This window comes from Streptomyces sp. NBC_00620 (assembly GCF_026341825.1).
In the GTDB taxonomy this organism is placed as follows: Bacteria; Actinomycetota; Actinomycetes; order Streptomycetales; family Streptomycetaceae; genus Streptomyces.
Window position 1 is genome coordinate 915040 of sequence record NZ_JAPENY010000002.1, and the last position, 56679, is coordinate 971718.

The 56679-nt window shown below is 70.6% G+C and carries 50 protein-coding genes and 1 tRNA gene (2 of these 51 cut by a window edge); 21 read left to right on the plus strand and 30 right to left on the minus strand.

Annotated features, from left to right (window positions below; translation table 11 throughout):
* From OG246_RS23295 to OG246_RS23305, 3 genes are all read left to right on the plus strand, one after another.
* Positions 1–389 carry the 3' portion of an APC family permease gene (locus OG246_RS23295; protein WP_266466841.1) on the plus strand. It extends 1186 nt beyond the left edge of the window, so the window shows 389 of its 1575 coding nt (coding positions 1187–1575); its start codon lies off the left edge, out of view; the stop codon is at positions 387–389.
* Between the two features lie 101 nt (positions 390–490).
* Positions 491–1264: a molybdopterin-dependent oxidoreductase gene (locus OG246_RS23300; RefSeq protein ID WP_266466844.1), complete on the plus strand. Its 774-nt coding sequence runs from the start codon at positions 491–493 to the stop codon at positions 1262–1264.
* Positions 1248–1874 (plus strand): cytochrome b/b6 domain-containing protein, encoded by a 627-nt coding sequence (locus OG246_RS23305; protein ID WP_266466847.1) that lies wholly within the window; start codon positions 1248–1250, stop codon positions 1872–1874. Before OG246_RS23300 ends, OG246_RS23305 begins: the two co-directional genes overlap by 17 nt.
* A gap of 2 nt (positions 1875–1876) precedes the next feature.
* Here OG246_RS23305 and OG246_RS23310 read toward each other — a convergent pair whose 3' ends face one another.
* The 5 genes from OG246_RS23310 to OG246_RS23330 form a co-directional block, all read right to left on the minus strand.
* Entirely contained in the window at positions 1877–3067 is a 1191-nt protein-coding gene (locus OG246_RS23310; protein ID WP_266466851.1) for a hypothetical protein, read from the minus strand.
* 68 nt (positions 3068–3135) lie between these two features.
* Positions 3136–4161, minus strand: a complete 1026-nt coding sequence (locus OG246_RS23315; protein WP_266466854.1) for an L-idonate 5-dehydrogenase — start codon at positions 4159–4161, stop codon at positions 3136–3138.
* Between the two features lie 60 nt (positions 4162–4221).
* Complete coding sequence (locus OG246_RS23320) at positions 4222–4980, minus strand: SDR family oxidoreductase (protein WP_266466858.1); 759 nt, start codon at positions 4978–4980, stop codon at positions 4222–4224.
* Between the two features lie 19 nt (positions 4981–4999).
* Positions 5000–6397: a gluconate:H+ symporter gene (locus OG246_RS23325; RefSeq protein ID WP_266466861.1), complete on the minus strand. Its 1398-nt coding sequence runs from the start codon at positions 6395–6397 to the stop codon at positions 5000–5002.
* A gap of 38 nt (positions 6398–6435) precedes the next feature.
* Positions 6436–6963 (minus strand): gluconokinase, encoded by a 528-nt coding sequence (locus OG246_RS23330; protein ID WP_266466865.1) that lies wholly within the window; start codon positions 6961–6963, stop codon positions 6436–6438.
* A gap of 146 nt (positions 6964–7109) precedes the next feature.
* On the opposite strand from OG246_RS23330, the gene OG246_RS23335 reads away from it, so the two are divergent.
* Positions 7110–7811: a FadR/GntR family transcriptional regulator gene (locus OG246_RS23335; protein ID WP_266466868.1), complete on the plus strand. Its 702-nt coding sequence runs from the start codon at positions 7110–7112 to the stop codon at positions 7809–7811.
* 29 nt (positions 7812–7840) lie between these two features.
* On the opposite strand, the gene OG246_RS23340 is transcribed toward OG246_RS23335, so the two are convergent.
* From OG246_RS23340 to OG246_RS23350, 3 genes are all read right to left on the minus strand, one after another.
* Positions 7841–8215 (minus strand): YchJ family protein, encoded by a 375-nt coding sequence (locus tag OG246_RS23340; RefSeq protein WP_266466871.1) that lies wholly within the window; start codon positions 8213–8215, stop codon positions 7841–7843.
* A 19-nt stretch (positions 8216–8234) separates the two neighbouring features.
* The gene (locus OG246_RS23345; protein WP_266466873.1) at positions 8235–9617 is read right to left on the minus strand and encodes a M1 family metallopeptidase; all 1383 of its coding nucleotides are present in this window, start codon (positions 9615–9617) and stop codon (positions 8235–8237) included.
* Between the two features lie 77 nt (positions 9618–9694).
* Entirely contained in the window at positions 9695–13570 is a 3876-nt protein-coding gene (locus OG246_RS23350; protein ID WP_266466877.1) for a Pls/PosA family non-ribosomal peptide synthetase, read from the minus strand.
* A 600-nt stretch (positions 13571–14170) separates the two neighbouring features.
* On the opposite strand from OG246_RS23350, the gene OG246_RS23355 reads away from it, so the two are divergent.
* Positions 14171–15370 (plus strand): N(5)-(carboxyethyl)ornithine synthase, encoded by a 1200-nt coding sequence (locus OG246_RS23355; protein ID WP_266466885.1) that lies wholly within the window; start codon positions 14171–14173, stop codon positions 15368–15370.
* Between the two features lie 103 nt (positions 15371–15473).
* On the opposite strand, the gene OG246_RS23360 is transcribed toward OG246_RS23355, so the two are convergent.
* A tRNA-Leu gene (locus OG246_RS23360) sits at positions 15474–15561 on the minus strand.
* Between the two features lie 187 nt (positions 15562–15748).
* Here OG246_RS23360 and OG246_RS23365 point away from each other — a divergent pair.
* The 3 genes from OG246_RS23365 to OG246_RS42815 all read left to right on the plus strand — a co-directional run bounded on the left by OG246_RS23365 (position 15749) and on the right by OG246_RS42815 (position 18470).
* Positions 15749–17074 (plus strand): M20/M25/M40 family metallo-hydrolase, encoded by a 1326-nt coding sequence (locus OG246_RS23365; protein ID WP_266466888.1) that lies wholly within the window; start codon positions 15749–15751, stop codon positions 17072–17074.
* A 177-nt stretch (positions 17075–17251) separates the two neighbouring features.
* The gene (gene chpH, locus OG246_RS23370; protein ID WP_266466891.1) at positions 17252–17485 is read left to right on the plus strand and encodes a chaplin ChpH; all 234 of its coding nucleotides are present in this window, start codon (positions 17252–17254) and stop codon (positions 17483–17485) included.
* A gap of 151 nt (positions 17486–17636) precedes the next feature.
* Positions 17637–18470: a chaplin family protein gene (locus tag OG246_RS42815; RefSeq protein ID WP_323178329.1), complete on the plus strand. Its 834-nt coding sequence runs from the start codon at positions 17637–17639 to the stop codon at positions 18468–18470.
* A 99-nt stretch (positions 18471–18569) separates the two neighbouring features.
* Here the strand turns inward: OG246_RS42815 and OG246_RS23385 are convergent, their stop codons facing one another.
* Positions 18570–18758, minus strand: a complete 189-nt coding sequence (locus OG246_RS23385; RefSeq protein WP_266466894.1) for a DUF5703 family protein — start codon at positions 18756–18758, stop codon at positions 18570–18572.
* A gap of 47 nt (positions 18759–18805) precedes the next feature.
* On the opposite strand from OG246_RS23385, the gene OG246_RS23390 reads away from it, so the two are divergent.
* Complete coding sequence (locus OG246_RS23390) at positions 18806–19495, plus strand: hypothetical protein (protein WP_266466897.1); 690 nt, start codon at positions 18806–18808, stop codon at positions 19493–19495.
* Between the two features lie 67 nt (positions 19496–19562).
* Here OG246_RS23390 and OG246_RS23395 read toward each other — a convergent pair whose 3' ends face one another.
* Complete coding sequence (locus OG246_RS23395) at positions 19563–21794, minus strand: helix-hairpin-helix domain-containing protein (protein ID WP_266466899.1); 2232 nt, start codon at positions 21792–21794, stop codon at positions 19563–19565.
* Positions 21791–22774, minus strand: a complete 984-nt coding sequence (locus OG246_RS23400) for an aldo/keto reductase (protein WP_266466901.1) — start codon at positions 22772–22774, stop codon at positions 21791–21793. Before OG246_RS23400 ends, OG246_RS23395 begins: the two co-directional genes overlap by 4 nt.
* A 152-nt stretch (positions 22775–22926) precedes the next feature.
* Between OG246_RS23400 and OG246_RS23405 the strand changes: the two genes are divergently transcribed.
* Both OG246_RS23405 and OG246_RS23410 read left to right on the plus strand, forming a co-directional pair.
* Entirely contained in the window at positions 22927–23982 is a 1056-nt protein-coding gene (locus tag OG246_RS23405) for an LLM class F420-dependent oxidoreductase (RefSeq protein WP_266466904.1), read from the plus strand.
* A gap of 226 nt (positions 23983–24208) precedes the next feature.
* Positions 24209–24997 carry a ferritin-like domain-containing protein gene (locus tag OG246_RS23410; protein WP_266466908.1) on the plus strand — a complete coding sequence of 263 codons (789 nt, stop codon included), beginning with the start codon at positions 24209–24211 and terminating at the stop codon, positions 24995–24997.
* A 66-nt stretch (positions 24998–25063) separates the two neighbouring features.
* On the opposite strand, the gene corA is transcribed toward OG246_RS23410, so the two are convergent.
* Positions 25064–26062 (minus strand): magnesium/cobalt transporter CorA, encoded by a 999-nt coding sequence (corA, locus tag OG246_RS23415; protein ID WP_266466911.1) that lies wholly within the window; start codon positions 26060–26062, stop codon positions 25064–25066.
* A 98-nt stretch (positions 26063–26160) separates the two neighbouring features.
* Here corA and OG246_RS23420 point away from each other — a divergent pair, with 98 nt between their 5' ends.
* The 4 genes from OG246_RS23420 to mshC all read left to right on the plus strand — a co-directional run bounded on the left by OG246_RS23420 (position 26161) and on the right by mshC (position 29892).
* Positions 26161–26847, plus strand: coding sequence for a histidine phosphatase family protein (locus OG246_RS23420; RefSeq protein ID WP_266466915.1), 687 nt, complete (start codon positions 26161–26163; stop codon positions 26845–26847).
* A 147-nt stretch (positions 26848–26994) separates the two neighbouring features.
* Positions 26995–27585, plus strand: coding sequence for a DUF3090 domain-containing protein (locus OG246_RS23425; RefSeq protein WP_266466919.1), 591 nt, complete (start codon positions 26995–26997; stop codon positions 27583–27585).
* Positions 27549–28367, plus strand: a complete 819-nt coding sequence (locus OG246_RS23430; RefSeq protein ID WP_266466923.1) for an SCO1664 family protein — start codon at positions 27549–27551, stop codon at positions 28365–28367. The genes OG246_RS23425 and OG246_RS23430 overlap by 37 nt, the downstream gene beginning before the upstream one ends.
* Before the next feature lie 295 nt (positions 28368–28662).
* Positions 28663–29892 (plus strand): cysteine--1-D-myo-inosityl 2-amino-2-deoxy-alpha-D-glucopyranoside ligase, encoded by a 1230-nt coding sequence (gene mshC, locus OG246_RS23435; RefSeq protein WP_266466925.1) that lies wholly within the window; start codon positions 28663–28665, stop codon positions 29890–29892.
* A gap of 107 nt (positions 29893–29999) precedes the next feature.
* Here the strand turns inward: mshC and OG246_RS23440 are convergent, their stop codons facing one another.
* The 10 genes from OG246_RS23440 to OG246_RS23485 all read right to left on the minus strand — a co-directional run bounded on the left by OG246_RS23440 (position 30000) and on the right by OG246_RS23485 (position 41511).
* Positions 30000–30647, minus strand: a complete 648-nt coding sequence (locus OG246_RS23440) for a hypothetical protein (RefSeq protein WP_266466930.1) — start codon at positions 30645–30647, stop codon at positions 30000–30002.
* 60 nt (positions 30648–30707) lie between these two features.
* Positions 30708–32447, minus strand: coding sequence for a S8 family peptidase (locus OG246_RS23445; RefSeq protein ID WP_266466934.1), 1740 nt, complete (start codon positions 32445–32447; stop codon positions 30708–30710).
* Between the two features lie 373 nt (positions 32448–32820).
* Complete coding sequence (locus OG246_RS23450) at positions 32821–33870, minus strand: PAC2 family protein (protein ID WP_266466939.1); 1050 nt, start codon at positions 33868–33870, stop codon at positions 32821–32823.
* 240 nt (positions 33871–34110) lie between these two features.
* A complete protein-coding gene (locus OG246_RS23455) occupies positions 34111–34782 on the minus strand; it encodes a FadR/GntR family transcriptional regulator (RefSeq protein ID WP_266466942.1) in 672 nt (223 codons plus the stop codon).
* A 124-nt stretch (positions 34783–34906) separates the two neighbouring features.
* A complete protein-coding gene (locus OG246_RS23460) occupies positions 34907–36208 on the minus strand; it encodes an amidohydrolase (RefSeq protein WP_266466946.1) in 1302 nt (433 codons plus the stop codon).
* Positions 36205–36966, minus strand: coding sequence for a purine-nucleoside phosphorylase (locus OG246_RS23465; RefSeq protein ID WP_266466949.1), 762 nt, complete (start codon positions 36964–36966; stop codon positions 36205–36207). The genes OG246_RS23460 and OG246_RS23465 overlap by 4 nt, the downstream gene beginning before the upstream one ends.
* Complete coding sequence (locus OG246_RS23470; protein WP_266466952.1) at positions 36963–37829, minus strand: ABC transporter permease; 867 nt, start codon at positions 37827–37829, stop codon at positions 36963–36965. Before OG246_RS23470 ends, OG246_RS23465 begins: the two co-directional genes overlap by 4 nt.
* A complete protein-coding gene (locus OG246_RS23475; RefSeq protein WP_266466956.1) occupies positions 37829–38890 on the minus strand; it encodes an ABC transporter permease in 1062 nt (353 codons plus the stop codon). Before OG246_RS23475 ends, OG246_RS23470 begins: the two co-directional genes overlap by 1 nt.
* 1 nt (position 38891) lies before the next feature.
* A complete protein-coding gene (locus OG246_RS23480) occupies positions 38892–40481 on the minus strand; it encodes an ABC transporter ATP-binding protein (RefSeq protein WP_266466958.1) in 1590 nt (529 codons plus the stop codon).
* The gene (locus OG246_RS23485) at positions 40462–41511 is read right to left on the minus strand and encodes a BMP family ABC transporter substrate-binding protein (RefSeq protein ID WP_266466960.1); all 1050 of its coding nucleotides are present in this window, start codon (positions 41509–41511) and stop codon (positions 40462–40464) included. The genes OG246_RS23480 and OG246_RS23485 overlap by 20 nt, the downstream gene beginning before the upstream one ends.
* Positions 41512–41829: 318 nt before the next feature.
* Between OG246_RS23485 and mtnA the strand changes: the two genes are divergently transcribed.
* A complete protein-coding gene (mtnA, locus tag OG246_RS23490) occupies positions 41830–42861 on the plus strand; it encodes an S-methyl-5-thioribose-1-phosphate isomerase (protein ID WP_266466963.1) in 1032 nt (343 codons plus the stop codon).
* Positions 42862–43002: 141 nt separating this feature from the next.
* Here mtnA and mtnB read toward each other — a convergent pair whose 3' ends face one another.
* The 3 genes from mtnB to OG246_RS23505 are packed head-to-tail and all read right to left on the minus strand — an operon-like array spanning position 43003 to position 44923.
* Positions 43003–43611 (minus strand): methylthioribulose 1-phosphate dehydratase, encoded by a 609-nt coding sequence (gene mtnB / locus OG246_RS23495; RefSeq protein WP_266466966.1) that lies wholly within the window; start codon positions 43609–43611, stop codon positions 43003–43005.
* On the minus strand, positions 43608–44327 hold the full coding sequence (mtnC, locus tag OG246_RS23500; protein WP_266466977.1) for an acireductone synthase: 720 nt from the start codon (positions 44325–44327) through the stop codon (positions 43608–43610). The genes mtnB and mtnC overlap by 4 nt, the downstream gene beginning before the upstream one ends.
* The gene (locus tag OG246_RS23505) at positions 44324–44923 is read right to left on the minus strand and encodes an acireductone dioxygenase (protein WP_266466987.1); all 600 of its coding nucleotides are present in this window, start codon (positions 44921–44923) and stop codon (positions 44324–44326) included. The genes mtnC and OG246_RS23505 overlap by 4 nt, the downstream gene beginning before the upstream one ends.
* 541 nt (positions 44924–45464) lie before the next feature.
* Between OG246_RS23505 and OG246_RS23510 the strand changes: the two genes are divergently transcribed.
* From OG246_RS23510 to mtnK, 4 genes are all read left to right on the plus strand, one after another.
* Positions 45465–46562 (plus strand): substrate-binding domain-containing protein, encoded by a 1098-nt coding sequence (locus OG246_RS23510; protein WP_266466990.1) that lies wholly within the window; start codon positions 45465–45467, stop codon positions 46560–46562.
* Entirely contained in the window at positions 46549–48096 is a 1548-nt protein-coding gene (locus OG246_RS23515) for a sugar ABC transporter ATP-binding protein (RefSeq protein WP_266466993.1), read from the plus strand. Before OG246_RS23510 ends, OG246_RS23515 begins: the two co-directional genes overlap by 14 nt.
* A 76-nt stretch (positions 48097–48172) precedes the next feature.
* Positions 48173–49213 carry an ABC transporter permease gene (locus OG246_RS23520; RefSeq protein ID WP_266466996.1) on the plus strand — a complete coding sequence of 347 codons (1041 nt, stop codon included), beginning with the start codon at positions 48173–48175 and terminating at the stop codon, positions 49211–49213.
* An 11-nt stretch (positions 49214–49224) separates the two neighbouring features.
* Positions 49225–50394, plus strand: coding sequence for an S-methyl-5-thioribose kinase (gene mtnK / locus OG246_RS23525; protein ID WP_266466999.1), 1170 nt, complete (start codon positions 49225–49227; stop codon positions 50392–50394).
* Positions 50395–50641: 247 nt separating this feature from the next.
* Here mtnK and OG246_RS23530 read toward each other — a convergent pair whose 3' ends face one another.
* The 4 genes from OG246_RS23530 to OG246_RS23545 all read right to left on the minus strand — a co-directional run bounded on the left by OG246_RS23530 (position 50642) and on the right by OG246_RS23545 (position 55865).
* Positions 50642–52255, minus strand: coding sequence for a glycerol-3-phosphate dehydrogenase/oxidase (locus tag OG246_RS23530; protein ID WP_266467003.1), 1614 nt, complete (start codon positions 52253–52255; stop codon positions 50642–50644).
* A gap of 8 nt (positions 52256–52263) precedes the next feature.
* Positions 52264–53811 (minus strand): glycerol kinase GlpK, encoded by a 1548-nt coding sequence (glpK, locus tag OG246_RS23535; RefSeq protein WP_266467007.1) that lies wholly within the window; start codon positions 53809–53811, stop codon positions 52264–52266.
* Between the two features lie 162 nt (positions 53812–53973).
* Positions 53974–54765, minus strand: coding sequence for an MIP/aquaporin family protein (locus tag OG246_RS23540; protein ID WP_266467010.1), 792 nt, complete (start codon positions 54763–54765; stop codon positions 53974–53976).
* Between the two features lie 335 nt (positions 54766–55100).
* Positions 55101–55865 (minus strand): IclR family transcriptional regulator, encoded by a 765-nt coding sequence (locus OG246_RS23545; protein ID WP_266467014.1) that lies wholly within the window; start codon positions 55863–55865, stop codon positions 55101–55103.
* A 269-nt stretch (positions 55866–56134) separates the two neighbouring features.
* On the opposite strand from OG246_RS23545, the gene metH reads away from it, so the two are divergent.
* Positions 56135–56679: the 5' end (the start) of a methionine synthase gene (gene metH, locus OG246_RS23550; RefSeq protein WP_266467017.1), read on the plus strand. It continues 2986 nt past the right edge of the window; only the first 545 of its 3531 coding nucleotides appear in the window; its start codon is at positions 56135–56137; its stop codon lies beyond the right edge, outside the window.

The window sequence follows — 56679 nt, forward strand, 5'->3', positions numbered from 1 at the left end:
CGCCCGTGCTGCAGCTGTTCACCTGGGGCGGCAACATCGGCGCGCTCGGCGTGATCCTGCTGATGGCGGCAGCCTCGCTGTCCGTCATCGTCTTCTTCGCCCGCCGCGGCTCCGCGCGGGCCCAGGCCTGGCGCCTCGCCACGGCGGCGGTCGCGGGCACCGCCCTGCTCATCATCGCGGTCTACACGGTCAAGGACTTCGACGTCCTGGTCGGGGCGGGCCCGGGCTCCTCGCTGAGCTGGCTGCTGCCGTCCATCGTCGGAGCGGCGCTGGTCGCCGGCCTGGTCCAGGGCCTGGTGCTGCGCTCCCGCAAGCCCGAGGCACACGCCCGGATCGGTCTCGGCAACGAAGCGTTCCAACTGGACAAGGCGGCGGAATCCGCTTCCTGAACGGCGCGCTTCCTCAACGGTGAGTAATAAGTGGTTACGGAATTCTGACGAGCACCCGCCGCCCCTGGCCCTTTGGGGGTCGCGGGTGCTCGAATCAATAGGTGAACTCTGAACATCCCGACGAGCGGGAGCCGGAACGACCGCGAGCCCGGGAACCGGAACACCCCGAGGAGCGCGGAGCGCCGGTCGGCCGCCGGGTGTTCCTCGGCACACTCGGACTCGGCGCGCTAGGCGTGCTGGCCGCCCCCACCCTCCAGCGCGGCCTCGAGTCCTTCCTCGCCGGCGCGTCCGACAAGGACCCCACCGGACTGACGGGCCTCCTCCCCAACGGCGGCGGCTTCCGCTACTACTCGGTGGCGTCGTCCGTCCCGCACAAGGACGCGACGGACTACCGCCTCACCGTCGACGGCCTGGTCGACCACCCCGCCTCGTACACCCTCGCCGAACTGAAGGCCCTGCCGCAGACCCGCCTCGTGCACGACGTCCAGTGCGTCACCGGCTGGCGGGTGCCGGGCACCCCCTTCGAGGGGGTCCGCCTGTCCGACCTCCTGGACGCCGCGGGAGTGCGCTCCACGGCCGGGGCGATCCGCTTCACCTGCTTCGACGGCATGTACACGGAGAGCCTCACCCTCGAACAGGCCCGGCGCCCCGACGTCCTGGTCGCCCACCGCATGCAGGACAAGGCCCTCGGCCACAGCCACGGCGGCCCCGTCCGCCTCTACGTCGCCCCCATGTACTTCTACAAGTCCGCCAAGTGGCTCTCCGGCATCACCGTCACCGAGGACGTCCGCCCGGGCTACTGGGAGGAACGGGGCTACGACGTGGACGCCTGGGTCGGCCGCTCGAACGGACGCGACGATGAACCTACGAGTTGACCACGCCCCGGCCCTCGCCTCCCGCGTACGGCGCTTCAGCCGCGCGGAGAGCTGGGTGCACCGGGTGACGGCCCTGCTCATGGGCGTGTGCGTGGTGACCGCGGCATGCCTGTACGTCCCCCAACTCGCCGAGCTGGTCGGCCGCCGCGAGCTGGTGGTCCGCATCCACGAGTGGGCCGGACTCGCCCTGCCCGTGCCCGTCCTGGCGGGTCTCGCCTCCCGCGCCTTCCGCTCCGACCTGGGCCGGCTGAACCGCTTCGGCCCGCACGACCGCGTCTGGCTGCGCGCCGCTCTGCGCCGCGACAAGCGGCACTCGGCCCGGCCCGCCGGCAAGTTCAACGCGGGCCAGAAGGTCTACGCGTCGTGGATCGCCGGGGCTTCGCTGGTGATGGTGGGCACGGGGCTGATCATGTGGTTCACCCACCTCACCCCCTTGATGTGGCGCACGAGCGCGACGTTCGTCCACGATTGGCTCGCCCTGACGATCGGCATCGTCCTGGCCGGTCACATCGGCATGGCACTCGGCGATCCGGAGGCGCGGCGGGGCCTGCGGACGGGCTCGGTGAGCCGCGAGTGGGCGGAGCGCGAGCATTCGCTGTGGCGCCGCTGACCTCATGGGGCCGGTGAAGCCGAGCTGTTGCCGGTGGGTGCTTCCGGGCAGACGCTCGCGGGCGGGCCGGGGGACTCCTCCGGGTCAGGAGCCACGAGGGTGAAGGCGTTCTCCCTGGTCGCAGAGTCGCCGTACCGGACTGTCACGCTCACGGACTTCGGATACCGCCCCGTGGCCAGGCTCGGGGCGGCGATGCAGACGACCGCCCGGTCGCCCGACCCCGACACGAGCACCTGGCCGGTCTCCAGAAGCTCGCCGTCGATGAGGACGGCGGCGTTGTCCCGCAGTTCCCCGTGGTCGAAATAGGTGTCGTGGACCTCGATCGTGACGGCGTCGCCCGGCCGTGCCTCGGTGCGATCGACCACGTTCACCGCCGCGATCCCGAAGTCGCAGGCGTCCTTGCCGGGCGGTGAACTCGGCAACGGCACGGTGGCCGACGGGTGTTGTCGGTGGAACTCCAGGATCCCGCCCAGTACGGCGTACGCGGCGCGCTCCTTGCAGGTGCTGAGCCCACCCGCGGCGGCGGCGTGGTCCGAGGCCGCCGTGGCCCAGCTGCCGCCCTGACCCTGGACGGCGGCGCAGGCGTTGGCCAGGCCGCGGAGCACCTGCCAGCCGGCCTCTGCCGAGATGCTCCGCAGGGTGTCCCGGCAGTCGGAGGGGGTCATGCGGAGGGTGTCGTAGACGCTCTCGGGGTCGGGTGTGTTCCCGGCGTCGGGTGAGCGCGGGCCCGGCGGGAGCCAGGCGGGGGCGTCGATACGGACGCCACCGACGGGATTGCCAGGAGTACTGGGAGCGCTGGGGGTGCCGGGGCTGCTTCCTGAGCCGCTGCCCCCACCGGATCCACCCGAATCACCGGATCCACCCGGTCCGTCCGATCCGCCCGACCCGCTCATCGTGCCGTTGTCGGGCGGCTGCCCGGTGGGCGTACCGGCGGCTGTCCCCCCGTCCGTCCCCCCGTCCGTCCCCCCACTCACTGTCCCGCCCGACACGCTCGTCCCGCCCCCGGAGGAGTCGTCCCGCCCGCCTCCGTGGTCTTCGCAGGCGAGCGCCGTCGTGATCGCCAGGGTGCCGGCCAGGCACACCCCCGCTATGCGCACTCCGAGCGAAGCCCCCATGACACCCCCGATGCCATCGCCCCTGGGCGTCAGCGAGAGGCCGGTGGCCGCGGGCGGCCCCAGGGACAGGTCTCCCATCATGGGACCGTCGCCGCCCGGCGGGAAGTCGATTCCGCCAGGCAGCGACAGCAGTGGTCAGAGGTTGCTCAGGAGGCGAAGTCGAGCAGCACCTTGCAGGACCGCCCGCGGTCGGCGGCCAGTGCGAACGCCGATTCCGCCTCCCGCACCGGCACCACCGCACTGATCAGCCCGTCGAACGCCGGCTCGGCCGCGAGCAGTGTCAGCGCCTCGTCGAACTCGGTGTCGAAGCGGAAAGCGCCCCGCAGTTCGATCTCCCGGCTGACGACCAGGTTGCCCGCGAAGGAGCTCAGCCCCGGCGGCAGCATGCCGAGCTGCACGACGACCCCGCCACGCCGTACGAGGCGGAGGCAGGTGTCCAGACCCGCGGCGACACCGGACGCCTCGATGGCGACGTCGACCTCCGACGGCCACCCGGGATCGCCGGGGTCGTCGGCCCGTACGACCGAGTCCGCGCCCGCCGAGGCGGCGTACGCCAGTGCCTCCGGCAGGAGATCGGTGGCCGTCACCCGCGCGGCGCCCGCGGCCTTCGCGGCGGCCACCACCAGGCAGCCGATGGGCCCGGCCCCCGTCACCAGCACATGCCGCCCGGACACGGAGCCGGCCCGCCGTACCGCGTGCAGTGCGACGGACAAGGGCTCGGCGAGCGCCGCCCGGCGCAGCTCGAGTCCAGCGGGCAGTGCCCGCAACTGCTCGGTGGGCACGGTAACTTGGGCGGAGAACCCGCCCTGGATGTGCGGCATCCGCGCCGCGCTCCCCAGATACCGGGTGTCACGGCACACGTTCCGGCGCCCGTCGGCACACTCGGGACACACGCCGCACGGAGTCGCGGGGTGCACGGCAACAGCCGTTCCCGGTACGGGACCTGAGGCGCCGTCACCGTACGACAGCACCGTTCCCACGACCTCGTGCCCCAGCACCATCGGCTCCCGCAGCCGGAAGTCGCCGACCCCGCCGTGCCGCCAGTAGTGCAGGTCGGACCCGCACACCCCGCCGTACCGGACGGCGACCAGGGCCTGCCCGGGACCGGGGGAGGGCGCGGGCAACTCGTCGACCCGCAGGTCGTTCTCACCGTGGATCACACAGCCGAGCATGGTCGGGCTCCCTTCACCGCGCACTTGTCATGCCGCGTCACAGCACACTCGCCAGGCACGTCACAGCACACTCGTCATGCCGCCGTCGACGTACAGCACCTGCCCGCTGACGAAGTCCGCCGCGGGAGAGGCGAGGAACAGCACCCCGCCGACCAGATCCTCCGTACGGCCCCAGCGCCCGGCCGGCGTACGCCGCCGCACCCACGCGCTGAACTCCTCGTCGGCCACCAGGGGTTGGGTCAGCTCGGTCTCGATGTAACCGGGCCCGAGCCCGTTGACCTGCACTCCGCGAGGACCCCAGTCCGCGCACATGCCCTTGGTGAGCATCTTCAGCGCGCCCTTGGTGGCCGCGTACGGGGCGATGCCCGGACGGACGACCTCGCTCTGCAGGGAGCAGATGTTGATGATCTTTCCGTGGCCGCGCTCGGTCATCCCGCGCGCGGCCTCACGTCCGACCAGAAACGCACTCGTCAGGTTCGTGTTCAGGATCCGGTGCCAGTCGGCGTCCGTGAACTCCAGGAGCGGGGCCCGCAGTTGCATACCGGCGTTGTTGACGAGGATGTCGAGCGGACCCACCCGCTCCTCAACGTCCGCTATTCCGGCGGCGACCGACGGACCGTCGGTGACGTCGAACGCCGCGGTGTGGATCTCACCGGGCAGCTCCGACGCGGCCTTGCTGAGCCGTTCGCCGTCGCGCCCGTTGAGCACCACCGTGCAGCCGGCCTCCGCAAGGCCCCGGGCCAGCGCGAACCCGATGCCGCGACTGGACCCGGTGACCAGCGCCGTACGGCCGCTGATGTCGAACAGAGGGTGACTCATACCCGTACCCCTAGATCACTTAGATCACTAGCGACAGCAGCAGGACCAGCCCGCCCGCGACCACCGAGATGATCGTCTCCATGACCGACCACGTCTTGATGGTCTGGCCGACGTTCAGGCCGAAGTACTCCTTGACCAGCCAGAACCCGGCGTCGTTGACATGGCTGAAGAAGAGCGAGCCCGCGCCGATCGCCAGCACCAGGAGGGAGACGTGCGCGGTCGACATGTCGGCCGCGAGGGGTGCGACGAGACCGGCGGCCGAGATGGTGGCGACGGTCGCCGAACCGGTCGCGAGCCGGATCGCCACCGCGATCAGCCAGGCGAGCAGCAGCGCGGGGATCGACCAGTCCTTGGAGATGTCCAGGATCATCTGGCCCACGCCCGAGTCGATCAGCGTCTGCTTGAAGCCGCCGCCCGCGCCGACGATCAGCAGGATGCCCGCGATCGGGGCGAGCGACTTCTCGACGGTCGTCGACAGCCGGTCCTTGGTGAAGCCGGCCGCGCGGCCCAGGGTGAACATGCCGACTATCACGGCGGCGAGCAGCGCGATCAGCGGCGAGCCGATCACGTCGAAGACGCGCTGGATCATGTGCGTGGGGTCGTCCACGACGATGTCCACCAGCGCCTTGGCCAGCATCAGCACGACCGGGAGCAGCATGGTCGCGATGGTGGCGCCGAAGCTGGGGCGCTTCTCCAGGTCCTCGGAGGCGCGGGCGGGGATCATCTTGTCGGGGGCCGGGACGTCCACCCACCGGGCGGCGCACTTCGAGAAGACCGGACCCGCGATGATCACCGTGGGGATGGCCACCAGGATGCCGAGAGCCAGCGTGAGGCCGAGGTTGGCACCCACCGCGTCGATCGCGACCAGCGGGCCGGGGTGCGGCGGGATCAGGCCGTGCATCACGGACAGGCCGGCGAGGGCCGGGATGCCGATGCGCATCAGGGAGTAGTTGCCGCGCTTGGCGACCATCAGGACGACCGGGATAAGGAGCACGATGCCGACTTCAAAGAACAGCGGCAGACCGATCACCGAGGCGATCAGCACCATCGCCCACGGCATGGCACGCCCACCCGCCTTGGCGAGGATCGTGTCGACGATCTGGTCGGCGCCGCCGGAGTCGGCCAGCAGCTTGCCGAGGATCGCGCCGAGCGCGATCAGGACGCCCACGCCGGCGACGGTCGAGCCGAGCCCGGTCGTGAAGCTGACGATGACCTTGTCCAGCGGCGCTCCGGCGAACGCGCCGAGGGCGAGCGAGCCGATGGTCAGGGCCAGGAAGGCGTGCACTTTGAACTTGGTGATGAGCAGGACGATGACGGCGATGCCCGCCAGCACGGCGATACCCAGCTGAGCATGGCCGGCCGAGGTGATCGGCTCGACGGTGTCCGCTGCCAGCATCTCGGCGCTGAGTCTGGTCACGGTGGTTCCCTTACGTGAGAAAGATCGGCAAAAGGGGGTTAGTTGGAGGGCTGGGGCAGGTCGCGGAGTGCGGCCACGGCCCGCTCGGTGATCTCTCCGGGGTCGCCGGAGACATCCACGGCGACACCCGCCTCGTCCGCCTCCAGCGGCTGGAGGGTGGCGAACTGGGAGTCCAGGAGCGCCGTGGGCATGAAGTGCCCCTGGCGGTGCGACATCCGGTCCTCGATGAGCGCGCGGTCACCGGTGAGGTGCACGAACACGACTCCGGGCGCCGCCGCCCGCAGCCGGTCCCGGTAGCCGCGCTTCAGCGCCGAGCTGCTGACGACCCCGCCGAGCCCCGCCCGCTCGTGCGCCCAGCGCCCGATGGCGTCGAGCCACGGCCACCGGTCCTCGTCGGTGAGCGGGGTCCCGGCCGACATCTTGGCGATGTTGGCCTGGGGGTGGAAGTCGTCGCCCTCGGCGTACGGAACGCCGAGCCGGGCCGCAAGCAGGGGACCGATGGTGGTCTTCCCGGTGCCTGCGACGCCCATGACCACGACGACGTGGGGGGTGCGCGTCAGCTGCATCGTGCTCTCGCTGTCTTCATCGTCTACGTCGACACCTGACATCCGATGTCGACGACACTGAAACGCATTAGGTACGACAAATTCAAGAGTCTGTGACATATAAGTCTGACTTTTTGTTCCGAGGGGCGGACTCGTACGCTGGCTCCATGAGCACACGGGGCCGGGGCCTGCACGAACATGTACTGGGAACCCTCGGGCCGGCGATCACCGCGGGCGAGTACCCGCCGGGCAGCGTGCTGCGCACGGACGAACTCGCCCAGCGCTTCGAGGTGTCACGCTCCGTGATGCGTGAGGCGGTCCGGGTGCTCGAGTCCATGCACCTGGTCGAGTCCCGCCGCCGCGTCGGCGTGACGGTCCTGCCCAAGGTCGAGTGGAACGTGTACGACCCTCAGGTCATCCGCTGGCGGCTGGCCGGAGCCGACCGCCCCCACCAGCTGCGTTCGCTCACCGTGCTGCGCTCCGCCGTCGAACCGATCGCCGCGGGCCTCGCCGCCAAGCACGCCACCGCCGCGCAGTGCGCCGAACTCACCGAGTGCGCGCTCGGCATGGTCGGCACCTCACGCGGCCATCAGCTGGAGGGGTATCTCGTCCACGACGTCGCCTTCCACCGGGTGATCCTCAACGCCTCGGGCAACGAGATGTTCGCCCGGCTCGGCGATGTCGTCGCGGAGGTCCTGGCGGGCCGCACCCACCACGAGGTCATGTTCGAGGACCCCGACCCCGCGGCCGTCACCCTCCACGTCCAGGTCGCGGAGGCCGTCCGCGAGGGCGACGCGGCCCGCGCCGAGGCACTCACCCGCGAGATCACGGTGGGCGCGCTCCAGGAGCTGGACATACTGGCGCCGTAGCGGCTACTGGATGTAGTCGGCCGTAGCGGCTACTGGATGAAGTCCCCGTCCACGTACACCCACGCGCCGTCGACCCGCTCGAAGCGGCTGCGCTCATGCAGCGAGCCGCCCCGGTAGGAGGCCCGGAAGGTCACGGTCCCCGCCGAGTGGAACGCGGAGCCGTCACCCGTCTCCAGGATCTCGAGGCCGGTCCACCGCATCCCGGGATCGAAGTCGACGGAGGCGGGCCGGGTGCGTGGGTGCCAGGTCCGCAGGAGGTACTTCTCGTCCTGCCGTACGAAGGCGGCGTACCGCGACCGCATCAGCGCCTCGGCGGTCGGCGCGGCCGCAGCACCCGAGTGGTAGCGCCCGCAGCACTCCTCGTACGCCCGGGGAAGCCCGCACGGGCAGGAGCGACTGGTCATGGTGCGAATCCCTCTGCGTCTACGCCGAGTCGGCGTTGGTCGGCGGGTAGGTGGGCCGCGCCGGAAGCCGAGAGGCCGTGGGCGAGGGCAGCGGAGGGAGCGCCCTCTTGTCCAGCCATGCGGCGAACATGTCGTCCAGGGGTTCGGCCGCGTAGCGGGTGACATGCGCGGTGAAAGCGGCTGTCGTCACTGCGCCGCCCCGGTACTGAGTGGCCCATCCGCGCAGCATGCGGAAGAAGGCTTCGTCACCCATCGCGCAGCGGAGCGCGTGCAGGACGAGCCCGCCGCGCTCGTAGAGCCGGTCGTCGAACATCAGCTTGCGCCCCGGGTCGGACAGACACAGGTCCTGCGGCAGCGCGGACAGCTTCCGGTGGGCGGCGGCGGCGAGTTGATGCGCCCCGCGGCCGCCGGAACGCTCCGACCACAGCCACTCCGCGTACTTGGCGAACCCCTCGTTCAGCCAGATGTGCCGCCAGTCCGCGATGGACACGCTGTTGCCGAACCACTGGTGCGCCAGCTCGTGCGCGATCAGCCGCTCCGAACCGCGTGCCCCGTCCACGTGGTTGGCACCGAACAGCGACAACCCCTGTGCCTCGACGGGCACATCGAGCTCCTCCTCCGTCACCACCACCGCGTACTCGCCGAACGGATAGGGCCCGAAGAGATCCTCGAACAGCTCCATCATCGCGGGCTGCCGCGCGAAGTCCCGGGAGAACTCGGAGAGCAGATCGGCGGGCAGATGACCGGTCTGCGGCACGCCGCCGAGGCCCGGGTCGCCGAGCAGCACCGTCTGGTACTTCCCGATCGAAAGGCCGACCAGATAGCTGGACGTCGGCGCCGACTGCTCGTAGACCCAGGTGGTCGTCGAAGCCCGCGTCGTACGGGTCAGCAGCCGGCCACCGGCCACCACCGAGTACGCGGACGGTGTGGTGATCGAGATCTGGTAGGCGGCCTTGTCGGCCGGGCGGTCGTTGCACGGATACCAGGAGGGCGCGCCGATCGGCTGGCTCGCCACCAGAGCCCCGTCCTCGAGCTCCTCCCAACCGAGCCCGCCCCAGGGGCTGTTCACCGGCTTGGGATTGCCGGCCCAGTGCACCTCGACGGTGAAGGCGGCACCGGCCCGGATCGGCTTCGGGGGACGGATGCGCAGCTTGCCGCCGCGGTGCGTGTAGTGCGGTGCCTTGCCGTCGACACGGACCCGGCCGATCCGGAAGTCGGCCAGGTTCAGGTGGAACTCGGTGAGCGGGGAGCGGCCCGCTATGGCGTTGAGCCGCACGGTGCCGGAGAGCCGGTTCGGGCCGGGGCGGTAGTCCAGCGCGAGTTCGTACCGGTGCACCCGGTAGCGGGGATCACCGTTGGCCGGGAAGTACGGGTCCGATCCCACTGTCTGCTGAACGCTCACTGCTGCGTCTGCTCCCTGCCCTGTGCTCGTACGACGTGCCGGTACACCGCCCTTCGTATCCGATCCGGCCTTCGCTTCTATGAACGCCATGACTCGATCGGGTTGCCCAGCCAGCGGGTGTCGTCGGGAACGGACTCCGCCGCCATCACGAGCGACGCGGGACCCAGTGTGGAACGGGCCCCGACGGTGCTGCCGGGCAGGACGATTCCGCCCGGACCCAGGGTGGCGCCCTCACGGAGGACAACAGTATCCGTCCGCAAGATCCGGTCGTGGAAGAGGTGAGTCTGCAGGACACAGCCCCGATTCACGGTGGAAGCATCGCCGAGCGACACCAGGTCCGTCTCGGGCAGCCAGTAACTCTCGACCCAGGCGCCCTTGCCGATCCGGGCACCGAGCCCGCGCAGCCACGCCGTCATCAGCGGCGTACCCGGCACGGAACCCGCCAGCCACGGCACGGCCACCACCTCGACGAAGGTGTCCGCCAGCTCATTGCGCCACACGAAGCTGCTCCACAGCGGGTGCTCGCCCGCCCGGTGCCGCCCCACGAGTACCCACTTCGCCACGATGGACAGCACACACGCGAGCGCGCCCACGCCGAGCAGCACCACCCCGGCGAGCGCCCAGGCCCATGCCCCCAGCGCACTCAGCGCGGCCACCGTCAGTACGGCAAGCGCCGCCGAGCAGAACACCGGCACGATCCGGCACAGCTCCACCAGACCGCGTGCCCACAGCAGGTGCGCGGGCGGGTCGTATGTACGGCTCTGATCGCCGCCCTGCGCGGCACGCGGCAGCTTCATCGGCGGCAGCCCCAGATAGGAGCTGCCCTTCTTCGCCTTCTTCGGCGTCGCCGACAGCACTCCGACCAGACCGCCGTCCGGCACGCTGCGGCCGGGCGCGGTCATCCCGGAGTTCCCGAGGAACGCCCGGCGCCCGATCTCGGCCCGCCCGATCTTCACCCAGCCACCGCCGAGCTCATACGGCGCGGTGAGTGTGTCGTCCGCGAGGAACGCGCCCTCGCCGACGGTGGTGAGGCTAGGCAGCGCGAGCACGGTGGACACCTCGGCGCCCCGCCCGATCTTCATCCCGAGCAGCCGCAGCCACACCGGCGTGATCAGCCCGGCGTACAGCGGGAACAGCGTGTCCCGCGAGCGGTCCATCAGCTGCGTGACCGTCCAGGCCTGCCAGCCGATCCGGCTGTGCGTCGGATACGTACCCGCGCGCAGCCCGAGGCTCAGCAGCCGTACGGCGATCAGGAGCAGCAGCGCGTACGCGAGGCCGAAGGCGAGCGTCGCCGGCACCAGGGCCACCGCCGCACCGCGCAGGGCTTCAGCGAGCCCGGCGTCCGCGCTCACGAACTGATGCGCCACGAGCAGTGCGGCAAGTCCCGCGACCAGCGGCAGCGCGGACAGCGCGAAGCCGGTCACGCCGTACATCACGCGCCAGTACGTGCCACGCGCCGGGCGCTCCTTGGGCCAGGCCCGCTTCGCCTTGCCGAGCTTCACGGCGGGCGCTCCGGCCCAGCGCTGCCCGGTGGGAACATGCCCGGCCACGGCGGAACCGGCGGCCACCTCGGCGCGCTTGCCCACCCGCGCACCGGGGAACAGCAGGCTGCGCGTACCGACCACGGCGTGCGCGCCCACCTTCACCGGACCGATCTCCAGCCGGTCACCGTCCAGCCAGTGCCCCGACAGGTCCACCTCGGACTCCACGGCGGCACCCCGGCCCAGCTTGAGCATGCCGGTCACCGGCGGCAGCGAGTGCAGATCCACGTCGGGACCGATCTTGGCGCCCAGGGCGCGCGCGTACCGCTCCAGCCAGGACCCGGTCAGCGAGGTCGCGCCACTGAACTCGACCAGCCGCTCGGCGGTCCACAGCCGCAGATGCACGCTGCCGCCGCGCGGGTGGCGGCCCGCCTTCACACCCCGCAGCAGCAGCCGCGCACCGCCCGCGGCGATCGCGAGGCGCCCCGGCGGGCTGAAGAGCACGAGGGCCCCGGCGGCGACGAGCCACCACGAGGCGGTCGGCGCCCACGGATACGGCCCGAACCAGTGCAGTACGTTCCCGAGCGCGGCCAGCGCCACCGTCCAGCGCAGACCGAGGAGCGTGAACAGCGGGATCAGCAGAAGAAGCTGGGTCGCCTTGGTCCGCAGCGGAACCGGCGCGATGACCCGCTCGGCGCCGTCGTCCTGCGAGGACTCCTCCAGGTGCCGGGCGAGCTTGCGCAGGGTGGGCTGCTGGTAGATGTCGAGGACGGCGGCGCTGGCGTAGCGGGTGCGCAGCTTCGTGGTGAGCTGGGCGGCGGCGAGGCTGCCGCCGCCGATCGCGAAGAAGTCGTCGGACGCGGTGGCGACGGGGATGCCGAGGACCTCGCTCCACTGCTCGGCGAGCCAGGCCTCGGTGCCGTACAGCTGCTCCTTCGCGCCGCCGGTCGCCAGGTTCTCCAGCGGCCAGGGCAGCGCGTTGCGGTCGACCTTGCCGGAGGTCCGGGTCGGCAGGTCCTCGACCGGCGCGAGCAGCGGGACGAGGGCGGCGGGCAGCTCGGCGCGCAGCTTCTCGACGGCCGCGGCCTGGTCCCAGCCCTCCTGGGTGACGACATAGCCGACGAGCAGCTGGTTGCCGCTGCGCGCGGTCCGTACGGCGGCCGCGGCGCCCGCGACACCGGGCAGCGCCTGCAGAGCGGCGTCCACCTCGCCGAGCTCGATCCGGCGCCCGCCGAGCTTGATCTGCTCGTCGGCCCGGCCGAGGAAGATCAGTCCCTCGGGCTCCGCCTTGACGAGGTCACCACTGCGGTACGCCCGCTCCCAGCCCAGCGACTCGAGCGGCGCGTACTTCTCGGCGTCCTTCTCGGGGTCGAGATAGCGGGCGAGCCCCACCCCGCCGATGACGAGCTGCCCGCTGTCGCCCATCGCCACGGGCTCCCCGGCCTCGTCGACGACGGCCAGCTCCCAGCCGTTCAGCGGCAGCCCGATCCGGATCGGCTCCTCGCCGGTCATCAGGGAGGCGCAGGCCACGACGGTCGCCTCGGTGGGCCCGTAGGTGTTCCACACCTCGCGCCCCTCGGTGACGAGGCGCTGGACCAGCTCGGGCGGGCAGGCCTCGCCGCCGAAGATCAGCAGCCGGACCTCGTTGAGCGCCTCCGGCTCCCACAGCGAGGCCAGCGTCGGCACGGTCGAGACGACGGTGATCTCCTGCTCCACCAGCCAGGGCCCCAGGTCGGCGCCGCTGCGCACCTGGGAACGCGGCACGGGCACCAGGCAGGCGCCGTACCGCCAGGCCAGCCACATCTCCTCGCAGGAGGCGTCGAAGGCGACGGAGAGGCCCGCCATGACCCGGTCGGCGGGCCCGATCGGTTCCTCGGTGAGGAAGAGGTCCGCCTCGGCGTCGACGAAGGCGGCGGCACTGCGGTGACTGACGGCCACGCCCTTGGGCTTGCCTGTGGAGCCCGAGGTGAAGATGATCCACGCGTCGTGCTCGGTGCCGGGACGGGCGGCGGGCGTTTCGCTCCTGCCGGTGACGGTCAGCTCGTGCCCGGCCCCCACGACCGCGCGGACCTGAGCCTCCCCGAAGACCAGCTCGGCCCGCTCGTCCGGGTCCTCGGCGTCCACCGGCACATAGGCGGCGCCGGCGGCCAGTACGGCGAGGATGGCGACGTACAGGTCGTTGGTGCCGGAGGGGACCCGGACGCCGACCCGGTCGCCGAGGCCGACACCGGCGTCCGCGAGCCTGCGGCGCAGCGCCTCGACCTCGACGGCCAGCGCACGGTAGGTGAGGGAGCGCTCACCGTCGTCCAGGGCGGGCTCGTCGGGGTACGCCCGGACGGAGGCGTCGAGGATGTCCACGAGCGTGCGCGGGGAGGCGGCGGGGGAGGCGGAGAAGCGCGCGCGGTCACCGAACTCCGCTCGCACCTCCTCGTCGAACAGAGCGAGCGCAGGGCCTTGCTCTAGGGCTGCCATCGGGTCCTCACGTGGTGATCCCGGAGCGTCCGGGGCGCTGGTGGGCCCGCAGGTACGCCTGGGGATATTCCGGTCCAGCTCCAAACAAGCGTGGAATTTTAGTACGACGCTAGTCGCGTACCTGCACGTCAGCCATGTGAGGGGGCGTCGGGGAGCCCCTGGAACCAGTGATTCCGGTGCCCTGCTGGTGCTCTGACGTGGGGATCTGTCACTCTGACGAGATCTGCCCCACATCTTGCCGTAACACGTCGTACGGCAATGCAATGGGTGCGGTTCCACTCGGAGTTGGTGATCTCCCCACCTGGTCCTGCGCACGTCAGCGGGGTTCGAGGAGCCCACAGGGGAGTACGGTTGCAGGTACCGAGCGCCTAGCACGCCGTCATCCGTTTCAGCGTCGCCCTCGGGGAACGGCAAGGCCGGAGCACCTCGTGCCCGGCGGAAATGGGCCGCCCCATGACTGCTCGCTCGAACCGTCGCGCCGACTGCCGCATCCCGTCCCGCGCTCCGCGTTAGCGGTCCTTCCCGCCCCGAGGTGTCTCCGGGGAGCCCCAAGGCGTTCCGGCACTCAGCCACGACAAGAACTCAATAATGAGGAAGCGTATGAGCCGCACGAGCCTGATGAGTCTGGGAGTCATCTCCTCCTCCAACAAGGAGAACGAGTTCCGACTTCCCCTGCACCCCGCGCACCTCGGCCGGATCGGCCCCGACGTACGCGAGAAGATCTTCCTTGAACAGGGCTACGGCGAGCGGTTCGGCGTCGGCGACGATGCTCTGCGGCCCCTTGTCGCGGGCCTGCGCTCCCGAGAACAGCTGATCGCCGAGTGCGATGTCCTGATGCTGCCCAAACCGATGCACGAGGACGTCGCCGAACTGCGCCAGGGCCAAGTGCTGTGGGGATGGCCGCACTGCGTGCAGGACGACACGATGACCCAGCTCGCCATCGACCGGCAGCTCACCCTCATCGCCTGGGAGGCCATGAACCACTGGACCTCCACGGGCGCCTTCAGCGTCCACGTGTTCCACAAGAACAACGAACTCGCGGGCTACTGCTCGGTGTTGCACGCCCTGCAGCTCGGCGGCCTGACCGGCAGCTACGGGCGCCGGCTGCGCGCGGTGGTCATCAGCTTCGGCGCCACGGCACGCGGAGCGGTCACGGGCCTGGGAGCCATGGGCGTCTCCGACGTCACCGTGCTCACCCAGCGCGCCGCCGCCGCGGTGGCCTCGCCGATGCCGTCGGTCGTGATGGGGCACTTCGAGGAGCAGGCGGACGATCCGTCGAAGCTGCGGGCCATCACCGCGGCCGGTTCCGCGCCGCTCGCGGAGTACCTGGCCGGGTTCGACATCATCGTCAACTGCGTACTGCAGGACACCGACTCACCGCTGATGTTCGTCACCGACGAGGAACTCGCCCAGTTCAAGCCGGGGACCTTCTTCGTCGACGTCGCCTGCGACGAGGGCATGGGCTTCGAATGGGCCCGCCCGACCACCTTCGGCGATCCCATGCCCACGGTCGGTCCTGGCTGCCACTACTACGGGGTGGACCACAGCCCGTCCCACATGTGGAACTCCGCCACCTGGGAGATCAGCGAGGCGCTCCTCCCCTACCTGCGCAAGGTCATGAGTGGCCCCACGGCATGGGAGGCCGACGCCACGGTCAGCAAGGCCATCGAGATCCGCGACGGCATCATCCGGAACCCGAAGATCCTCTCCTTCCAGCACCGGACGGCCGCCTACCCGCACGCCCGAGAGATTCCGGCCCCCGCCTCGGCCCAGGCCCAGGCCCCGGCACTGGTCGGCTGATGGCCGCGCGGAGTTGACGTACGACGACGGAAGCTGACGTACGACGACGAAACGCGAACGGTGCCGGCGGAGAATCCACCGGCACCGTTCGCACAGAACCATCTGGTGTCCGAGGGGGGACTTGAACCCCCACGCCCGTTAAAGGGCACTAGCACCTCAAGCTAGCGCGTCTGCCATTCCGCCACCCGGACAAGGTGTCTGTCGCGCGGGGTTTCCCTCGCGGCGACAGAGGAAACATTACCAGGCTTCCGAGGGCGCCCGATCACGCCCCGTTCCCGCGTGAACGGCGTGTGACGGGCCGCGTCCGGCCTTGGACGGGGCGGGGGTCGGAGAGAGGATGAGGGGGGACCACCAGCAGTGACAGTGGGAGGAAGCAGCGTGAGCGAGTCGAGCACGGCCAGGGGCGTCTCTGGCGAGGACGAGGTCGTGGACCTCTGTCGCGAGCTGATCCAGATCGACACCAGCAACTACGGGGACCACTCGGGGCCGGGTGAGCGCAAGGCCGCCGAGTACGTCGCCGAGAAGCTCGCCGAGGTGGGGCTCGAACCGCAGATCTTCGAGTCGCACCAGGGGCGCGCCTCCACGGTCGCCCGCATCGAGGGCGAGGACCCCTCACGCCCCGCGCTGCTCATCCACGGCCACACCGATGTCGTACCGGCCAACGCCCAGGACTGGACCCACCACCCCTTCTCCGGCGAGATCGCCGACGGCTGTGTGTGGGGCCGGGGCGCGGTTGACATGAAGGACATGGACGCCATGACGCTGGCGGTCGTACGGGACCGGATGCGCAGCGGCCGCAAGCCGCCCCGTGACATCGTCCTCGCCTTCCTCGCGGACGAGGAGGCGGGCGGCACGTGGGGTGCGCGGCACCTGGTAGACAAGCACCCCGGCCTCTTCGACGGTGTGACGGAGGCGATCGGCGAGGTCGGCGGGTTCTCCTTCACGGTCAACGAGAAGCTGCGGTTGTATCTCGTCGAGACCGCCCAGAAGGGCATGCACTGGATGAAGCTGACCGTGGACGGCACCGCCGGGCACGGTTCGATGATCCACAAGGACAACGCCATCACCGAGCTCTCCGAGGCCGTCGGGCGGCTCGGGCGGCACAAGTTCCCGGTGCGGGTGACCAAGACGCTGCGCCACTTCCTCGACGAACTCGGCGACGCGCTCGGCACCGAGCTCGACCCGGAGAACATGGACGCGACGCTCGCCAAGCTCGGCGGCATCGCCAAGCTCATCGGCGCCTCCCTGCAGAACACCGCCAATCCGACCCAGCTGGGCGCGGGTTACAAGGTCAACGTGATTCCGGGACAGGCGACCGCGCACGTCGACGGGCGTTATCTGCCGGGCTACGAGGAGGAATTCCTCGCCGACCTGGACCGGATTCTCGGCCCGAAGGTGAAGCGCGAGGACGTGCACTCCGACAAGGCGCTGGAGACCACCTTCGACGGGGCCCTTGTCGACGCGATGCAGACCGCGCTGTCCGCCGAGGACCCGATCGCCCGCGCCGTCCCCTACATGCTGTCCGCCGGCACCGACGCCAAGTCCTTCGCCGACCTCGGCGTCCGCTGCTTCGGCTTCGCGCCGCTGAAGCTGCCGCCGGAGCTGGACTTCGCGGGCATGTTCCACGGCGTCGACGAGCGGGTGCCGGTCGACGCGCTGAAATTCGGCGTGCGCGTACTCGACCGCTTCATCGACGCTTCCTGAACGGGCCTGGTGATGCGGTGAATTGGCCCACTGAAACGAAACTGCACTATTCGCCAGCCTGTGCGGAATTGACTGAGAAGAGTGAATGAGACGATAAGCGCGTAGCCCCATTACTTCCCCCTCGTTACAGGTGATGCGATCCGAAGCTGGGATCGCATTTGCCAACAAGGAGGAATAATGATCAAGAAGATCGTCGCCGCTGCGGCCGCCACCGGTGGTCTGGTTCTCGCGGGTGCGGGCCTGGCCGTCGCCGACTCGGGTGCCCAGGGTGCCGCTGTGGGCTCCCCGGGTGTTGCCTCCGGCAACGTCATCCAGGTGCCCGTTCACGTCCCGGTGAACGTCTGCGGCAACACGGTCTCGGTGATCGGGCTGCTGAACCCCGCCTTCGGCAACACCTGCATCAACAAGTGACGTTGCACCTCATCCCATGAGGGTTTGAGCCCGTCGGCCCCGGAGCGCGTGCCATGCGCTCCGGGGCCGACCGGCTTTTCCGCGCACGCGTCGGTCGGGTGCGTGCGCGTTCCGGATGGTCCAAGCCAAGGGCGAAGGCAGGGATATAGCTATGCGACAGGTCACCCGCAAGGGCCTGATGACCGTGGCGGCAGCGAGTGGCGTACTCGCCGTCACCGGCGGTCACGCACATGCCGACTCGGGTGCGAACGGCGCCAGTTCGGACTCGCCCGGCGTGCTGTCGGGCAACACGGTGCAGGCGCCGGTGCACGCGCCGGTCAACGTCTGCGGCAACACCGTGAGCGTCGTGGGGCTGCTCAACCCGGCGATGGGCAACAAGTGCGCCAACAAGGGCGGCGGGAGCGGTTCGTCCGGCGGCTACGGGGACGGAGGGTCCCATTCCGGCGGTGGCTCGCAGGCGGGCGGGCATGCGAGTAACTCACCGGGGGTCGGCTCGGGCAACCATGTACAGGTGCCGATCGACGTGCCGGTCAACATCTGCGGCAACAGCGTGAACGTGGGCGGCGTCGGCAACGCCGTGACGGGCAACGAGTGCGGGAACGGGGCAGGTGGCGGGCACTCCACCACCCCGCCCGGCGGCGGACCCGAGGCGCCGACTCCGGGCAAGCCGTGGCAGCCCGGCCAGCCGGGACACCCGGGCGAGCCCGGCACTCCGGGGACGCCGGGACATCCCGGTACGCCGGGTCATCCGGTGACGCCGGGGACCCCGGGCCACCCTGCCGGGCCGGCCGGCTGGGGCGGGGAGAACGCGGGCGGTTCCGCGCACGCCGACCACCTGGGCGCGCGGTCCGTCACCCAGCCCGAGGGTGTCGAGCAGCTTGCCCACACCGGCGGTGACCTGCCGCTGGGCGCGATCGTCCCGGCGGGTATCGGCGCACTGCTCGGCGGCGCCGTGCTGTACCGCAGGGCGCGATCGGCGGCGTAAGCGGCACAGGTGTGAGTACAACGTCACAAACCTTCCGTGGTGAGCGGAACGGAGCCGGCCCCGCACTCGCGGGGCCGGCTCCGTTTCAGCCTCTTTCGCTCACCATGTCGCGCGCATCTGACGGATGATCCGCCGACGCAGCCGCACCTTGCGGCTGCCGTCGCGCAGCAGGCTCAGACGGTCCAACTCCCAGTGTCCGTACTCCGCGTGGTCTGTCAGCAGGCGTGTAGCGTCCTTGCGGGAAACCCCGCGTGGTACGTACACGTCGACAAATTCGTATTCCGGCATCGCATCTATTGTGCGGGCAGAGGCTCTGTACGGATAGCGTCTGCACTATGTCTGATGCTGTGCAGCCCACCGCTGCCGAGGTACGCGCCGCCGCCGAGGCGATCAAGACCGCGCTCGACCGTCACCTGGCCGCGGTCGAGCGCAGGACGGGCGATGACGACCCGGCCGTATACGAGGCGTTCAACGAGCTGGCCGCCGCGGCCGAGGAGTACGACGAGCTCCTCTACGACCGCTACGACGAGGTCACACCCTTCGAGATCCCCGGTTCGGAAGACACGCTGCCGCCGTACACGGGCCCGGAGGAGCCGAACGCGCTGAGCGTGCTGATCCGCCGGGACTACGCGGTGGTGGAGCCACAGCGCCTGCTGGCGCAGGCTCAGCGGGTGGAGGCCGTGGAGGAGGACGGAGCCAGTGTCAGCGCGGCCTTCGACGCGGCGGCCGGCACCGTGCACGGGGCGCTCGGTGTCCTGTTCGGCGAGTTCGAACCGGACGAGATCGCCTCCCGGCACAAGGAGTTCGGCCTGGAGGAGGGGGACTCCACGCTCTGGGTGACAGCCGCGGACGAGGCCGCCGAGCCCGGCGAATGGCTTGAGGCCCCGTTCGAATCGATCGACCCGCAGCGCGTGGTCTGCCGCTTCGACGTCAGTGCCGTCTTCGACGACGATTCGGACGACGAGGATCTTGAGGACGACCTCGGCCCCGACTCCGATCTGGAACCGCTGGACGCGGATCGCTGAGCCGAGCCAGTTGTACGGGGTGGCGGTCACCGGGGCCCGGTGACCGCCACCTCTGTGCGTACGGGGTTCAGCCCGCCGCCGGCACGGGTGCGGGCATCGGCATCTGCGCCTTGAGCAGGGCGGGCAGCCGGGTCGTGCGCGGCTTCTGCGGCACCTCCGCCACCGCCCGCGCCAGGGCCTGGTCCACCCCATGGACCACGGACAGGTGGCGCTCGGCGCGGCCGAAGGCCGTGTAGATCCAGGGCCTGGTCAGGGCCTGGGCGGCGTCACCGGGGAGCACCACGACGGCGGCGGGCAGGCGCAGGCCCACCGCCTGGTGCGCGGTGAGCGCCCAGCCGTGCCGCACGGACTGCTCCACCCGCTCCTGGGGTACGACGACGGGGGCGCCCGCGCACTCCAGGTGCAGCCCGTCGGCGTCGGCCTTCACCACGTGCCCGGGCACCGTACGACCCGGCTCGGGGGAGTACGCGATCCGGTCGCCCGGGTCGAAGCCGCCGAAGCGGCCGGGACCGGGGTTGAGCCGCTCCTTGAGCGCGGTGTTCAGCGCGCGCGTGCCGGCCGCGCCGCCGTGCCCCGGAGCGATCACCTGTGTCTGCTCGGCCGGGATGCCGATCGCGCGGGGAACCGAGTCCGCCACCAGCTGCACCGTGCGGTGCACCGCCTCACCGGCGTCACGCACCGGGACGATCACGACCTCCTTGCCGGGCGCCTCGACCTGGTTCAGCTCGCCGATCCCGATGCCGGACACCAGCTCGCCGATGGGCCCGGGGTCCGGTGTCCGCGAGGCCACCTGCGGGCAGACGCGGGCGGCGAGAAGGTCCGCGAAGACCCGCCCGGGGCCCGCCGACCACAGCACCCCCGGATCCCCGCTCAGCACCAGCCGCGCCCCGTCCGGCAGCGACTCGGCCAGCATCGCCGCCGTCTCGACGTCGAGCTGCGGCGCGTCCAGGACGACGAGCAGGTCGAGGGCGAAGGCGCCTTCGGGATCCCGGCCTGGGCCCTCGGTTCCGGAGAGCAGACCGGCGACGGTGACCTCGGGCCGGCCGTGGTCGTCGCCGATGTCCCGCGGTGCTCCCGCGTTCTCCGTCGCCTCGAGCAGCGCGGCGAAGCGGCGGCGGCCGTCCGGCGTGTGTGCGGCGGCGTACGCCCGCAGGCCGAGCCCCCTGGCCGCGGCGACCAGGGCCGCCGGCTCCGCGCGGGACGCCTCGCCGCCGGTGTGCAGGAGGATGCCGTGACCGGCGACGGCGCGGATCAATTCCGCGGTGGAACCGGACGCCGAAGCGGCGGCGGACGCCCAGTCGGTCGCGTCCTCCTTCGGCAGGGCGTTGACCACGCGGGCGAGGCCGTCGGCGAGGCTCTCCTCGGCCAGGGCGTACCGCTCCAGGCCGACGAGGACGCGGACCGGGCGCTCCTCGGCTTCCTCGTCCCCCTCCGGCACGGGGGCCACCGCGTCGGGTGTGTCGAGCGCGTCCTGGAAGACCAGGGCCTCGCCCTCGGCGAGGGTGCTCTGCACGGCCGCGTCGGGGTCCGGCACCGAGCGCTGGGTGAGCGCGGCGGCGAGCGCCGACGCGTCGAGGGCGGTGTGCCCCGCGATCGCCGCCTGCTCGAGGAGCCACACCGTGAGCGCCCGGCCCCGCCGCTCGTCGTCCGGGCCGCACTCCGCGCCGAGCAGCGCTCGGGCGAACTGGTCGGCCTGCTCGGGCCGCACTCCGGGGACCCGCAGCAACTGCCAGGGGTCCTCGCGCAGTTGATCGTCCGCACCCTCGCCCAGAGCGGCGGCGACCTGCGCCGCGAGCGCGTCGGGCGCGCCGCCCTCGGTGAGCACCGCGCGTACGGTCTCGACGGCCTCCGGCGCGACGGCCGACGACGCACCGGCCGGGGCGAGAACGGGCTGAGGCCGCCGCACGGGCTCCGGCGCGGCACCGCGGGGCGCCGGCTCGGGCTCACGGAACGCCCTGGTCACGGGCTTCTCGCCGCTCTCCACGGCGCGTACGGCGGCGAGCAGATCGGCGGCCTTCCCGCTGAGCTTGGTCCCGGCCTGGACCGGCCCCTGCTTCTCCGCCTTCCGCCGCTCGATCCGCTCGCGCTCCAGACGCTGGGCCGCCAACTCGGCCGCTGCCTCGGACAGCTTGGCGGCTTCGGAACCCTCGGCCGCGGTGGCCTCGGTCTCTTCCGTGGCTTCCGCGCCCGCGTCACCGCCCTCGGGGGCGGTGACGTCCGCGGTCTGCGGACCGTCGGCCGCACCCGCGCCCGGCGCCCCCGGCTCGGCGTCCTCCGTGGTCTCGGGCTCCGTGCTCACAGCGTGCTCCAGTCGTGATCGGGATAGTGGTGCACCGGCGCCGACACGTCGTCGAGCGCCCGGCAGATCTCGTCAGGAAGACTAAGGGTCTCCACTGACAACGCGGCCGTGAGCTGCTGCGCGTTGCGCGCGCCGATGATCGGGGCGACGACCCCGGGCCGGTCGCGGACCCAGGCGAGAGCCACCTGCAGAGGCGTCACCGCGAGGCCGTCCGCCGCGGTCGTCACGGCGTCCACGATGCTGCTCGCCGCGTCGTCCAGGTACGGCGCGACGAAGGGCGCGAGATGTTCGGAGCCGCCCCGGGAGTCGGCGGGCGTCCCCTGGCGGTACTTGCCCGTGAGCACGCCCCGCCCGAGCGGCGAGGAGGGCAGCAGGCCGACGCCCAGATCGAGGGCGGCGGGCAGCACTTCCCGCTCGACGCCGCGCTGGAGCAGGGAGTACTCCATCTGCGTACTGGCCAGCCGGGTCCGCACCCCGGGCGCCGCGAGCTGCCAGGTCGCCGCCTTGGCGAGCTGCCAGCCGCAGAAGTTGGACACTCCCGCGTACCGCGCGCGGCCGCTGCTGACGGCGAGGTCGAGCGCCTGGAGGGTCTCGTCCAGCGGTGTCCCCGGGTCGAAGGCGTGGACGTGCCACAGGTCCACGTAGTCCGTGCCGAGCCGTGCGAGGGAGGCGTCGAGCGCGGACAGCAGATGCCCGCGCGAGCCGTCGAAGCGACGGTCCGGGTCGGGCACGCTCCCCGCCTTCGTCGAGATGACCAGGTCCCGGCGCGGCACGAGCCCTTCTATGAGCTGTCCGAGCAGATACTCGGCCTCCCCGTCCCCGTACACGTCCGCGGTGTCGACGAGGGTCCCGCCCGCTTCCCAGAACGCCTTCAACAGGTGCGCCGCGTCATGCTCGTCGGTATCCCGGCCCCATGTCAGGGTGCCGAGTCCGATCCGGGACACACGCAGGCCTGTACGGCCGAGATGCCTCTGCTCCATGGACGCCGAGATTACTGGCCACAACTCCCTGCGTGGGGGCCCTGTGGACAACCAGAATCACCCGAGGCCGAACCCGTCCCTGCCGCGGCGCCCACCAGCGCGCTAGTGTCTCGGAGACAAGGGACGTTACTGATCGGTAAGGGGAATCGGCCATGCAGCTCGGGATCAACCTCGGCTACTGGGGCGCCGGAATGGACGCGGACAATCTCGCCGTCGCCCAGGAGGCCGACCGGCTCGGCTACGCCGTCTGCTGGGCCGCGGAGGCCTACGGCTCGGACGCGGCGACCGTACTCAGCTGGGTCGCCGCCAAGACCGAGCGCATCGACGTCGGATCGGCCATCTTCCAGATCCCGGCCAGGCAGCCCACGATGACCGCGATGACGGCCGCCACCCTGGACTCGCTGTCGGGCGGCCGCTTCCGCCTCGGCCTCGGCGTCTCCGGGCCGCAGGTCTCCGAGGGCTGGTACGGCGTCAAGTTCGACAAGCCGCTGGCCCGCACCCGCGAGTACGTGGAGATCGTACGGAAGGCCATGACGCGCGAGCGGCTCTCGTACGAGGGCCGGCACTGGACGCTGCCCCTGCCGGGCGGCCCGGGCAAGCCGCTCAAGCTGACCGTGCACCCGGAGCGCGAGCACATCCCGCTCTACATCGCCGCGATCGGCCCGAAGAACCTGGAGCAGACCGGCGAGATCGCCGACGGCGCCCTGCTGATCTTCCCCTCGGCCGAGCACCTGGAGGACACCGCGATCACGTACCTCCGCGCGGGCCGCGAGAAGGCCGGCAAGACGCTGGAGGGCTTCGACATCTGCCCGACGCTGCCGATCGCGCTCGGCGACGACAAGGACGTGACCGCGCTGGCCGACATGTTCCGGCCGTACACCGCGCTGTACGTGGGCGGCATGGGCAGCCGCAAGCAGAACTTCTACAACCAGCTCGCCCAGCGCATGGGGTACGAGAAGGAGGCCGCCGAGGTCCAGGACAAGTACCTGTCCGGCGACAAGGAGGGCGCCGCGGCCGCCATTCCGCACTCGCTGATCGACCAGACCACGCTGCTCGGCTCGGTCGACCGCATCGCCGACCGGATGAAGGCCTACGCGGCTGCCGGGGTCAACACACTCACGCTGGCCCCCGCGGGCTTCACTCTGGAGGACCGGATCGCCTCGCTCCGGGCCGGTTGCGACGCCCTGGAGCGCGCCGGTCTGGCGTAACGCGGCGAATGTCCCGGAGATAAGTTCTGCGGCCGTGGTGGGGGCTCGGGGGTCTTCCCCGCCACGGCCGTCACCGGGAACAACGCGCCAGGGCCCCCTTGGGTTACGCCCCTGAGTGTCCCTCTCCGTCCTTCGTTTGGCGGAGTTGTCCGACATATCGGTTGCCGCGCTCCTGCCGACCCATTTGACTCGGTTTCTGCGGAAACCTTGTATGGAGGTGGCAGTGATGCTTTCGGCCAAGAGTCTGTTCCAGGAGATCCTCGACAACGACGAGTCGTTCCGTCTCTTCTGCTCCATCGCTGCCAGCGGGGAGTCGCAAGGGGGCTGGGAGAACGCGCGGATCGCCGCGCTCGTCCCGCCGGGTGAGCGCGAACTCGTACCCAAGATCGCCCGCCATGGCGCGGACGAGGACAAGCACGGGCGGATTTTCAACGCCCTCATGAAGAAGCGCGGCCTGGCCCCCGTGGAGGTCCCTTCCGACACCGACTACACGATGCTCCTGGAGCGGCACGGGATCGGCCTCGCGCACGACAAGCTCAAGAGCGACGAGCCGCTGAGCGTGCAGGACATCGTCACGTATCTCGCCCACAGCAGGGTCACCGAACAGCGCGCCTCCGAGCAGATGGAGCTGCTGCGCAAGCACTTCGCCGACGACCCCGACCTCGGCCGCGCGGTGAAGATGATCTCGAACGACGAGGACAACCACCTCGCGTACTGCCACGAGGAACTGCTGCGCTTCGCGTACGCCGGTCACGGCCCCGACATCCAACGGACGCTGCGCGAGTGCGCGCTCGCCGAGATCCGCGTCTACCGGGATGTCAGCCTCGCCGTGATGGCCCACATGGGGCGCATCCTCGACTGGCCCCTGGCCAAGTCGGCGACGCTCGCCGCGGGCATCCACGCCGTCTACGCCTACGAGCGGGCCGGGGGCTGGCGCCGGATGGTCTCCCTCAGGACACCCGAACGGCGCGACGCGCTGGGCGGGCCCGCGGCGGCGGCACCCGAGTTCGCGTGACCCGTACGACTCGCGGCCACGCGCGCGTGGAGCCTGATTACAGCCAGTCGCCCCTTGGGGACCTGGTCACAGCCAGTCCCGCTGCTTGAACATCCGGTACAGGAGCAACTCCAGGGCCACCATCAGCAGGATCACCGTCGGGTACGACCACAGCCAGTGCAGCTCGGGCATGTGGTCGAAGTTCATGCCGTAGACGCCCGCGATCAGGGTGGGGACCGCGGCCATGGCCGCGAACGCGGAGATCTTCCGCATGTCGTCGTTCTGGCGCACGCTCATCTGCGCGAGATGGGCCGACAGGATGTCCGAGACCAGCCGGTCCAGGCTCTCCACGGACTCGTTCACACGCATCAGATGGTCGTTCACGTCACGGAAGAACGGCTGCGCCTTCTCGTCCACGAAGGGCACGGCCGTGGCGTAGAGGACAGGGCCCGCGAGCCGGGTCAGTGGCACCGCCAGCGGGACCGTGGCCCTGCGGAACTCCAGGATCTGCCGCTTGAAGGTGTAGATCCGTGACGCGGTGTTGCGCGAGCCGCCGAGAGTCGGTGAGAAGACCTCGGCCTCCAGCTCCTCCAGGTCGGTCCCCAGTTCCGTCGCCACCTCCAGATAGTGATCGACGGTGGCGTCGGTGATCGAATAGAGCACCGTGGTGGGCCCGAGCCGGAGCTTCTCGGGGTCCGCCTCCAGGTGGTGCCGCACGGCCGCGAGGGGCGAGCCCTCGCCGTGCCGGACGGTCACCACGAAGGAGTCGCCGATGAAGATCATGACCTCGCCGGTGGAGACGGCGTCGCTGTCCGGCTCGTACACGACCGGCTTGAGGACCATGAACAGCGAATCGTCGTAGACCTCCAGCTTGGGCCGCTGGTGGGCTTTGAGGGCGTCCTCGACGGCCAGCGGGTGCAGTCCGAACTCCTCGGTGACGAGGTCGAACTCCCGCTCCGTCGGCTCGTGCAGCCCGACCCAGAGGAACGTGTTGCCCGCGGCACGGGCCTCGGCCAGGGCGTCGGAGAGGTCGCCGGGGCCCTCCGTCCGGCGCCCGTCGCGGTAGATGGCGGAGTCGACGATCACGGAGCGTATTCTTCCGCCGAACGGGAGGGGCCGCACTCCGGCCACTGCCCCCGGCGGCCCGGACCTGGTCGCTCGGGCGTCCGTTTACGCTGGGCCGCATGCCCACCCTGATCCTCGTCCGGCACGGACGTTCCACCGCGAACACCGCGGGACTGCTCGCCGGCTGGACGCCCGGCGTCGCCCTCGACGAGCGCGGCGCCCAGCAGGCCGCCGCACTGCCCGGGCGACTCGCCGCGCTGCCGATCTCCGAGGTCGTCACGAGCCCCCTGCAACGCTGCCAGGAGACCGTTCGGCCACTGCTCGACGCACGGCCGGAACTGCGGGTGCACACCGAGGAGCGCATCGGGGAGGCCCACTACGGCGACTGGACCGGCCGCAAGCTCGCCGAGCTGATGGACGAGCCGCTGATGGAGGTCGTCCAGACGCACCCGTCCGCGGTGGCGTTCCCCGGCGGCGAATCGATGCGGGCCATGCAGACGCGGGCCGCCGAGGCGGTGCGCGAGTGGAACGCGCGCGTGGAGCGCGATCACGGCGGTGACGCCGTGTACCTCATGTGCTCGCACGGCGACATCATCAAATCCCTTGTCGCGGACGCACTGGGACTTCATCTCGATCTCTTCCAGCGGATCTCTGTAGAACCGTGTTCCATCACCGCGATCCGCTACACACGGATGCGGCCGTTCCTCGTGCGCCTCGGGGACACGGGTGATTTCGCGTCCCTGGCGCCGCGCGAGGAACCCCCGAGCGGTGACGCCCCGGTCGGGGGCGGTGCGGGCGCACCGTGATCGTCGGCCGCAGTAGGGTGAAGCGGTCGAAGCAGCGCAGTAGTTGTCATCCGTAGTTGCATTCGCAGTTGTCAGCAGACTTGTCAGCAACCGATGCGGGCCGACGCCGTCAGCCGGTCCGCATGTCGAAATCAATGGAGACAGGACGTGTCCCGTCAGGTGTTCCTCTACGACCCCCCGGACCGTTTCGTGGCCGGTACGGTCGGGTTGCCCGGGCGCCGTACCTTCTTCCTGCAGGCCACCTCGGGCCCCCGGGTGACCAGCGTGGCTCTGGAGAAGACCCAGGTGGCCGCCCTCGCGGAGCGCATGGACGAGCTCCTCGACGAGGTCGTACGGCGTACCGGAGGCAGCGCGCCCGTCCCGGCCGTGGCCCCCACCGAGGTGTCCGACACCGCCCCCCTCGACGCCCCTGTCGAGGAGGAGTTCCGGGTCGGCACCATGGCGCTGGCCTGGGACGGTGACGAGCAGCGCATGATCGTCGAGGCGCAGGCCCTCGTAGAGCTCGACGCCGACTCCGAGGAGGACCTCGCCGAGGCCGAGGAGCGGCTGCTCCAGGACGAGGAGAACGGTCCGCCGATGCTCCGGGTCCGGCTCACCGGCGCGCAGGCCCGGGCCTTCGCCAAGCGCGCCCTCGACGTCGTCAACGCGGGCCGGCCGCCCTGCCCGCTGTGCAGCCTCCCGCTCGACCCGGAAGGACACGTATGTCCGCGCCAGAACGGATACCGCCGCGGAGCGTGACCACGGCCGAGCTGCTCGCCAAGGGCGAGCTGAAGGTGCGCGGACGGATCCGCGAGGCCTCGAACGCGGTGCTGTACTGCTCCGTCTCGTACGAGGGGCGGGACGCGTTCTGCGTCTACAAGCCGGTCGCCGGGGAGCGGCCGCTGTGGGACTTTCCCGACGGCACCCTGGCGCAGCGCGAGGTCGCCGCGTACGAGGTGTCCGAGGCGACCGGGTGGGGGCTCGTGCCGACCACGGTGCTGCGGGACGGGCCGCACGGCGAGGGAATGTGCCAGCTCTGGATCGAGGCCGTCCCCGAAGCCGAGCTGCTGGCCCTGGTGGACGGTGAGGAGCCCGCGGAGGGCTGGAAGGCGATCGGCTTCGCCGAGGTCGGCGAGGGGAGGACGGCGCTGCTCGTGCACGCGGACGACGCTCGGCTGCGGAGGCTGGCCGTGCTCGACGCCGTGATCAACAACGCGGATCGCAAGGGCGGGCATCTGCTGCCTGGGGGTGAGGGGCGGCTGTACGGCATCGACCATGGGGTCACCTTCAATGCCGAGAACAAGCTGCGGACGTTGTTGTGGGGGTGGGCGGGGGAGGCTCTGACCGCGGAGGCGGTTTCGGTGCTTTCCGCTCTGCGGGACGGGCTGGTGCCCGGTGGGGCGCTCGCCACCCGGCTGGCCGAACTTGTCACTTCCGTCGAGGTGGAGGCCACGCGGGGGCGTGTCGAGGCGATGCTGGCGTCCGGGAAGCATCCTGAGCCGAGTGGGGAGTGGCCTGCGATTCCCTGGCCGCCGGTCTGAGCGCATCCTCGGCGCTGGGGCTGAGCTTGGGGTGGGTGCGCTTGCCTGCGCTTGCAGGGTGCCGCTGCGCCCACCCGTGCCGCCACTAGCGGCACGCATGCCCGCAGTTGTGACGGACGGGTGGGTGGGCTGCCGCGCCTTAGCGGCACGCATGCCCGCAGCTGTGACGGACGGGTGGGTGGGCTGCCGCGCCCTAGCGCCACGCATGCCCGCAGTCGCTGCGCAAGGGTGCCCTCCCGGCCATCGGACCTGGTCCGGTTCGTATACGTAACTTCGGGCCGGTTACGCTCATGGCATGTATGCCTGGCCCGCTTCTGATGTCCCCGCCCTGCCTGGTGAGGGCCGCGACCTCCGGATTCACGACACCGCGACCGGTGGGCTCGTCAGTCTTGACCCCGGTCCCGTCGCCCGTATCTACGTATGCGGCATCACGCCGTACGACGCGACCCATCTGGGGCACGCGGCGACCTACAACGCGTTCGACCTCGTTCAGCGCGTGTGGCTCGACACCAAGCGGCAGGTTCACTACGTCCAGAACGTGACCGATGTCGACGACCCGCTGCTGGTGCGCGCGGAGCGGGACGGCATCGACTGGGTGGCGCTCGCCGAGAAGGAGACCGCCCTCTTCCGCGAGGACATGACCGCCCTGCGGATGCTGCCCCCGAAGCACTACATCGGCGCCGTCGAGGCGATACCGGGGATCGTCCCGCTCGTCGAGCGGCTGCGGGACGCGGGAGCGGCGTACGAGCTCGAAGGGGATGTCTACTTCTCCGTCGAGTCGGATCCGAACTTCGGCAAGGTCTCCAACCTGGACGCCGCCGCCATGCGCCTGCTGTCCGCCGAGCGCGGTGGCGACCCGGACCGTCCGGGCAAGAAGGACCCGCTCGACCCGATGCTCTGGATGGCCGCGCGCGAGGGTGAGCCCAGCTGGGACGGTGGCTCGCTCGGGCAGGGCCGTCCCGGATGGCACATCGAGTGTGTCGCCATCGCCCTCGACCACCTGGGGATGGGCTTCGACGTCCAGGGCGGCGGCTCCGACCTCGCCTTCCCGCACCACGAGATGGGCGCCTCGCACGCCCAGGTGCTGACCGGCGAGTTCCCGATGGCCAAGGCGTACGTCCACGCCGGCATGGTCGCGCTGCACGGCGAGAAGATGTCGAAGTCCAAGGGCAATCTCGTCTTCGTGTCCACGCTCCGGCGCGACGGCGTCGACCCCGCCGCCATACGGCTCGCCCTGCTGGCGCACCACTACCGGGCCGACTGGGAGTGGACGGACTCGGTTCTCGAAGAGGCCGTCGCGCGGTTGGAGAACTGGCGGTCCGCCGTGTCACGCCCCGACGGGCCGTCCGCCGACGCGCTCGTCGAGGAGATCCGCGAGGCCCTCGCCAACGACCTGGACGCGCCGTCCGCGCTCGCCGCGGTCGACCGCTGGGCCGCTCTCCAGCACGAGCGGGGCGGTACGGACGAGGGCGCCCCCGGCGTCGTATCGCGCTCCGTGGATGCCCTGTTGGGCGTGGCCCTGTAGGACGAAAGACAGCGCGGGCCGCACGGGCTCGCGAGAGGGGCGCTTCCTCCGTCCGGAGGAAGCGCCCCTTTTGGTTCGAGCGGACTCAAGCGTGGATCACGCGCCGGTCAGATCCGCTGGATCCGGACGCTGCGCAGGATCGCGGGAGAACCGGTGTCCCAGACGCCGATGACCTGGTGGCCGAAGGCGAACGCTTCCTGGATCTCGTCGTGGGCCTGCGGGGTCGGGTTGTTGAGGACACGGAACTGGTTGTTGATGCGCAGGAAGATCTGCCGCGGCTGCCCCGGAAGCGGGTGAACGATGTCGATGTAGCCGTTCGCCACACCGGCGACGAGCGCCTGCGTCGAGATCTGCTGAAGCGCGGCCTGCGTGACCTGCTGGAGCTGCTGCTGCACCTGCTGCTCGATCTGTTGCTGTTGTTGCTGCTCGCCCTGCTGTTGCTGCCCGAACGGCTGCTGCTGTCCGTACGGCTGCTGTTGCTGCTGCTGGCTCAGCTGCTGAAGCAACTGCTGGAAGGGCTGCTGCTGGGCGAGCTGCTGGAGCTGCTCGAGCGATCCGCTCATGCCCTGGGGTCCGAAAGGCTGCTGCTGCTGGACGTACGGCTGCTGTTGCTGCTGCCCGAACGGCTGCTGCTGGCCGAAGGGCTGCTGCATCTGCTGTCCGTACGGCTGCTGCTGGCCCGGACCCTGCTGCTGGTACGGCGACGTGCTCGGGAACTGCTGCCCCTGTTGGCTCATTTGCGGGGTGATGCTCATGCGGGTGCCACCTTCCATCAATGGTTGGTTGCGGTTCGCCGGTATGTGACGACCAGGTCCTCAGCCCGTGACCACCAGGCCGACGATCTCGTCGTCCGAGAACCAGACACGTACGTCGGGCCGTCCTCCCGCGAAGGCGGAGTGCACCGCCTGGCGGATCTCGGGGGACGGGTTGTTGAGGTTGCGCCAGTCGCCGGCCACGAACAGCCGGAGCCTCGGCGGGAGTTCACGCGGGTACGGCAGCAGCTCGTCCCAGTACCGTTCGGCCAGGCCCGAGCCGACCGCGTCCGGCAGCAGATGGGTCACCGCCGCCTTGATGTCCGGCCGGTTACCGATCCGCTGGGAGGCGGGCCGGGCCGGCGCGTCCTGCTGCGGGGTGCCCGTGGCCCGCAGCACCGCGCGGGCACGCTCCGGGGACATCGGTACCTGCCCGGCCGCTTTGAGCATGCCCTGCAGCGCGGCCAGGGCGCCGACCACCACCGGAGAGGCGGAGGAGGTCCCGGAGAAGGTGTCCGTGTACCAGCCGATCTCCTCGGCACCGCCCTGCAGGTCGCCGGGCCGGTCCCAGGAGCCGCCGGTGGTCGTGACCTCGCGGCCCCAGCCCTGCGCGTCCACGCGGGCCCCGTAGTTGGAGAACGCGAGCCGCGAGCGGTCCGGGCCGTGGTCGCGGCCGTGGGTGCCGGGCGGCGGTGCGCCCGCGCCGACCAGGACCGCGCCGGAGGACTGGTTGGAGGGGTTGAACGGGTTGCGCCACCACTCGGGGAACTCGGCGGGGCGGCGCTCGTACACCCCGTCGTCGAGCGACTCGGCGCCGTTGCCCGCGGCCGCCACGACGAGCACGCCCTTGGCGGTCGCGTACCGGACGGCCGCGAAGGTGTCCGGCCACCACTCGACCGGTATGTAGCCCTGCTGGTCGTCGCGCTCCTCGAAGTCGAACCGCGGGCCCGGAGCGTGCAGTTCGATGAGGATGATGTCGCCCGGGCTCAGCCGGTCGGCCGTCGCGTGGATCGCGGCCGCCGTGCCGATGCCCTGGAAGGACGCGGCCGCGGTCACGGTGTCCGGCACGATGCCGGTGATCCCGTGCTCGTTGCGGTCGCCGCCGATCACTCCGATGACGGCGGTGCCGTGGTTGCGCCAGGCGAGGTCGGTCAGCGGGGTGCCGACGACGACGCCCGCGAGCTTCCCGGCCAGGTCCTGGTGGCCGAGCTGCCAGGCGCCCTCCACGTCGATCACCGTCACGCCCTGGCCCGTACCGCCCGGCCGCTGCCAGGCCCAGTACGCGTCGATCCCCTCGGGCGCCGGGCGCAGATACCCCTGGCGGCTGGTGAAGTCCGGGGTGACGGGCGCCCCTTCCTTCACCCGCTGGCTGTTGTCCGCACTCTGTCCCACCGACCCCACGGAGGCCGGTACGGCGCCCGGCTTCACGTACGCCGTGTCGATCTCGGGCAGTGCGGCGATCCGTGAGCGCAGTTCCTGGGCGCGGCTCTCGACGCCGCGTACCCGGTAGAAGAGCGCGAGGTCGGGGCCGCTCTCGGTGGCCGTCGCCGCGGACTGCTGCAGACGTTCCTCGCTGCCGAACAGCGGCTCCAGGGAGAGCTGTTCGTCGCTGAGGAACATGTTGAGGGCCGACACATCGGCGCCCACCGCCGAACGGACGCCCTCGGTCCTGGCGCGAAGCCTGGCCTCGGGACGTGCGACGACGATCAGCTCCTGCTCGGCTCCTCGGTAGGTGAATCCCGCTCCGTCGGGCCCCGGCCCGGACGTTCCCGGGCCCTGCGCCGGCTGTACCTGGTCGGTCATCGCGTACCGCTCCCTTCGGTCCATGCGGGTGCTTCTGGCTCGGTCCATACGGGTGCTCTGTCGCGGGATGACGCGGTGTCATGTCCCGTCCCCGGGCCGCGCCTTCGGGGCACACCCTGCTCCTCGCACGGCGACTCGTCCACCCCCGATGTCGTCAACTTGGTTTGAAAACAAGTTGAATTGGGCAACCTGTGCAATCCGTCCTGAAACAGATGTCACGAGGCAAACCAGCCAAAGGCTGAGGAGACGGGTGTCATGTGATGGGGCGGGAGCGCTTGCCGACCGCTCGACCGGACCCGGAACGCGACAGGGGCGGTGCACGTTCCGCGCACCGCCCCTGGTGGTTCAGTCCCTCGAGGAAATCCGGGGAGTCCTAGGAATCCTCGGACGTGTCGTCGGGACCCTTGTCGTCCGGCCCGACCTTGTCGTCCGAGCCGGTGCCCTGGTCCGTCCCGGACTCCGCGTCCGCCTCGGGCAGCTGCGGCTTCGGCGGCCGGGTGCGGCCGGCGGGGCCGTCCCGGAGGAACGACGCGGACTCGCCACTCTCGGTGGCGTGGCCCCCGGCCTGCGAGGTCGGACCGCCGCCGTCCCGTCTGCGCAGATACCGCTCGAACTCACGGGCGATCGCCTCGCCCGACGCCTCCGGCAGCTCGGCGGTGTCCCGGGCCTCCTCCAGCGACTGCACGTACTCGGCGACCTCGCTGTCCTCGGCGGCCAGCTGGTCGACGCCCAGCTGCCAGGCCCGCGCGTCCTCGGGCAGCTCGCCCAGCGGAATACGCAGGTCGATCAGGTCCTCCAGACGGTTGAGGAGGGCCAAAGTCGCCTTCGGGTTCGGCGGCTGCGACACGTAGTGCGGTACGGCCGCCCACAGCGACACGGCCGGTACGCCAGCGTGGGTGCACGCCTCCTGGAGGATGCCGACGATGCCCGTGGGGCCCTCGTACTTGGTCTCCTCCAGGTCCATGGTGCGCGCCAGGTCCGCGTCGGACGTCACCCCGCTGACCGGCACCGGACGCGTGTGCGGGGTGTCACCGAGCAGGGCGCCCAGGATCACCACCAGCTCCACGCCCAGCTCGTGCGCGAAGCCGAGCAGCTCGTTGCAGAACGAGCGCCATCGCATCGACGGCTCGATGCCCCGGACCAGCACCAGGTCACGCGGCTTCTCGCCGCCGACCCGGACCACCGACAACCTTGTCGTCGGCCATGTGATCTTCCGGACACCGCCGTCCAGCCACACGGTGGGGCGGTTCACCTGGAAGTCGTAGTAGTCCTCGGCGTCCAGCGCCGCGAACACCTCGCCCTTCCATTCCTTGTCCAGATGCGCGACCGCGGTGGAGGCGGCGTCGCCGGCGTCGTTCCAGCCTTCGAACGCGGCCACCATGACCGGGTCGATCAGCTCGGGAACCCCTTCGAGCTCAATCACCCAGTGCCTCCTTCCGACGTGCCCTCACGAACGCCCCAACCTTACGGCGTGCGAAGGGGGCCTCCGCAGCCCCCTTGCACGGGGGAGTGAACGGATCACTGCCCCGCCGAGGGGCCGGAAACACGCGCGACCGCCACCCTGAAACACCCCCCAGTCATCCGAGGAGTCGCCTCGCGCCCGCCGGGCCGGTCGGAGCGGTCCGGGCCGCCGGGCGGGGGACGGGCGTCTTCGTGACGCGGTTCACAGGGTCGAGCGCAGCCACTGTTCGACGCTCGCGATGTGCACCGTCGCCCAGGAGCGGGCCGCCTCCGCGTCGCGGTCGCGCAGGGCCGTGAGGATCGCGCGGTGCTCGTGCAGGGTGCGGCTGACCGCGTCCTCCTGGGTCAGACCGCGCCAGATCCGGGCCCTGGTCGTGGGCCCGGAGAGGCCGTCGAGGAGGGAGCAGAGCACCGAGTTCCCGGAGCTCTGCACGATGCCGCGGTGGAACTCCAGGTCGGCGGCGACGAGCTCCTCCACCGAGGGCTCGTCGCCGAGCAGGTCCAACTGGGCGGACAGTGCGTCCAGTTGCTGTTCGCTGATGCGTGAGGCCGCCATCGCCGTGGCGGCCGGCTCCAGGATGCGGCGGACCGCGAGGAACTCGAGCACCGTGTCGTCGCGGTGGAAGTCGACGACGAAGCTCAGTGCCTCCAGGAGGAGTTGGGGGTCCAGGCTGGTGACGTAGGTGCCGTCGCCCTGCCGGACGTCCAGGATGCGGATGAGTGACAGGGCGCGCACCGCCTCGCGCAGGGAGTTGCGGGACAGGCCGAGTTCGGCGGCGAGTTCGCTCTCCTTGGGAAGCCGGTCGCCGGGGCGCAGCGAGCCGGAGACGATCATTCCCTTGATCTTCTCGATCGCCTCGTCGGTGACTGCCATGGCGGGCCTCCCTGTCGTTCAGCGTGCAGTTCGGGATGTCGCCAAGGCATCCGCTCAGACGTCCGATGTCTCAGCCCATTATGAGGGTCAGCGGGCTGAACAGGACACGGAATCCGACGTCAGGTCAGGCGAGGGCCTCCAGGTCGGCCAGCGCGGAGGGCTCGTCGAGGGTCGTGAGGGCGCGGTCCCGCATCAGGATCCTGCCGTCGACGACCGTGTCCCGTACGTCCGCCGAGTGTGCGGCGTACGCGAGCGTGGACCACGGATCGTGCAGCGGCCTCAGATGGGGCGCGTCGAGGCCGAGCACGATCAGGTCGGCGCGCTTGCCCGCCTCCAGGGAGCCCAGGTGGTCGCCGAGCCCCAGCGCGCGGGCGCCCTCGATGGTGGCCATGCGGACGGCCTGTTCGGCGCCGACCGCGGTGGGATCGCCGGCCGCCTTGTGGACGAGGGCCGCCTGCCTGACGGCCCCCAGCAGGTCCAGGGTGTTGGAGCTGACGGCGCCGTCCGTGCCGAGCCCGACGGTCACGCCCGCGCTGAGCAGCCTCGGAACCGGCGCGATACCGCAGCCGAGCTTCAGGTTGGAGACCGGGCAGTGCGCGACCGACGTGCCGGTGCGGGCGAGGGCCGCGATCTCGGGACCCGTCAGATCCACGGCGTGCGCGAGCAGCAGGTCGGGGCCGAGCAGCCCGAGCGAGTCGAGCAGTTCCACCGGACGCTTGCCGTGGGCGACCTCGACGGTGGCGACCTCGGTCGCGTTCTCCGCCGCGTGGATGTGCAGCAGCGCGCCGAACTCCCTTGCCAGCGCGGCGATCTCGACGAGCTGCTCGGGTGAGAGGGTGTAGGTCGAGTGCGCGAAGAGGACGGGCCGGACGCCGGGCCGCGCTGTGGCACGGGCGGTCAGATCGCGTCGCGCCCACTCCAGCCGGTCCTCGTACGCGATGCCGTCCGCGGGCTCCGGTACGTCCATGAAGGTCGGCCCGGTGTGCAGCCGCCAGCCCGCCTCGCGCGCCGCCTGCTCGGCCGCCTCGTGGAACCAGTACATGTCGAGCGCGGAGGTCACCCCCGCCCGTACGCTCTCGGCGATCGCGACCCGTACCGCCGCCGCGACGTTCTTCGGGGACAACAACTCGGCTTCCCAGCGCAGCACCCGCTCCAGGAAACCCTGGAGCGTGACGTCGTCCGCGCGGCCGCGCAGCAGCGTCATCGCCAGGTGCGTGTGGGTGTTGACAAGGCCGGGGAGGACGAGACAGCCGCTCGCGTCGAGGGTGTCGGTGGCCGCGTACCGCGTGCGGAGTTCCTCGGCGGGACCGACGGCGAGGATCTCGCCGTCGCGGACGGCGACCGTGCCGGAGCGCACGAAGGTCCCGGCCTCGTCGACGGTCAGGACGTCCCCGCCCTCGACCAGCAGATCAGCGCGCTCGCTCATGCCTTGGACTCCCCGTGCTCCTCCGCCAGCAGCCGCAGCGCTTCCAGCGACACCAGGGCACCCCGCTCCACACCCTCCGCCACGACATCGCGGTGCGGGTTGTAGCCGCCGGTGTTCTCCTCGTCGACCAGCTCGTCCGCGTTCGCGCCGTCGACGACGAGCACGCCGCCCGCCACGAGGCCGCGCAGTGAGGCGGTGACCAGCAGCGCGGACAGCTCCATCTCGATCGCCGCGAGACCCGCGTTGTCGTACGCGGTGAGCGGGATCAGCCCCGGCTGGAAGGCCGCCCGGGTCCAGACGAGACCCCGGTGGTGCGGGGCGCCCGCCGCGCGGGCCGCGCGCTGGAGCGCGAGCACGGCCTCGGGGGAGGACACCGCCGGATACTCGGGCGGCAGCAGCTGCTGGGTGACACCGTCGTCGCGTACGGCGGCCTCCGCGATGACGAGATCGCCGTCACCGATACCGGGGCGCATCGCGCCTGCCGTGCCGAAGCGCAGGAAGGTCGTGACGCCCGCGTCGGCCAGCTCCTGGAAGAGCAGGATCGCGCCCGGCGCGCCGACCCCGTGCGAGGCGACGGTGACCGGCAGGCCCTTCCAACTCCCGCTGAACACACGGTATTCGCGGTGGTACGAGACCTCCTCGGCGCCGTCGAGCAGCGCGGCGACGGCTGCGGCGCGCGCCGGGTCGCCGACGACCAGGGCCTGCGGCGGAAGGCCCGTGCGGGGTATGCGGGTGATGGGCAGCAGGTCCAAGGTCATGAGACGGCTCCAGCGGGGCGGGTACGGCGACGGCGGCGGGCCGTCGTGAGGAAGAGGGCGCCGAGTGTGACGACGTACGGCGCGGCGTCGGTCGCCTGCTGCGGCAGGCCGAGGCCCTGAAGGCGGAAGCCCGCGGCCTCCGCGAGTCCGAAGAGCAGCGCGGCGAGCAGCACACCGAGGGGCAGCGCACGGCCGAGCATCACCGCGACGACGGCGATCCAGCCGCGCCCCGCCGTCATGTTCTCGGAGAACAACGTGACGTTGCCGAGGGCGAGTTGGGCTCCGGCAAGGCCGCACAGCACTCCCGAGACGAGCACCGCCGCGTACTGGTACTTCGCCGGGCTCACCCCGAGCGTGGCCGCCGCCTCGGGGGCCTCGCCGACTCCGCGCAGCCTGAGGCCCCACACATGCCGGGAGAGCATCAGCGCGGCGACGCCGACCGAGGCCCATGCCACATAGGCGAGCGGTGAGAAGCCACCGACCAACGGCAGACCGGCCAGTGACGGATCGTCAAAAGTGCCCTGTACGCCGAAGACCGTACGCAGCAGGAAGCTGGTGAGGCCGACGGCGAGGAGGTTCATGGCGATGCCCAGGACCACCGCGTCGCCGCGCAGCGTCACTGTGCCGACGGCGAGGATCAGCGAGTACGCGGCGGCGGCGAGCGCGGCCGCCAGAACGCCCAGCCAGGGGCTGCCGGTGAACCAGCTCGTGGTCACCGCGGTGAAGCAGCCCATCAGCATCATGCCTTCGAGGCCGATGTTGAAGACGCCCGCGCGTTCGCAGATCGCGCCGCCGAGCGCGGCCAGCAGGATGGGAGTGAGCGCGCGCAGCGCGGACATGACGAGATCGGAGTCGAAGAACATCAGACGGCCTCCTTCTGCCGAAGCCGTTCGGATCGCCCGGACCGGCGCAGCCACTTGTCCGGGAAGCGCAGCCGGGCCGCCAGGAACACGATGACGATGGCCTGCAGCACCTGCGTCAGCTCGCGCGGCACCTCGGTCGTGCGTTCCATGGAGAGCCCGCCGACCTCGAGCACGGCGAAGAAGAACGAGGCGAGGACCGTGCCCAGCGGGCCCGCCGCCGCGAGCAGCGCGGCCGTCAGACCCGTCCAGGTGTACCCGGGCGCCGTGAGCGCGCCGTCGAGGAAGCGGTAGGGGAAGCTCAACACCCCGATCGCGCCGACGAGTCCGGCGAGCGCGCCCGACACTGCCATCAGCTTGAGCGTCAGCCCCTTGCGCTCGACGCCCGCGTACGCGGCGAAGCGGGAGTTGAGGCCGGTCATCCGGATCTCGTAGCCGACCGCCGTACGGGAGTCCGCGAACCAGTACGCGGCCGCGGCGGCCACGATCAGCAGCAGGCCGACGGTCACCGTGGAGTCGCCGAAGGCGGGCAGGGCCACCCCTTGGGGCAGTTGACGCGTCTGGGGAAGGCTGGAGCCGGGCTCCTTGAGCGGATAGCGCACCAGGTACGAGGCGAGCGACGACGCCGGATAGCTGAGCAGCAGGCTGCTCACCAACAGCGGTACGCCCAGGTGGTTCTCGCAGAGCGCTGCCAGGGCCGCGTATCCGGCGCCCGCCGCCATGCCCGCGAGGAGCGCGAGGACGACGGTGAGCGGCGCGGGCAGCGGCGAGTAGAGGCCGGTGACCGCCGCCGCGATGCCGCCGAGCACCAACTGCCCGTCGCCGCCGAGGTTGATGAGCCCGGCGCGCAGCGGGATCGCCAGCGCGAGCGCCATGCCGAGCACGCTGGTGGTGGTGGACAGCGTCGAGCCGATGCCGTCGGAGCCGAGGGAACCGCTGATGACGGCGCCGTACGCGGAGACCGGATCGGCGCCCGTGCCCACCAGGAACAGTGCGCCGATGACGACTCCGGCGAGGACGGAGAAGGTGACGGGGGAGCGCAGGGCCCCTGTTATTCGGGTCATGTCAGTCTCCGACCTCTACCGGGGGCTGCACCGGCGGCTGTTCGGGGGCCGAGCCGCCCGCCATCGCCAGGCCCAGCGTCCGTTCGTCCGCCTCGTCCTTCGTGTACTGGGCCGTCACGCGGCCCTCGTACATCACGAGCACCCGGTCCGCGAGCAAGCGGATCTCGCTGAGCTCGGCCGAGACGAGGAGGACGGCGTGGCCCGCGTCGCGGTAGGCGACCAGTTCGTCGTGGATGTTCTGGATGGCGCCGATGTCGACGCCCCGCGTCGGCTGCTCGACGAGCAACAGCGGGGCGTCGTGGGCGAGTTCGCGGCCGATCAGCAGCTTCTGGAGGTTGCCGCCGGACAGCGCGGAGGCGGGCACCTCGGGCGAGGACGCCTTGATGCCGAAGCGCTCGACGAGACCTTGTGCGTGGGCCCGTACGGCCGAGGGTGTCAGCAGCCCGTGCCGTGAGGACAACGACGTACGGTGATGGCCCATCGCGAGGTTGTCGGCGACGGACGCAGCGGGCGCGGTGCCGACCGCGTGCCGGTCCTCGGGCACGTACGCGAGGCCCTGGGCGCGCCGTTCGGTCGCCGAGGCGTGCGTGATGTCCCGGCCTCGCAGCGCGACCCGGCCGCCGGTGACGGGCCGCAGCCCGGCCAGTGCCTCGATCAGCTCGCTCTGGCCGTTTCCGGCGACACCCGCGATGCCGACGATCTCGCCCGCACGGACGGTGAGTTGGACCTCACGTACCGCGTCCGTGGCGAGATCTTCCACATCCAGCACCACGTCACCCGGGGTGCCCGTGGCGTGCACGCGGTCCAGGTCGACCGCGCGGCCGGTCATCGCCGCGGCGATCTCGTCGGCGGTCGTCTCCGCCGTGCGCAGCCGGGCGACTACGCGGCCGTCCCGCAGCACCGTCACGTTGTCGCTGCCTTCGAGGACCTCGCGCAGTTTGTGCGTGACAAGGATCACCGTGCGGCCCTGTGCGGTGAGCGACTTGAGGACCGTGAACAGGGCGTCGGCCTCGGCGGGGGTCAGCACCGCGGTCGGCTCGTCGAGGATGAGCGTACGGGCGCCGCGGTGCAGCAGCTTCAGGATCTCCACGCGCTGCCGCAGGCCCACCGGGAGCTCGCCGACCCGGGCGTCCGGGTCGACGGAGAGCCCGTGCTCCTCGGCCAGTTCGCGCACCCGGCGCCGCGCCGCCGCGCGGTCGAGAAGACCGAAGCGGCGCGGCTCGGCCGCGAAAACGACGTTCTCGGCGACCGTCAGCGAGTCGAACAGCTTGAAGCTCTGGTGCACCATGCCGAGCCCGGCGGCCATCGCGTCGCCGGGGTCGCCGAAGGACACCTCGCGCCCGTCGATCCGCACCGAACCGGCGTCAGGGCGTTCCATCCCGTAAAGGACGGACATCAGCGTGGACTTGCCCGCGCCGTTCTCGCCCATCAGGGCGTGGATCTCGCCGCGCCGTACGGTCAGATCGACGGCGTCGTTCGCGAGCGTGCCGGGGAACCGCTTGGTGATTCCCCGGAGCTCGACGGCGAGTTGACCGTCGGACGACTGGTGATTTTCAGGCGACCGGTGATCGTCAGCTTGCTGCGGGATCATCGACCTTCAGCTCTCCGGACACGATCTGGTCGCGCAGCGCCTCGACCTTCGTCAGGACGTCCTTGTGGTCGGCGATGACGCACTTGGAGGTGTCGACGCCGTCCTCGAGGCCGGTGAGGCTGATGCCGCCCTCCTTGAGGCCGTACGAGATCGTCTTGCCCGTGTTGCCGTCGAGGACCTGCTTGATGCCCTCTTCCACCGCGACGTCGGTCTTCTTGATCACGTTGTCCACGACCGTGCCCGGCGCCGAGGTGCACTGGTTGACGTCGACTCCGTAGGCGTACGCGCCCTTGGCCTTCGCCGCCTCGAAGACGCCGTAGTTGCCGGCCGCGGCCGCCGCCATGATCTGGTCGGTGCCGCCCGAGAGGAGCGCGTTCGCCTGCTCCTTGGCGCGGGCCGAGTCGTCGAACGGGGACTGGCCGCCGACGAAACGCGTGGAGGCGGTCGTCTTGGGGGCGACCTTCTTGGCGCCGGCCGCGAACGGGTCGCTGTAGCGGCGGAACTGGGGCGTGTCGAGGACGTCCACCGCGCCGACCTTGCCGCTCTCACTGAGCAGACCGGCCTCGGCGCCCGCGAGGTACACGCCCTCGTGCTCACGGAATGTCGCGCAACTCACGTTCTTGAACGTCTTCGTCGCGCACGCGTCGATCACCAGGAACTGCTGCTTGGGGTGGGCCTCGGCCTGCTGCGCCACCAGGTCGGCGAACTCGAAGCCGACCAGCACGATGACGTCGGGGGCTGCGTCCACGGCGGCCTGCACGTTCTGCTGCTCGGACGCGGTGTCCGAGGACTGGTACACCTTCTTCGTCCCGTCGTGCGCCTTGGCAGCCGCTTCCACTCCGGTGACCGCGAGCTTCAGGAACTCGTTCTGCCCGACGGGGTCGGGGGTGACGAGCGTGAAGGACTTGCCACTGCTCGCGGAGCTGTCGGACGCGCTGTCCTTGGCGGCCGCGTTGCAGGCGGTGGCGAGCAGCGCGGTGCCTGCCGCGAGGGCGGCGAACTGGAGGGAACGGCGGTTTCTGCGGTACATCGGGATGACCTTCCGGAGGCTGCGGCAGGGCACGCTGTGCGGGTGCGCGAAGGGGCCGAGCGGTGAGGGTGGAGCGGTGACGGTTACGGCGGGAGCTGAACTGCGAGTCAGCTACGACAGCCGTCGGCGGCGCACCGGCCGAAGTCGAGGAAGCGACGCTTCGTGAGCAGCACAGGTCCCTCCTTCGCGTCGGTCTTGGGCCTGCGGGTGCTGGACTGTAACACCGGTTTTAGGACACTTGCCCGACTGTCTCGAACTGTGGTTCTTCGAGGTCATGTACGGTGTCGCGCACCTTCGGAACATCAGGAGTGCCCCGTTATGCCCCAGGAACTGCGCGCCGTCGACTGGACCGGAAGCAGTCTCGCGCTCATCGACCAGACCGTGCTTCCGCACCGCACCGAGACCCGCGAAATACGTGCCGTGGACGACCTGGTGGACGCGATACAGCGGCTCGTCGTCCGGGGCGCGCCGGCGATCGGAGCGGCCGGGGCGTACGGCGTGGCGCTCGCCCTGCTGCAGGGCGAGCGCGAGGGATGGGACCGCGCGCAGGTGCTCGCGGCGGTCGCCCGGATCCGCGAGGCCCGCCCGACCGCCGTCAATCTCATGGTCTGCGTCGACCGCGTGCTGACCCGGTTCGACGAGGGACTGGAAGCGGTCCTCGCGGAGGCGGCCGCCGTCCAGCGCGAGGACGTCGAGGCGAACCGCGCGATGGGGGCGTTCGGGGCGGACTGGCTCCTGAAGCGCACCGACTTGGGCCGGCCGCTCCGCATCCTGACCCACTGCAACACCGGCGCGCTCGCCACCGCCGGCTGGGGCACCGCCCTCGGCGTCATCCGCGAACTGCACGCGCGCGGCCTGCTCGAGGTCGTGTACGCCGACGAAACGCGTCCCCTGCTCCAGGGATCCCGCCTGACCGCCTGGGAGTTGGTCCAGGAAGGCATCCCGCACTACGTCCAGGCCGACGGCGCCGCCGCGGGCACCATCCTGCGCGGCGAGGTCGACGCGGCGATCGTCGGAGCGGACCGCATCGCTGCGAACGGGGACACGGCGAACAAGGTCGGAACGGTGGGCGTTGCACTGGCCTGTGCGGATGCGGGGGTGCCGTTCTTGGTGGCCGCGCCCACCACGACGGTGGACCTCTCCACTGCCTCGGGTGCCGACATTCACATCGAACTCCGGGGGGAGGACGAGGTGTTGGAGTGGGCGGGGGTGCGGACGGCTCCCGCCGGGTCGCGGGGTCACAATCCTGCGTTTGATGTGACGCCGGGGCGGTTGGTCACTGGGCTGGTGACCGAGCGTGGGGTTCTGGAGGTGTCAGCGGGGGAGCTGCCGGGGGCACGGTTGCGTTAACGCACCGTCGGGGGCGGTGTGTTGAGTGCGGATTGGTGGGGGCTGGTCGCGCAGTTCCCCGCGCCCCTAAACGGCGCTGTTGTGAGGTCGGTGAAGAGGGGACGGAGTCGGTGACTCCGTCCCCTCTTCACCCAGCAGGAATCAGCGGTGTGTCAGTTCCAACTCCAGTAGCCACTCGACCACTTCGGTGTGGTGGCGGGCCTGGCGCGGATCCGCACCCCATACGTACAAGCCGTGGCCGGCTACGACCACCGCCGGCATCTGCGGGTTGCGGGCCGCCTCCAGGCGGTCGCCGAGGACCTTCATGTCCTGGCTGTTGGTGATGACAGGGAGGGTGACCTCGACGTCGTGGGCGGGCTGGCCGACGCCCTTGAGCATCTCCACGTCCTTGAAGACGATGCCGCCGGGCTCGCGGCGGCCCATGGCCACGGACGCGACGGTGTGCACGTGGACGACGGCACCGGCACCGGTCAGCGCGGCCACGTGCGCGTGCAGCTCGGCCTCGGCGGACGGCTTGCCGCCCGACACCGCCGCGCCGGCGCCGTCCACCAACACCACGTCGGCGGGCGTCAGTTCACCCTTGTCGTGCCCGCTCGCCGTGACCGCGAGGCGGAGCGGATCGCGGGACAGGACCACCGACAGGTTTCCCGAGGTGCCGCGCATCCAGCCGAAGGAGGCGAAGCGGGCCGACTCGGCGGCCAGGACCGCGCCCGCCTCCTCCAGGTCCAGTGCTGAGGTCACGACGGTCATGCGGTGCTCCTTGCGATGGTGATCTCGTCGAACGTCCCCGCCTGCGGGTGATCGCCGACGCCCTGCTCGAAATACGGCTCCCCGGGGCGGCGTACGCCCACGGCCTGCCAGCCCGCCGCACGCGCGGCGTCCAACTCGCCAGGCCGGTCGGAGAGGAAGAGAATGCGGCCCGGGGCTTCGCCCAGCGCGGCCGCGATCGTCGCGTACGACTCGGGCTCCTGCTTCGGCCCGGCGTTCTCCGTGTCGTACAACCCCTCGACGAGCGGCAGCAGATCGCCCTCGGGGCTCGACCGGAACCACGCGCGCTGCGCGGCCACCGAGCCGGACGAGTACACGTGCAGGCGTACGCCCGCCGCGTGCCAGCTGCGCAGCGCCGGGACCACGTCGTCGTAGAAGTGCGAGACGAGGTCGCCGCGCGCGAAGCCCTCGGACCAGATGAGGCCCTGGAGGGTCTTGAGGGGGGTCGCCTTGCGGTCCTCGTCGAGCCACTCGTTGAGCGCCTTCTCGACGCGTACGGCATCGGCGTCCGGCTCGCCGATCAGCTCGCGCACCTGCGCGACCGCCCGCACCACATCCGGATCACCGCTCCGCTCCGAGAGCACCGCTCCGAAACGAGAGCGCGAGTACGGGTAGAGCACGTCCACGACGAACCCCGTGGCGCTCGTGGTGCCCTCGATGTCGAGCACCACGGAGTCGATGTCGAAGTGCTCGGTCACGCGGAAGCCTTGTCCTTCGCGTACCCGGCGTCGATCGTGTCGTAGTCCGGGAAGCGGGAGGCGATGGTGGAGCCGGTGAAGCTGCCGATCCAGCCGTCCTCCTCGTGGAAGAAGCGGATCGCGGTGAAGGCAGGCTTCGTGCCCATGTCGAACCAGTGCGTCGTGCCGCGCGGCACCCCGAGCAGGTCGCCCTTCTCGCAGTACACGGCGTGCACCTCGCCGTTCACGTGCAGATAGAAGATCCCGGATCCCGAGACGAAGAAGCGGACCTCGTCATCGTCGTCGTGCGTGTGCTCCTGGAGGAACTTCGCGCGCGCCGCCTTCGCCTTCACCGGGTACTCGGGGTCCTCGCTCGGGTGCAGGCCGAGCACGTCGACCGTGGTGAAGCCCTCCTCGGCGTTGAGCTTGTCGATCTCCGGGCCGTACGCGGCGAACACGGTGTCGCTGTCGGCGTCCGCGGGCACGTCCTCGCGGATCGGCCACTGCTCGTAGCGCACGCCGATCGGGGCGAGCGCGGCGGCGATCTCGGCGGGGTCCGACGTACGGCGCACGACGGTCTCCGAGCCGGTCTCGGGCCAGGTCGTCAGCAGGGTCATGGGAGCAACTCCAGGGGGCTGGAAGGGATGTCCGGATACTGGGACGAGTACCGGGTGGGGGGAGGGACGCGGGCGGCGGGCCGCGGGACGTGCGGAAGGCTCGGGCTGGAGTCGTCAGCCGCGACACGCCGCGCCGGTACAGCGTCGCTTCGCTGTCGCGCGTGGTGTCGTCATCGGAAAGCCTCACTGTCCCGGGTCGGGTGCCGGTTCCGAGATGGTAACTCCAGGCGGGCGGTCGGCCGGGTGTGACGAAGTTGTTGTCTCAACCACTGAGAATTCAGGTCAGGGGTTTTGACGCATGGCTGAAAACGTTCTCATGATCTCCTTATGAAGACGCTGCTGCTCGTGCGGCGGCTGTACGTGGACTTGCTCCGGTCGACCACAGCCCGCTGTCGCTGACCTCACCCGGAGCTCCAAGTCGCCCGAGCCCTCAGGGCTCCCGCCATGTCCGCGGTAGTGGCGCGTTCTCTTCCGATGCTCCGGGTCACGCACGCCCTCCCCCTTCACCCACCCCTTCGCACTGCCCTGCCCAGGAGCACTCATGTCCCGTACCCGTGTCCCCCTTGCCGCGCTGTCGCTGGCCTCCGCCTCCGCCCTCCTGCTCGCGGGCTGCTCCCAGTCCACGAACGCCTCGCAGAGCACCGGCGACAAGGCCGCCTCGGCCTCCGCGGCGACCGCCGCGAAGCCCGCGCCCTTCACCAAGGGCAAGGTCAAGGTGGCCCTGGTCCGGCAGAGCGGCGCCGGCGACTACTTCGAGCAGTGGGGCAACGGCGCCAAGGCGCAGGCCGAGGCCCTCGGCATCGATCTGACCGTGTACGACGCCCAGGCCGACAACGCCAAGCAGGCCACCGACCTGTCCTCGGCCATCAACTCCGGGGCACAGGCCATCATCGTCGACCACGGCTTCCCGGCCACGATCCAGCCGGAGATCGACAAGGCCGTGAAGAAGGGCATCAAGGTCGTCGTCTACGACGTCGAGCAGACCAACAAGGCCGTGGTCAGCACCAAGCAGGACGACGCCAGCATGGCCCAGGCCGTCCTCGACGTGATGACCGAGGAGCTCGGCAAGGACGCCAAGGTCGGCTATGTCAACGTCGCCGGGTACGCCGCCCTCGACAAGCGCGACAGCGTCTGGAAGAAGACCGCCGACGCCAACGGCTGGAAGCAGGAGTTCAAGGTCGGCAAGGTGACCGACTCCACGGCCACCGACAACGTTCCCCTCGTCTCCGCCGCACTCACCCAGCACTCCGACGTGACCGGCGTCTTCGCCCCCTACGACGAACTGGCCAAGGGCACCGTCCTCGCCGTCCAGAACAAGAAGCTCCAGGACAAGGTGAAGGTGTTCGGCGCGGACGTCTCCAACGCCGACATCCAGAACATGACCGCCACGGACAGCCCGTGGGTCGCCACCGCGGGCACCGACCCGTCCGCGGTCGGCGCCGCCGTGGTCCGCACCGCCGCCCTGGAACTGGCCGGTCAGCTGGACAAGACCTCGGTCGAGTTCCCGGCCGTCGCCATCACCCAGGACTTCCTGCGCGAGAAGAAGATCGAGAACATGGACCAGCTGCGTGCGGCGCTGCCCGAGCTGAACCTGTCCAAGGTGAGCACCGCGGACTGGATCCCCAATGTCGCCCACTGACACGCCTTTTGACGGTCCTTTTGACACCGGCGCCGCGGTTCGCCTCCGTGAGGTCAGCATGGCCTTCGGAGGCAAGACTGTTCTGGAGTCCGTGTCGCTGGACATCGCTCCGGGCAGCGTCGTCGCGCTGCTCGGCGCGAACGGCGCCGGCAAGTCCACGCTGATCAAGATCCTGTCCGGCGTGCACACCGACCACGGCGGGGAAGTGAGCGTGAACGGCGAACCCGTCGCGCTCCACTCCCCGCTCGCCGCACGCCAGTTGGGCATCCAGACCGTGCACCAGCGGATCGGCGAGGGCATCGTCCCCGGCCTAACCGTCGTCGAGAACCTGGTCTTCGAGGAGCTGGCCCAGAGCCGCGGGAACCCCTTCCTGAACGGCCGCCGCCTGCTGGCCCGCGCCCGCGAGATCCAGTCCGCACTCGACCTCGGCTGGAGCGACGCCGTACTCAAGCGCGACGTCACCGAACTCGGCATCTCCGACCGGCAGTTGCTGATCCTGGCCCGCGCGCTGGCCACCCGCCCCCGGCTGCTGATCCTCGACGAGCCGACCTCCGCGCTCTCCGCCACCGAGGCGGAGCGCCTCTTCGCGCTCGTCGAGCGGATGCGCGACGAGGGCATCGCGGTCCTGTACGTCTCCCACCGGCTCGGCGAGATCGACGTGCTCGCCGACCGCCTGGTCGTTCTGCGGGACGGCCGTCTAACCGAGGACCAGACCAAGCCCTTCGACTGGGACAGCGCCCTGCGCGCCATGCTCGCCCAGGCACAGGAGGCGACCACCGCACGGCCCCGGAAAGCGGGACCCCGGGGCGAGGTCGTGCTCTCACTGCGCGGAGTCCCGCTCCTCGCAGGTCACCATCCCCAGGACCTCGACATCAGGGCCGGCGAAGTCACCGGCGTCGTGGGCCTGTTGGGTGCGGGCAAGACGGAACTCGCCCGCGGGCTGTTCGGCGCCGACCGCTTCACCGGGGGAGCGGTCGGGCTGGACGGCAAACCGTACGAGCCGCGCCGCCCGGCCGACGCCATCGCCGCCGGCGTACACCTCGTACCGGAGGACCGGCACGCGGACGCCCTGGTGCCAGGCTGGTCGCTGGCGCAGAACATCTCGCTGCCGTTCCTCAAGTCCCTCTCCACGGCAGGGCTCGTGAGCCGCACCAGGGAGGACGCGCTCGGCCGCGCCACCATCGAGCAGCTCGGCGTCATCGCCCGCGACGAACACAGCACCGTCGAGGAACTCTCCGGCGGCAACCAGCAGAAGGTCGTCGTCGGCCGCTGGCTCGCCGAGAGCCCCCGCGTCCTCATCCTGGACGAGCCGTTCCGAGGCGTGGACATCGGTGCCCGCCGCGACATCGGCCGCCGCGCCCGCACCCTGGCCGCCGAGGGCGCCGCCGTCCTCGTCCTGTCCGCCGACGTCGACGAGATCCTGGAGGTCGCCGACCGGGTCGTCGTCCTCGCGGCGGGCGAGATCCGCCTCGACGCGTATGGCGAAGACGCGGAACGCGACCGCGTGATCCAGTCCATCTCGGCGTCCGTCTGATGCCGGGCACAGCCGTCGGCGTCCGCCCGATACCGGTCACACGCCGCCCGATACCGGTCACACCAGGAAGTACGCCATGACCACCACTCAGAGCGCCCCCGCGAAGACGGCGACCCCGTCCCCGCTCGCCGCCGGCCCGCGCATCCAGAGCGCCGTCATCAAATACGGCTTCATCTTCGTCACCGTCACGCTCTTCGCGTACTTCGCGATCAGCGAGCCGTCGTTCCGCGACTCGGCGACGCTGCTCGACACCCTCCGGTACGTCTCCGTCGCCGCGATCCTCGGCCTCGGCGTCACGCTCACCATGGCCGTGGGCGGAATGGACATGTCGGTCGGCGCGGTGGCCGGGCTCGGCGTGACGGTCGCCGCCAAGACGATGGTCTCCTACAACCAGGTCGGCGCGGTCGCGATCCTCGCGGTCATCGCCGCCGGTGCGCTGGCCGGTCTGCTGAACGCCCTGCTGATAGTCGTCCTGAAGATCCCCGACATGCTGGCCACGCTCGGCACCATGTTCGTCATCCAGGGCACCAAACTCATCCTGGTCGACGGGCAGTCCATCACCCCCGGCATGACGCAGTCCGACGGCACCACAGCACCCGGCAGATTCACCGAGGGCTTTCTGCGCATCGACCGGGGCACCCTCCTCGGCATCCCCGTCTCCGTGCTGATCTTCGGCGGACTGACGGTCATCGCCTGGGTGTTCCTCGCCCGCACCCGCTGGGGCCGCGTCCTGTACGCGATCGGCGCCAACCCCGAGGCCGCGCGCCTCGCCGGCATCCGCGTCGGCGCCTACCGGGCCCTGGCGTACGTCCTCTCCGGCGTCCTCGCCTCCATCGGCGGCCTGATCCTGGCCGCCCGCATCGGCCAGGGCGATGTCTCGGCCGGTACGTCCCAGCTCCTCGAGGCCGTCGCGGTGGCCCTGGTCGGCACCTCGGTCCTCGGCCGCGGACGCCCGAACGTCTGGGGCACGGCCCTGGGCGCCGTACTCATCGGGATCATCACCACCGGCCTGACCATCAAGGGACTGCCGTACTACACGCAGGACGTCGTCGAGGGCGCGGTCCTCATCCTCGCCCTGGTCTTCAGCTTCACCCTGTCCAAGCGCCGCACCGCATAAGGGAGTTCACGATGGGCTACCGCATCCTGGAGACCGAGGACGTCGCCGGCTACCTGCGCGAGCGCGGCCACTGGGGCACCGACGAGCCGGAGGTGCGCGAGGTCTCCGACGGAAACATGAACCGCGTCTTCCTCGCCACCTCCGCCGACGGCACCCGGGGCCTCGCCGTCAAGCAGGCCCTGCCCTGGGTCCGCGTGGCAGGCCCCTCCTGGCCGATGAGCCCCGAACGCGCCGAGGCCGAGGCCCGCGCCTACGAGCAGGTCGCCAAGGTCGCCCCGGACAAGATCCCGGCGATCCACGGCTACGACGCCGAGAACTACGCCCTCGTCATGGAGGACATGTCCGACCTGGAGGTCCTGCGCACGGTCCTCAACGAGGGCGCGTCGTACGGCCCGGACACCTCCGCCCGGATCGGCGAGTTCGTCGCGCAACTCTCCTTCGCCACCAGCGACTTCGGCATGTCCTCGGCCGACCGCAAGGCGCTGATCGCGACCTCGGTGAGCCCCGAGCTGTGCAAGATCACTGAGGATGTGGTGCTCTCCGAGCCCTACATCGAGCACGAACACAACCACTGGCACCCGGAGTTGGCCGACCTGGCCGCCGAATTCCGTGCCGACGCCCGGCTGCGCACCGAGGTCGCGGACCTCCGCCATGTCTTCATGACGAGCGGTCAGGCGCTGCTCCACGGCGACCTGCACACCGGCAGCGTCATGGTCGGCGTGCGTGAAGGCGCCCCGGTGGTACGGGTCTTCGACCCCGAGTTCTCCTTCGTCGGCCCGATCGGCTTCGACCTCGGTCTGTACTGGGCGAACACGCTGGTCTCCCAGGCCAGGGCCGACGCGCTCGGCACGGCGACCGACCACGGGGACCAACTCCGGCTGTCCTGGAAGGCGTTCGAGTCCGAGTTCCGCCGTCTGTGGCCGACCCGCGTCGACACCTTCTTCGACGACGCCTACCTGGACCGCTTCCTGGCCCGACTCTGGACGGAGTCGCTCGGCTACGCCGGCACGGAGATCATCCGCCGAATCATCGGCTTCGCCCACCTCACCGACCTGACAACCCTGCCCGACCCGGTCCCGGCCTCCCGCCGGGCCCTGCTTCTCGGACGTGAACTCATCCTCAGGCGAGCCGAGTTGACCGGCCCCGAGGACGTCCGGGCCGTGATCGAGACGCTCGGCTGAACGGGCGGAATTTCGCCCCCTCCGCCCCTACCCATTCCCGTCACTTGGGGGCTCCGCCCCCAAACCCCCGCTCCTCAAACGCCGGAGGGGCTGAAAATCTTTAGCGGGGGTCTGGGGGCGGCAGCCCCCAGGTACGGGACGGGTAGGGGCGGAGGGGGCGAAAAAACACCACCTCACGCCGCCCCTCGGCAGCACACACATGAGGGGGGCTCCCCCCGTGGGAGCCCCCCTCAAGTCACCGCAGGACCTAGTTGTCAAGCAGGTCCTGAACCTTCCCCCGCACCTCGTCCGTCGCAAGCCCCCGAATCGTCAGCGTCGTACGCCGCCGCAGCACATCGTCCGCCGTCTCGGCCCACTCGTTGTCCCGGGCGTAGACGACCTGCGCCCAGATCTCCGGGGCGTCGGGGTGAACCCGCTCGGCGAGCTCCGGGTTGTCGTTCGCGAGCCGCGCGATGTCGAAGGCCAGCGAACCGTAGTGGGTGGCGAGGTGCTTGGCGGTGTCGGCCCCCATGCGCGGCCCGGGCGCCGGGCCGTCGACGAGCAGACGGTGCGCGACAGCGCGCGGATTGGCGACACCCGGCAGCGGCATCTTCTTCGGCAGCTCGGAGATCGGCTCGAAGTCCTCGCCCAGCGGGTGTCCGGGCAGCGACTCCAGCTTCTTCATGACGGTGCGGCCGATGTGCCGGAAGGTGGTCCACTTGCCGCCCGCGACGGACAGCATCCCGCCACGGCCCTCCGTGACGACCGTCTCGCGCTTGGCCTTCGAGGTGTCGCCGGGTCCGCCGGGCAGCACGCGCAGACCGGCGAAGGAGTACGTGATCAGGTCACGGGAGAGCTGCTGGTCGCGGATGGAGAACGCGGCCTCGTCCAGGATCTGGGATATGTCCTTCTCGTTGACCGCGACGTCCGCCGGGTCGCCCTCGTACTCCTCGTCGGTCGTGCCGAGCAGCAGCATGTCCTCCCAGGGGAGGGCGAAGGTGATGCGGTACTTGTCGATGGGGGTGGCGAGCGCGGCCTTCCAGGGGGCGGTGCGCTTCAGAACCAGGTGCGCGCCCTTGGACAGGCGGATGGACGGCGCCGCGTTCGGGTCCTCCAGCTTGCGCAGGTGGTCGACCCACGGGCCGGTCGCGTTGAGCACCAGGCGCGCGGAGACACCGAACTCGTCACCGGAGAGACGGTCCTTGAGCTCCGCGCCGGTCACCCGGCCCTTGGTGAAGCGCAGCCCGGTGACCTCGGCGTGGTTGAGGACGACGGCACCGGACTCGACGGCCGCGCGGACTGTCATCAGGGCCATCCGGGAGTCGTTCATCTGGTCGTCGCCGTACACGGCCACGGCCTTGAGGTTGTCGGTGCGCAGCTCGGGCACGTCCTGCGCGGCCTTCGAGGGGCTCAGCAGGTGCCCGACGCCGTCCCCGAATCCGGACAGCGCCGAGTACGCGAACACACCGGCACCGAGCTTCGCGGCGCCGTGCGGGCCGCCCTTGTACACGGGGAGGTAGAAGGTGAGCGGGTTCGCCAGGTGGGGGGCCACCTGACGGGAGACCGCACGGCGCTCGAAGTGGTTCTCCGCCACCAGCTTCACCGCGCCGGTCTGCAGGTAGCGCAGACCGCCGTGGAGAAGCTTGGAGGAGGCGGAAGAGGTGGCACCGGCGAAGTCGCCGGCGTCTACCAGGGCCACCCGCAGCCCGGACTGCGCGGCATGCCAGGCGGTGGAGATGCCCAGGATGCCGCCGCCGATGACGAGAAGGTCGTACGACGCCTTGGAAAGCTGCTCCCGGGTCTCGGCGCGACTCGGGTTCGAGCCGGGGGCCGGGCGCGTACCGAGGGCAGGTACGGACTGCAGGGTGGACTGGGTAGTCATGCGGGTTCTTACTCCTCGACAGAGTCGTCTTCGAGCCAGCCCATGGACCGCTCGACGGCCTTGAGCCAGCTCTTGTACTCACGGTCGCGCGTCTCCGCGGCCATGTTGGGGGTCCATTCCGCGGCCCGGCGCCAGTTGGCGCGCAGGTCTTCGGTGTTGGTCCAGAAGCCGACGGCGAGACCGGCGGCGTAGGCGGCGCCGAGGCAGGTGGTCTCGGCGACCATCGGGCGCACCACGGGGGCGTCCAGGACGTCGGCCAGGGTCTGCATCAGCAGGTTGTTGGAGGTCATGCCGCCGTCGACCTTGAGGGCCGTGAGCTCGACGCCGGAGTCCTTGGTCATGGCGTCGCTGACGTCACGGGTCTGCCAGGCGGTGGCCTCGAGCACGGCGCGCGCGATGTGCGCCTTGGTCACGTAGCGCGTCAGACCGGTGATCACACCGCGGGCGTCGGGACGCCAGTACGGGGCGAACAGACCGGAGAAGGCCGGCACGAAGTAGGCGCCGCCGTTGTCCTCGACCGAGGACGCGAGCGTCTCGATCTCGGCGGCGGACTTGATGATGCCCATCTGGTCGCGCATCCACTGCACCAGCGAACCGGTGACGGCGATGGAGCCCTCGAGCGCGTAGACCGGCTTCTGGTCGCCGATCTGGTAGCCCACGGTGGTCAGCAGCCCGCTGTACGAGTTGATGACCTTGTGACCGGTGTTCATCAGCATGAAGGTGCCGGTGCCGTACGTGGACTTGGCCTCGCCCTCGGAGAAACAGGTCTGGCCGAACAGGGCCGCCTGCTGGTCGCCGAGCGCGGAGGCGACGGGGATGCCGCCGAGCAGCTCGCCGAGCCTGCCGCCGGTGATCTCGCCGTACACCTCGGCGGAGGAACGGATCTCGGGCAGCATGTTCAGCGGAACGCCGATGGACTCGGCGATCTTCGGGTCCCACTGCATGGTGTGCAGGTTCATCAGCATGGTGCGGGAGGCGTTGGTGACGTCGGTGACGTGCCTGCCGCCGTTGACACCGCCCGTCAGGTTCCAGATGACCCAGCTGTCCATCGTGCCGAACAGGATGTCGCCGGCTTCGGCGCGCTCGCGCAGGCCCTCGACGTTGTCGAGGAGCCAGCGGGCCTTGGGGCCGGCGAAGTACGAGGCGAGCGGCAGGCCCGTCTCGCGGCGGAAGCGGTCCTGGCCGACGTTGCGGCCGAGCTCCTTGCAGAGCGCGTCGGTGCGGGTGTCCTGCCAGACGAGCGCGTTGTGGACGGGCTCACCGGTGTTCTTGTCCCACAGCAGCGTGGTCTCACGCTGGTTGGTGATGCCGATGGCCTTGATGTCGTCGCGGGTGATGCCGGCCTTCTCGATGGCCGAGGCGACGACCTCCTCGACGTTGGTCCAGATCTCGGTGGCGTTGTGCTCGACCCAGCCCGGCTTCGGGAAGATCTGCTCGTGCTCCTTCTGGTCGACGGAGACGATACGGCCGTCCCGGTCGAAGACGATGCAACGGCTGGACGTGGTGCCCTGGTCGATCGCCGCGATGAAGGGGCCTGCGGTGTGTGCGTCGGTCACGGTGTGCTCCTGAAGGTTCCGTATGAAGGGGGCTGTATCAACGGGGCGGTGCTGTTGAGCGGTGCTGTGAAGCGTGCTGTGTGAAGCCGTGCTGTGTGACGCGGTGCTGTGAAGCGTGCGGTCTCGAGCGCTGCGTTCAAACGCTGCTTACAAGCGTGCTCTCTAAGCAAAGGCGACGTTGTATATGCCTGCAGCGATCGCGCCGCCGATCAGCGGACCGACGACCGGGATCCAGGCGTAGCTCCAGTCGGAACCGCCCTTGTTGGGCAGCGGGAGGAGGGCGTGCACGATGCGCGGGCCGAGGTCACGGGCCGGGTTGATCGCGTAGCCGGTCGGGCCACCGAGGGAGAGGCCGATGCTCACCACGACGAGCGCGGTGATCAGGGCGCCCAGGGTGCCGAGGCCGTCGCCGTTGCCGTTCAGGCCCTGCGTGAGGATCGCGAGGATGAGCACGAAGGTGCCGATGATCTCGGTGGCGAGGTTCTGCACCACGTTCCGGATCTCGGGGCCGGTGGAGAAGATGCCGAGCACGGGGCCCGCGCCCTTCTCCTCGGCCTCGACGGACTTGGTCCTGGCCTTCTCGCCCGGATCGCCGACGATCTCGGGGTCGGTGAGGTGCGCCTGGAACTGGCCGTAGTAGGCGATCCAGACCAGTGCGGCACCGATCATGGCGCCCAGCAGCTGACCTGCCCAGTAGATGGGGACGTCGTCCCATCCGCCGTCCTTGATCGCGAGCGCGAGGGTGACGGCCGGGTTGAGGTGAGCGCCGGAAAGGGGCGCCGAGATGTAGACCGCGGTCAGTACCGCGAAGCCCCACCCGAAGGCGATGGCCAGCCATCCGGCGTTGCGTGCCTTGGAGGCCTTCAGCGTGACGGCGGCGCACACGCCACCGCCCAGCAGGATGAGTACGGCGGTACCGATGGTCTCGCCGATGAAGATGTCGGAGCTGGACACCCGCGACTCCTTTGTCCTTCGTCCAGGGGAAGCCGAACCCCGGGTCCCACCGGTGGTTCGTGCTCTCAGGGAGAGAGAGCGATCCGGCCCTTGGCGTTGTCACACTCTAGCGCGTATTGCCGTTAGGTGTTCGACAATGCCGACCGATGGACGGGAGTCTTGCTCTCGTGTTACCGGCACGTCAAGGGCTCGGTTATCGAAAACGCGATCGTTATTGATTGCTGTGAGCTGTCGATCTTGTGAGCGAACGCCGAAGGCCGGGACGCCCTTGGCATCCCGGCCTTGTCTTGTACGAACCTCAGAACTTGCGGAGAAGGCGGAACGGTCCGGCGGACTCAGAACCGTCCGGCGCCCAGGTCCCGCGACACCGCGCGGGCGCAGTCCCGTACCGCCGCGATCAGCTCGGGGCGCAGCTCACCGTCCTTGCAGACCCGCTCCACGGCCCCGGCGATGCCCACCGCGCCGACCGGCATGCGCCGCCGGTTGTAGATGGGGGCGGCGACCGAGGCCACGCCTGTCCAGGTCTCCTCGACGTCGTCCGCGTACCCGCGCGCGCGGGTCAGGTCGAGCACGCCCTCGAACTCGTCCAGCTCGCTCGTCGTGCGCGCCGTGAACACCTTGCGCTCGGCCTCCAGGACCTCGCTGTGGGCGACCGGATCGTATGCGGACAGGACCTTGCCCAGTGCCGTGGAGTGCAGTGGCTGCATGGCCCCGACCTCCAGCACCTGACGGCTGTCGTCCGGCCGGAACACGTGGTGCACGATCAGCACGCCCTGCTGGTGGAGCACGCCCAGATAGACGCTCTCGCCGCTGGAGCGGGCCAGGTCGTCCGTCCAGACCAGGGCGCGCGCCCGCAGTTCGTGCACGTCGAGATAGGTGGTCCCGAGCCGCAGCAGCTCGGCGCCCAGTTGATAGCGCCCGGAAACGCCGTCCTGCTCGACGAAGCCCTCCTGCTGCAAGGTCCGCAGAATGCCGTGCGCAGTACCCTTGGCCAGACCGAGCGAGGAGGCGATGTCCGACAGGCCGAGCTGCCGCTCGCCGCCCGCGAGGAGCCGCAGCATCGCTGCTGCCCGTTCGAGCGACTGGATGTTCCGTGCCATCGCCGTGCTGCCTCCGTCCCCTTCGACCGACGGCGCGCGATTCACTGCCGCCGTTCGGCAATGTCGAACACTACCGGTCCATGCCGACCTCCCGCTAATGGATGGTCGTCACATATTTCGTCCGTCTGAGCACTGCCGTCGCGTGCGCCACGCGCGTCCGTCCCGTGGACGCCCCTGACCCTACGGCCGCGCTCCGGGCTACCCTGACGGCGTGCGCCTTCCATGGGAAGCGCAAAGCCGACAGCCGTCGCACTCCAGGGAGCACCTTCATGGCCTCGTTGCCGAACCCGTCCCTTCCGTCCGAGCTTTCCGAGAGCCGGGCGCGTACTGACGCACTCCGCCAGGCCCTCGCCACCCGTGTCGTGGTGGCCGACGGTGCGATGGGCACGATGCTTCAGGCGCAGGATCCGACGCTGGAGGACTTCCAGAATCTCGAGGGCTGCAACGAGATTCTGAACGTCACCCGCCCCGACATCGTCCGATCCGTCCACGAGGAGTACTTCTCCGTGGGCGTCGACTGCGTCGAGACCAACACCTTCGGCTCGAACCACTCGGCGGCCGGCGAGTACGACATCGCCGACCGGATCTTCGAACTGTCCGAGTCGGGCGCCCGGATCGCCCGCGAGGTCGCCGACGAGTTCGGCGCCAAGGACGGCCGCCAGCGCTGGGTCCTCGGCTCGATCGGCCCGGGCACCAAGCTGCCGTCGCTCGGTCACATCGCGTACGACGTACTGCGCGACGGCTACCAGCAGAACGCCGAGGGCCTGCTCGCCGGTGGCGCGGACGCGCTGATCGTGGAGACCACGCAGGACCT

What these genes read in the sequence shown, in the direction of transcription:
- OG246_RS23305 (WP_266466847.1), top strand. Translation starts at nt 1,248, where the DNA reads ATGAACCTACGAGTTGACCACGCCCCGGCCCTCGCCTCCCGCGTACGG.
- OG246_RS23310 (WP_266466851.1), bottom strand. Translation starts at nt 3,067, where the DNA reads ATGGGAGACCTGTCCCTGGGGCCGCCCGCGGCCACCGGCCTCTCGCTG.
- OG246_RS23315 (WP_266466854.1), bottom strand. Translation starts at nt 4,161, where the DNA reads ATGCTCGGCTGTGTGATCCACGGTGAGAACGACCTGCGGGTCGACGAG.
- OG246_RS23320 (WP_266466858.1), bottom strand. Translation starts at nt 4,980, where the DNA reads ATGAGTCACCCTCTGTTCGACATCAGCGGCCGTACGGCGCTGGTCACC.
- OG246_RS23330 (WP_266466865.1), bottom strand. Translation starts at nt 6,963, where the DNA reads ATGCAGCTGACGCGCACCCCCCACGTCGTCGTGGTCATGGGCGTCGCA.
- OG246_RS23335 (WP_266466868.1), top strand. Translation starts at nt 7,110, where the DNA reads ATGAGCACACGGGGCCGGGGCCTGCACGAACATGTACTGGGAACCCTC.
- OG246_RS23340 (WP_266466871.1), bottom strand. Translation starts at nt 8,215, where the DNA reads ATGACCAGTCGCTCCTGCCCGTGCGGGCTTCCCCGGGCGTACGAGGAG.
- OG246_RS23350 (WP_266466877.1), bottom strand. Translation starts at nt 13,570, where the DNA reads ATGGCAGCCCTAGAGCAAGGCCCTGCGCTCGCTCTGTTCGACGAGGAG.
- OG246_RS23355 (WP_266466885.1), top strand. Translation starts at nt 14,171, where the DNA reads ATGAGCCGCACGAGCCTGATGAGTCTGGGAGTCATCTCCTCCTCCAAC.
- chpH (WP_266466891.1), top strand. Translation starts at nt 17,252, where the DNA reads ATGATCAAGAAGATCGTCGCCGCTGCGGCCGCCACCGGTGGTCTGGTT.
- OG246_RS42815 (WP_323178329.1), top strand. Translation starts at nt 17,637, where the DNA reads ATGCGACAGGTCACCCGCAAGGGCCTGATGACCGTGGCGGCAGCGAGT.
- OG246_RS23385 (WP_266466894.1), bottom strand. Translation starts at nt 18,758, where the DNA reads ATGCCGGAATACGAATTTGTCGACGTGTACGTACCACGCGGGGTTTCC.
- OG246_RS23390 (WP_266466897.1), top strand. Translation starts at nt 18,806, where the DNA reads ATGTCTGATGCTGTGCAGCCCACCGCTGCCGAGGTACGCGCCGCCGCC.
- OG246_RS23400 (WP_266466901.1), bottom strand. Translation starts at nt 22,774, where the DNA reads ATGGAGCAGAGGCATCTCGGCCGTACAGGCCTGCGTGTGTCCCGGATC.
- OG246_RS23405 (WP_266466904.1), top strand. Translation starts at nt 22,927, where the DNA reads ATGCAGCTCGGGATCAACCTCGGCTACTGGGGCGCCGGAATGGACGCG.
- OG246_RS23410 (WP_266466908.1), top strand. Translation starts at nt 24,209, where the DNA reads ATGCTTTCGGCCAAGAGTCTGTTCCAGGAGATCCTCGACAACGACGAG.
- OG246_RS23420 (WP_266466915.1), top strand. Translation starts at nt 26,161, where the DNA reads ATGCCCACCCTGATCCTCGTCCGGCACGGACGTTCCACCGCGAACACC.
- OG246_RS23430 (WP_266466923.1), top strand. Translation starts at nt 27,549, where the DNA reads ATGTCCGCGCCAGAACGGATACCGCCGCGGAGCGTGACCACGGCCGAG.
- mshC (WP_266466925.1), top strand. Translation starts at nt 28,663, where the DNA reads ATGTATGCCTGGCCCGCTTCTGATGTCCCCGCCCTGCCTGGTGAGGGC.
- OG246_RS23440 (WP_266466930.1), bottom strand. Translation starts at nt 30,647, where the DNA reads ATGAGCATCACCCCGCAAATGAGCCAACAGGGGCAGCAGTTCCCGAGC.
- OG246_RS23445 (WP_266466934.1), bottom strand. Translation starts at nt 32,447, where the DNA reads ATGACCGACCAGGTACAGCCGGCGCAGGGCCCGGGAACGTCCGGGCCG.
- OG246_RS23455 (WP_266466942.1), bottom strand. Translation starts at nt 34,782, where the DNA reads ATGGCAGTCACCGACGAGGCGATCGAGAAGATCAAGGGAATGATCGTC.
- OG246_RS23460 (WP_266466946.1), bottom strand. Translation starts at nt 36,208, where the DNA reads ATGAGCGAGCGCGCTGATCTGCTGGTCGAGGGCGGGGACGTCCTGACC.
- OG246_RS23465 (WP_266466949.1), bottom strand. Translation starts at nt 36,966, where the DNA reads ATGACCTTGGACCTGCTGCCCATCACCCGCATACCCCGCACGGGCCTT.
- OG246_RS23470 (WP_266466952.1), bottom strand. Translation starts at nt 37,829, where the DNA reads ATGTTCTTCGACTCCGATCTCGTCATGTCCGCGCTGCGCGCGCTCACT.
- OG246_RS23475 (WP_266466956.1), bottom strand. Translation starts at nt 38,890, where the DNA reads ATGACCCGAATAACAGGGGCCCTGCGCTCCCCCGTCACCTTCTCCGTC.
- OG246_RS23480 (WP_266466958.1), bottom strand. Translation starts at nt 40,481, where the DNA reads ATGATCCCGCAGCAAGCTGACGATCACCGGTCGCCTGAAAATCACCAG.
- OG246_RS23485 (WP_266466960.1), bottom strand. Translation starts at nt 41,511, where the DNA reads ATGTACCGCAGAAACCGCCGTTCCCTCCAGTTCGCCGCCCTCGCGGCA.
- mtnA (WP_266466963.1), top strand. Translation starts at nt 41,830, where the DNA reads ATGCCCCAGGAACTGCGCGCCGTCGACTGGACCGGAAGCAGTCTCGCG.
- mtnB (WP_266466966.1), bottom strand. Translation starts at nt 43,611, where the DNA reads ATGACCGTCGTGACCTCAGCACTGGACCTGGAGGAGGCGGGCGCGGTC.
- OG246_RS23505 (WP_266466987.1), bottom strand. Translation starts at nt 44,923, where the DNA reads ATGACCCTGCTGACGACCTGGCCCGAGACCGGCTCGGAGACCGTCGTG.
- OG246_RS23510 (WP_266466990.1), top strand. Translation starts at nt 45,465, where the DNA reads ATGTCCCGTACCCGTGTCCCCCTTGCCGCGCTGTCGCTGGCCTCCGCC.
- OG246_RS23515 (WP_266466993.1), top strand. Translation starts at nt 46,549, where the DNA reads ATGTCGCCCACTGACACGCCTTTTGACGGTCCTTTTGACACCGGCGCC.
- OG246_RS23520 (WP_266466996.1), top strand. Translation starts at nt 48,173, where the DNA reads ATGACCACCACTCAGAGCGCCCCCGCGAAGACGGCGACCCCGTCCCCG.
- mtnK (WP_266466999.1), top strand. Translation starts at nt 49,225, where the DNA reads ATGGGCTACCGCATCCTGGAGACCGAGGACGTCGCCGGCTACCTGCGC.
- OG246_RS23530 (WP_266467003.1), bottom strand. Translation starts at nt 52,255, where the DNA reads ATGACTACCCAGTCCACCCTGCAGTCCGTACCTGCCCTCGGTACGCGC.
- OG246_RS23545 (WP_266467014.1), bottom strand. Translation starts at nt 55,865, where the DNA reads ATGGCACGGAACATCCAGTCGCTCGAACGGGCAGCAGCGATGCTGCGG.